Source organism: Streptomyces sp. NPDC085596, assembly GCF_044541565.1.
GTDB lineage: Bacteria > Actinomycetota > Actinomycetes > Streptomycetales > Streptomycetaceae > Streptomyces.
In genome coordinates this window covers 118,811-176,481 of sequence record NZ_JBITTC010000003.1, presented here as the reverse complement: position 1 = coordinate 176,481, position 57,671 = coordinate 118,811, and the positions used below count along the sequence as shown (strand labels likewise).

The window sequence follows — 57,671 nt, the reverse complement described above, 5'->3', positions numbered from 1 at the left end:
GCCCAGCCCTCCCGGCCCAGCTGGTTGAAGAACAGGGCCACGAGCAGCGCCGCGAACGCCACGATCATGACGCCCAGGCTCTGGCCGTTGCCCGAGTTCGCCTGCGTCCACAGCAGGAACGCGAGCAGCAGCAGGAGGGAGGCCAGGCCCAGCACGGGCACCAGCTTCCGGGCGCGCTCGCGGATCTCACCGTCCGTCTTCAGCGCCGCGAAGATCGCGCCGTGGCAGGTGAACAGCACCAGCACCGTGAAGCCGCCGAGGATCGCGTACCCGTTGAACAGATCGCCGGGTGTGCCCACATAGGACTTCTCGCGGTTGATGGCGACGCCCCGGACCATGTTGGCGAAGATCACGCCCCACAGGAACGGGATGATCACCGAGGTCCAGAAGGTGACCTGCTCCCAGCTGCTCTGCCACCGCACGCTGTCGCGTTTGGCGCGGTACTCGAAGGACACCCCACGGCCGATCAGACAGAGCACGATGATCAGCAGCGGGATGTAGAAGCCGCTGAACAGGGTGGCGTACCAGTCCGGGAAGGCGGCGAAGGTCGCGCCCGCGGCCGCGATCACCCAGACCTCGTTGCCGTCCCAGACGGGGGCGATCGTGTTGATGAGGACGCGCCGTTCGGTGCCGTTGCGGGCCATCGTCTGGGTGAGGACACCGACCCCGAAGTCGAACCCCTCGAGGAAGAAGTAGCCGACCCACAGGAGGGCGATCAGGATGAACCAGAGATCGTAGAGATGCATGGCGGTCCGTCCTCAGTAGGCGATGGAGAGCGGCTTGTCCTGGTCGTCCGGGGACATGCGCATGGTGGGGTCCTTGGCGGGGGGTTTCTCGTCGACGTCGGGTCCCGGTTTGGAGTACTTGACCATGAGGCCGCCTTCGACCACCGCGAGGATCGCGTAGACGACGCTGAGCGCGACCAGTGAGCCGACCTGGGTACCCACGCTGACGTTCGGCGAGACGGCGTCCGCGGTCTTCTTCAGGTGGAAGACCACCCACGGCTGACGGCCCATCTCGGTGAAGATCCAGCCGAAGCTGTTGGCGAGCAGCGGGAAGCCCAGGGTCAGCGCGACGATGCGCCAGCTCCACTTGGTGAAGAAGTCGTTCATCTTGATCTTGTCCGTGATCATCAGGTTCGGCGGCTCGTCCTCTCCCGTGCGGAACCTGGGTTTCAGCCAGAACTTCTTCCGGGTGAGCCAGAGGCCGATCACCCCGATGGTGAAGCTGGTCATGCCGAAGAAGATCATGAGACGGAATCCCCAGTACGTCATGAAGATGTTGGGGATGTAGTCCTCACGGGTGCCGCCGAACAGCCGTACCTGTTCGTCGGCCCGGGTGTTGATGCCGGGGACGGGGGAGTGGAAGTTGCTCTTGGCGAGGAAGGACAGCGCGCCGGGGACTTCCAGCGCGACGTCGTTGCGGCCCTCACCGACGTTGCCGATCGAGAAGATCGAGAAGGGGGCCGGCCCTTCCGTCTCCCACAGGGCCTCCGCCGCCGCCATCTTCATCGGCTGCTGTTCGAACATCACCTTGGCCAGACGGTCGCCGCTGAGCGCGGTGAGGATACCGGCGATCGAGCAGACGACCAGGGCCAGCTTGAGCGAGCTGCGCATGGCCGCGATCCGCTTGCGGTTGGTGTCCTTGCCGCGCTTGGCCCGCCACAGGTGGTAGGCGGAGATGCCCATGACGAAGGCGGCGCCCGTGATGAACGCCGCCGTCAGGGTGTGGAAGACCTGCACCAGGGTGGTGTCCTGGAACAGTACCCGCCAGATGTTGGTCAGCCGGGCCTTGCCGTTCGCGGGATCGATCCGGTAGCCGACCGGGTGCTGCATGAAGGAGTTGGCGGCCAGGATGAAGTACGCGGAGAGAAGGCTGCCGATGGTCACGATCCAGATCGTCGCAAGGTGGATCTTCTTTGGGAGCCTGTTCCAGCCGAAGATCCACAGCCCGATGAACACGGACTCGAAGAAGAAGGCGATCAGCGCCTCCATCGCCAGCGGAGCGCCGAAGACGTCACCGACGAAGCGGGAGTAGCTCGACCAGTTCATGCCGAACTGGAACTCCTGGAAGATGCCCGTGACCACACCCAGCGCGAGGTTGATCAGCAGGAGCTTCCCCCAGAACTTGGTGGCGTGGAAGTACTTCTCCTTACCTGTCCGCACCCAGGCCGTCTCCAGACCGGCGACGATGCCTCCCAGGCCGATGCTGAGCGGGACGAAGAGGAAGTGGTAGACGGTCGTGACACCGAACTGCCATCGGGCAATGGTCTCCTGAGCGATTGCTAGTTCCACTACGTCCTTCTCTCGCTCGATCCGGCCGCAATCTGGATAAAAGGTATCTCCAGGGCATAGTCGCGTCGACTCGGGGAAAGGCGTTCGCGCACCTGCCGGACGCCGTTCGGGTGAGTCGCTCACCGCCGCGATCGGCGATACGGGAGCGGAGCTGGCATTTGCGTGCAAAATTGCGCTTCTCGGCTCTTAATTGCGCACCGGCATGTCTATTCCGGGGCCCGTGCCCCTAGAAAACGCGAACGCTAATAGATGCGTATTTCTTTATTGCCTGAGGCTTCGTTCCGGAGCGGATTTGTCGTACGCACCGGTAATCACCTGAGAACGGCGTCCCCGAGCCAATGCGCGGCGAGCAGCGCGGCCCGCACGTTGAAGTCGTCCGACGGGCCGTCGGCGCCCGCCGGCAGCAGCGCGGTGGCCCGGCGCACCCGGTACTGGACCGAGTTGCGGTGCAGGTTCATCGCCTGTGCGGCGGCCGCGTGGCTGCGGCGATGGGCGAGAAACACCCGCAGCGTCTCCCGCAGGATGGCGCCGCGCGCGTCACGCCGGGCCAGCTCCCCGAGCGTGCCCGTCACGAAGTCCCGTACCGCCGGGAGGTCACCGGCCATCAGCGCGACCGGCGCGACCTCCGTGTAGTGCACCCAGTGCGCGGCGCCCGGTGCGCCCGCCCCGGTGAACTTCGTGGCGAGGATCTCCCGGACCTGGGCGGACTGGCGGGCCGAGGTACGGAAGCCGTCCAGGCCGGCGCCCGGCCGCCCCACGGCGGCGTGCAGGACGGTGTCCTCGGGCGCCGCCAGGCCGTCCCGCCACCGCCGCTCGCCCCCGGCGGGCAGCGCCAGCCACAGCCGGGCCTCGCGCTCGTCGGTCGGTACCACCAGCGCGGCACGGGCCCGCAGCACCGCCACCGCGTGCGCGCGCACCTCGTCCACGGCGGTGACCAGGTCGAAGGAGGTCATCGCCGCCACCGGCCACAGTGTGCAGGCGACATGCACCGCGTCCAGCGGATAGCGCAGCGCCCGCTCGGCGGCCGCGCGGTCCACCGGGCCACCGCCGAGCAGCGCGCCCACCCACTGCTGGCGCACCCCGCCCTGGCTCGCCACCCACCGCTCCCGCTCCCGCTCGTAGGCGCGTCCGACCTGCTCGCAGATCTGGTCGATGAACAGCGCCGAGCGGCGCACCACGTCCAGGACGAGCGAGACCCGGTGCTCGGCGGGCAGGTCGTCGAGGTGGGCGAAGGCGTGGTCCAGCACACGGGAGTGGCCTATGCGATAGGCGCGGACCAGCGCGGAGAGCGGCACATCGCGCTGGGCCAGCACCCGCGCGTACGCCACGGCCGCGGACGGGGCCTCCAGCAGCTCCGGGTCGAAGTCCTGCTGGAGGAAGTTGAGCCCGGCCACCACGTTCTCGCTCAGGCTCGCCTCCAGCAGGGAGCGGGTGGCGGCGTCGTGGTCGAGGGCGTCGATCTGCACGAGGGTCAGCCGGACCAGATCGGTGATCATGGCCTCCCTCGTCCTGTGCAGCCGGTCCACCAACTGGCTGACCAGGGCCTGTTCTATCGGCATGACCGCACTGTAGAGGCGCCCGGCGCCCGCGCCGGTGTGCTCGGCGCACAAAGGCGCGCCCCGATGTTGTGACGCGCGGCCGTCGTCGCCGTGCTACGGGCGCCCCTACCTTCGGCTGAATCCGTACGGCCCGCCCCAGCGAAGGCGTGATTCCCATGGGCTTCATGAAACCCCGGCTGCTCCCCGTCGACCCCGGCACCTACCGCACCCTGCCCCGCCGCGACCGCCTGGAGGCCCTGACCCGGCACTGGGTCGGGCACGGCTTCGGCAGCCCCTCGGTGGTGTATCTGTTCTACGTCGTCAAATGCGCGCTCTACGTCGGCGGAGCGGCGCTGGTGATCTGGCTGACGCCGGGCCTCGGACCGGTCACCGAGGTGGCGTCCTGGTGGTCCGAGCCGGTCGTCTACCAGAAGCTGATCGTCTTCACCCTGCTGTGGGAGGTGACCGGGCTCGGCTGCGGCTCCGGCCCGCTGTCCTCCCGCTTCCTCCCGCCGATCGGCTCCGCCCTGTACTGGCTGCGCCCCGGCACCGTCCGGCTGCCGCCGTGGCCCGGCAAGGTGCCGTTCACCCGAGGGGACCGGCGCGGGCTGGTGGACGTGCTGCTCTACGCGGCCGTACTCGCCTCCGGCATCTGGCTGCTCGGCCGGCCCGGTGACGCCGGGGACGCGGGCCTGCTCGACCCGATGGCCGCCCTGCCGCTCATCGTGACCCTGGCGGTGCTGGGGCTGCGCGACAAGACCGTCTTCCTCGCCGCGCGCGGGGAGCAGTACGGGCTTTCGCTGCTGGTGTTCTTCTTCCCTTACGGCGACATGCTCATCGGCTTCGAACTGATCATGCTGGCGATCTGGTGGGGAGCGGCCACCTCCAAGCTCAACCACCACTTCCCGTTCGTGGTCGCCACCATGATGAGCAACGCGCCCCTGGTCCCGAACCGGCTCAAGCCCCTCTTCTACCGCGACCACCCGCGCGACCTGCGCCCCTCCCGCCTGTCGTTCCTGCTCGCGCACGTCGGCACCGCGACCGAGTACCTCGTCCCGCTCTACCTGGTCTTCATCGGCGACGGCGGCCCGTGGACCTGGGCGGCCCTGCTGTACATGGTCGTCTTCCACCTGCACATCCTGTCGACCATCCCCATGGGGGTGCCGCTGGAGTGGAACCTGTTCTTCGTCTTCTCGCTCTTCTATCTCTTCGGCGCCCACGGCGACCTCACGGTGTGGGACCTCCACTCGCCCTGGCTGCTCGCCGTGATCGTGCCGAGCCTGGTCCTGCTCCCGCTCCTCGGCAACCTCCGCCCCGACCTCGTCTCCTTCCTGCCCGCGATGCGCTACTACGCGGGCAACTGGGCCACCAGCGCCTGGCTGTTCACCGGGGACGCGCTCCAGCGGCTGGAGAACGGTGTGACCACCAGCGCCCGGCTCGCCCCGACCCAGATGGTGAGCCTCTACGACGCCGACACCGCCCTGCTCCTCGCGGGCAAGGCGGAGGGCTGGCGGGCCATGCACTCCCACGGGCGCGCGCTGAACGGGCTCACCGAGCGCGTCACCCACGGCCAGGACGGTGTCACCGTGCTGGAGGGCGAGCTGATCGCGGGCTTCGCCATCGGCTGGAACTTCGGCGAGGGCCACCTCCACGACGACCAACTGCTGCGCGCCGTACAGGCCCGCTGCGCCTTCGCGCCCGGCGAGGTCCGGGTGATCTGTTTGGAGGGTCAGCCCCTTCACCGGCAGACTCAGTCCTATGAGATCCACGACGCGGCCCTGGGCCTGCTGGAGAGCGGCCACGTCGCGGTGCGCGACATGCTGACCCGTCAGCCGTGGCCCACCGACGGCCCTGGCTATCCCGTGTACGACGTACGGTCGACGCGCCCGCTGGCCGAGCCGCGCCCCTTGGACACCACCTCATGACCTCGGCCGTAGTGGTCGGCGGCGGGCCCAACGGCCTTGCCGCCGCCGCCCTTCTCGCCAAGGCGGGGCTCGACGTCACCCTCCTGGAGGCCGCCGACGAGGTCGGCGGCGGCACCCGCAGCTACGAGGCGCTGCTCCCCGGTCTGCTGCACGACCACTGCTCCGCCATCCACCCCATGGCCGTCACCTCACCGGCACTGCGCGAACTGGAGCTGGCACGGCACGGCCTGCGCTGGCTCCTGCCCGACATCGACTGCGTCCATCCCCTCGACGACGGCACCGGGGGCGTACTGATGCGCTCCGTCACGGAGACCGCCCGTCTCCTCGGTGTCGACGGTGACCGCTACCGGGCTCTGATCGAACCCTCGGTACGGCACTGGGAGGCGCTCGCCGGGGAGGTCATGGGCCCGCTGCTGCGCGTCCCCTCCCACCCGCTGCTGCTCGCCCGGTTCGGTCTGCCGACCACCCTGCCCGCCACCGCCCTCGCACGGCTCTTCCGCACCCCGCAGACCCGCGCGCTCTGGGCCGGGATCGCCGCCCACGCCTTCCGCCCGCTGGGCCGCCCGCTCACCTCGGCCATCGGCCTCGGCATCCTGGTCGCCGGGCACGCCGCCGGATGGGCCGTGGCCGAAGGCGGCTCGCAGTCCATCGCCCGCGCGATGGAGAAGGCGCTGCTCGAGTACGGCGGCACGGTGGAGACGGGCGTCCGGATCACCGACCACCGCCAGATCCCGGCCGCCGACGTGACCCTGCTCGACCTCGACCCCGGCCAGGCCGCCGCCATCTACGGCGACCGGCTGCCCGCCCGGACCCGGTCCGCCTACCGGCGCTTCCGCCGGGGCCCCGGCGCCTTCAAGATCGACCTGGCGGTCGAGGGCGGCATCCCCTGGACCCACGAGAAGGCCCGGCACGCCGGGACCGTACACCTGGGCGGCACGCTCGACGAGATCGCGCGGGGCGAGCGGGACGTGACGGCCGGACGCATGCCCGAGCGGCCGTTCACGCTGGTCGGCCAGCAGTACCTGGCCGACCCCGGCCGCTCGGTCGGCGACGTGCACCCCGTCTGGGCCTACGCCCACGTCCCGAACGGCTACACCGGGGACGCCACGGAGGCGATCCTGCGGCAGATCGAACGGTTCGCCCCCGGCGCCCGCGACCGGATCGTGGGCCTGCGCGCCACCACCCCCGCCGGCTTCGCCACCGCCAACGCCAACTTCACCGGCGGCGACATCCTCACCGGCGCCAAGACCGTCCCCCAGCTCATCCTGGGCCCCCGCCCCACCCTCGACCCGTACACCACCGGCCTGCCGGGCGTCTTCCTCTGCTCGGCGGCCACCCCACCGGGGCCCGGTGCGCACGGGATGTGCGGGGCGGGGGCGGCGGCCTCCGCCTTGCGGCACCTCGGCGCGACCTGAGACGGGTCGGCCGGGTGCCGTCGCGTCAGGCGGCGAGCAGCTCCAGCGTGTCGATCACCCGGTTCGAGAAGCCCCACTCGTTGTCGTACCAGGCGACCACCTTGACGTGGCGGCCGTCGACGCGGGTGAGGGCGGAGTCGAAGACGGAGGAGGCCGGGTTGCCGACGATGTCGGAGGAGACCAGGGGGTCCTCGGAGTACTCCAGGACTCCGGCGAGGGGGCCCTCGGCGGCCGTGCGGTAGGCGGCGAGCACCTCCTCGCGGGTGACGTCGCGGGCGACGGTGGTGTTCAGCTCGACGATCGAGCCGACCGGCACCGGCACCCGGATCGAGTCGCCCGACAGCTTGCCCTCGAGGTTCGGCAGGACCTGGCCGATCGCCTTGGCCGCGCCCGTGGTGGTCGGCACGATGTTCACGCCGGCCGCGCGGGCCCGGCGGGGATCGCGGTGCGGGCCGTCCTGGAGGTTCTGCTCCTGGGTGTAGGCGTGCACGGTCGTCATGAACCCGTGCTCGATGCCCGCGAGTTCGTCCAGCACGGCCGCCAGCGGGGCCAGCGCGTTGGTCGTGCAGGAGGCGTTCGACACGATGGTGTGCAGGGCCGGGTCGTAGGTGTCGCTGTTCACCCCGTACGCCAGCGTCACATCGGCGCCGTCCGAGGGGGCGCTCACCAGTACCCGCTTCGCGCCCGCGTCGAGATGGGCGCGCGCGGCCTTCGCCGAGGTGAAGCGGCCGGTCGCCTCCAGCACGATGTCGACGCCCAGCTCGGCCCAGGGCAGCTGGGCCGGCTCGCGCTCGGCGAGGACCTTGATGCGGCGGCCGTCGACCACGAGGGTGTCGCCGTCCACCTCCACCGGGCGCCCGAGCCGTCCGGCCGTCGAGTCGAAGGCCAGCAGCCGGGCCAGCCCCGCGGGTTCGGTGAGGTCGTTCACCGCGACGACCTCGAGGTCACTGTCGCGTTCGAGCAGAGCCCGCAGCACGTTGCGTCCGATGCGGCCGAATCCGTTGATGGCGATGCGCGTCATGAATGGTGTCCCTTCCGTTCGCCATCAGGTTCGCGGGCGGGGGCCGTGCGGGGCAGTGGCAGGAGCGCCACGGTTCACAAGGATCGCGCCAGGGCTACTCGCCCCGGGCGAACGTACGCCGGTAGTCGCTCGGTGTCGTGCCCAGGACGCGCTGGAAGTGCAGCCGGAGGTTGGTGCCGGTGCCGAGCCCCACCTCGTCGGCGATTCTCTCCACGCTCCGCTCCGAGCGCTCCAGCAGCTCGCGCGCCAGGTCGAGGCGGGCCCGTGTCACCCACTGCATCGGCGTGTACCCGGTGTCCTCGGCGAAGCGCCGGGAGAACGTACGCGGCGACACCGCCGCGTGCCGGGCCAGCGTCTGGAGGCTCAGCGGCTCACCGAGCCGGTGCAGCGCCCACTCGCGGGTCGCGGCGAACCGCTCGCCCAGCGGCTCGGGCACACTGCGCGGCACGTACTGCGCCTGACCCCCGCTGCGATAGGGCGCCGCGACCAGGCGCCGGGCCGCGTGGTTGGACGCGGCCACCCCCAGCTCGCTCCGCAGCATGTGCAGGCACAGGTCGATACCGGAGGCCGCGCCGGCCGACGTCAGCACGCTGCCCTCGTCCACGAACAGCACGTTCTCGTCCACCCGGATCAGCGGATACCGGGCCGCCAGGGCCCGCGCGTAATGCCAGTGCGTCGTGGCCCGCCGGCCGTCCAGCAGACCGGTGGCCGCCAGCGCGAACGCCCCCGTGGAGATCGCCGCGAGCCGCGCACCCCGCTCGTGCGCGGCGACCAGCGCCGCCACCACCGGCTCCGGCGGGTCCTCGCGGTCCGGGAACCGGTAGCCCGGCACGAACACCACGTCGGCCCACTCCAGCGCCTCCGGACCGTGCGCCACGTGGTACGACAGGCCGTCCCCGCCCGTCACCAGACCCGGCGCGGCCCCGCACACCCGCACCTCGTACGGCATGCTCGCGCGGGTCGTGAACACCTGCGCCGGGATACCCACATCGAGCGGCTTCGCGCCCTCCAGGACGAGAACGGCGACACGGCGACGGCGGGAGGAGGGCACGGTCAGCAGGGTACGCAAGGTGCGGCGCGGCGATGGCGCGAAACCCCCGCCGGGCGGCGGACAACCCCCCGATATGCTGCTGTTTTTCCTGTACCGGCCGCCCGTGGCCGCCCCCGGAAGGACCGCCCCTTGGAGTTCCGGCTGCTCGGCACCGTCTCCGTCGACACACGCCGAGGACCACTGCCGCTCGGCCCCGCCAAGCGCCGCAGCCTGCTCGCGGCGCTGCTGCTGTCGGCCAACAACCCTGTGCCGATGCACCGGTTGACCGCCTGCCTGTGGGACGACGAACCCCCGAGCCAGGCACGCGGCGTCATCCAGGGCCATGTGTCCCGGCTGCGCGCCCTGCTCGCCGAGGGCGACGCGGAGGCGTACGGCGTCGAACTGCTCACCGCCGGGGACGCGTACGCGCTGCGGCTGCCGGAAACCCTGCTCGACGCCCAGCGGTTCGAGGAACTGCTGACCCTCGCCCGCGAACAGCGCGAGCCCGCCGACACGGTACTCATGCTCGGCGACGCCCTCGCGCTGTGGCGCGGTCCCGCGCTCGGCGGCGCCTTCGCCGGACCGCCTCTTCAGGCCGCCGCGCACTCGCTGGAGGAGTCCAGGCTCTCGGCCGTGGAGCAACTGGCTCTCGCCTACGGCCGGTTGGGCGAGCACCACCGGGCCGCCGCCGTACTGCGGACCGAGGCCGTCGCGCATCCGCTGCGCGAGTCGCTGTCCGCCGCGCTGATGACGGCCCTGTACCAGGCGGGCCGGCAGTCGGAGGCGCTGGACTGGTTCCACCGCACCCGCAGACTCCTCGCCGACGAACTCGGCATCGACCCCGGCCGTGAACTCGCCGACGCCTACGGGCTGATCCTGCGCGGGGACCCCGTACCGGAACTGCTGGCCGCGCATCCGAAGCCCGAGGCCGAACCGTCCAGGGCGCCCGTGGCGCCGCGCCCCGCGCTCGTGCCCACCGAGGCGCACCCCGCCGACCTGCTGCCCCGCGCGCCCCGCGGCTTCCACGGGCGTGGCCCGGAACTCGCCGCGCTCGGCCGGGCCGCCGCCGGGGAGGCGCCCGTGTGCCTGGTGACCGGGCCCGCCGGGGTCGGCAAGACCGCCCTCGCGCTGTGGTGGGCGCACCGCAACGCCGACGCCTTCCCCGACGGGCGGCTCTTCGCCGACCTGCACGGCTTCAGCGACACCGGCGAGCCGTCGGTCACCGAGGTACTCCGCGAGTTCCTGCTCGCCCTCGGCGTGCCGCCGCGCCGGATACCGGAGTCGGCCGCGGCCGCCGCCGCGCTGTTCCGCACCCTCACCGACCGGCTGCGGCTGCTGGTCGTGCTCGACAACGCGCGCGACTCCGCCACCGTCCGCGCCCTGCTGCCCGGCGGCGCCGACTGCGTCACCGTCGTCACCAGCCGCCACCGCCTCGAGGGGCTCATCGCCTCCGACGCGGCCCGCCCCGTACCGCTCGGCACGCTCGACGCGCAGGACGGCACGGCACTCCTCGCGGGCGTCCTCGGCGAGGAACGCGTCCTCGGCGAACCGGTGGCCGCCCGCAGGCTCGCCGAACTCTGCGGCAGCCTCCCGCTGGCCCTGCGGGTGACCGCCGCCCGGCTCGCGGGCCGCCCCCAGTGGACCTTGGCCCACCTCGCGGACGAACTCGCGGACGAGCGCGGCCGGTTGGCCCACCTCGCCGTCGACGACACCGGTGTCCCGGCCGCGCTCCGCCTGACCGTGCAGCACCTCCCCGGCGAGGCCGCGCACCACTTCGGCCGGCTCGGCCACCACCCCGGCACCCACTTCGACCCGTACACCGCGGCCGCCCTCTCCGGCACCGACCCGCTGGCCGCCGGACGCGCCCTGGAACGGCTCGGCGCCGCCCACCTCGCCACCGAGACCGCGCCCGGCCGCTGGGAACTGCACGACCTCGTACGCCTGTACGCCCGCGACCTCGATCCGGCGAGCGGCCCCGAGGCGCTCACCGGTGCTCTCGACCACTACATCGCCACCGCCCTCGCCGCCGCCGACACCGCCCAGCCCGGCGGCGAGCCCTGCTTCGCGCTGCCCGCCGACTTCCGACGCCCGGCTGCCGTACGCGACTTCGCGGACCGGGGGGAGGCGATGGGCTGGCTGGCCGCCGAACGCGAGGACCTGGCACGCGCCGTGACCGCCGCGCGCGCCGCCGGTCTGGACGACCGGGCCTGGCGGATCATCCTCCTCCAGTGGCCGCAGGTGGTGTGGCGCTCGCGGGACAACTGGGTGCCGCTGCTGCACACGGCCCTGGAGTGCGCCCAGTCCGTGGCGGACCCCTACGCCGAGTCCCGCGTCCGCACCCTGCTGGGCTGGGTACTGAGCGAGGAGGGCCGGCTCGCGGACGCCCTCACCCTCCTGGAGCCCTCACCCGCCCTGGCCCGCCGCTCCGGCGACCGCCTCGGCGAGGCCACCGCCCTGATCAACCTGGCCGTGGTCCAGTCCGCGCAGGGCGAGCTGGACGCCGCCCTGGCCAACTACGCCCGCGCCGCCACCCTGGCCCGCGCGGAGGGCGGCACCCACACGGAGATGCTCGCGCTGCTGCACCTGTCCCGCGCCCACCTCACCGCCGGCCACCCCGAGCAGGCCCTCCGCGTGGCCCGCACGGCCCTCGACCTGGGCCCCGAACACGAGGAAGCGGCCCGCACATCCCTCCTCCACACCGTCTGCGGCGAGGCCCACCTCGCCCTCGGCGACGAAACCGAAGCCATGCGCCTCCTGGAACGCGCCGCCGACGAGGCGGAATCCGCCGGCTACGACGAGGGCGCCGTCCGGGCCCTGGAGGCGCTGCTGCGGGTGAGCGGCCGGGTCGACCACCGCCTCCGCTACGAGGAGGCGGTACGGCGGCTCGCCGTCGACGACCTGTAGGGCAAAGCCGGGTCAGGCGGCGTCAGGGGAACGTCAGTGGGACATCACCGGAACGTGAGCGGCACGGCCGAGACTTGACATGTCAGCAGGTCAGCGGCTGACCGACGGTCCGACCGGTCGTCGTCACACCTCACCTTCGGGGGAACCACCATGAACGCACCGCGCCGCACGGCACTCTTCACCGTCGCCGCCTCCGCCGCCCTCGCCCTGTCCCTGACCGCGTGCCAGAGCGGGGAGGGCACCAAGGCCGAGGGCACGGCCGGGGGCTCGGACACCGCGGCATCCGCGCAGGCTTCCGGCTCGGGCGGGAGCAAGGGCTCCGCGGTCGGCACCGCGCACAAGTCGGGCTCGACCGGCTCCGACGCGGCCGCCGGCTCCAGCGGCTCCAGCGGCTCCACCGGTTCCTCGGGCACCTCGGGGTCCAAGGGGTCGACCGGCGCGAAGAGCTCGGGCGGCTCCTCCGGCAGCTCCGCCTCCGCGCCCCTGTGCGCGGCCAAGGACGTGAAGGTCACCGCCGCCCGGCAGGACGGCCCGCCCTACACCCACATCGTGCTGACCGCGAAGAACACCTCCGGCCACAGCTGCCGCATGGCGGGCTTCCCGCACATCCAGTTCCTGGAGAGCCACAAGCAGGACGTGCCGTCCGTCGCCAAGAGCAAGCCCGCCGCCCCGATCGTGCTCAACTCCGGTGACCCGGCGTACGCCCTGGTCAAGCTCTCCGACGGCGGCGTCGACGAGGACAACGAGCCGGTGTCCGTGTTCCAGCTGGAGCTGGAGGGCGACTCGACCGTGATCGCGGTCGACGCCTCGGCAGGCGGCGGCCTCGCCATCGACCCCGCCAAGGCCCTCACCGGCTACTGGACGTACGAGCTGCGCAACGGCGCCGACGACTTCTGATCGGCCGCCGGTACCGGGGCCCGTCCGGGCCCCGGTGGACGGGGCTGACCGGTACGTGGGCCGAGGCGAACGATCGTGCCGTCCAAGCGCGTTCGGCGCCTCGGCACGGCGCTGGCCGCTGCCCCGTATCGGCCGCAGGCACACGGCCGGGAGAGGAAGATCACCCGTGGGGGCGCGGTCTTGGCCAGCCAGGGCACACGCGGTACCGTCGGGGCGATATCGACGACGGCGAGACGGAAGCCGGTGGGAAACCGGCACGGTCGCGCCACTGTGTGCGCGGTTCCTCCAAGGGGCCGCGCGAGTCAGACCCGTGGCCGTCGTCCTGTGCACCACCGAGATGGGACGCGAACTCCCAGAGGAGGTCCTGCCATGGCGCAGACCGTCGCCCAGCCGACAGCCGGCAACCCCGCCGTTCCCGCCAAGCTGCCGCTGAAGGAGATAGCGCCCTGGGCGGTCTTCTTCGGCGTCCTCATGCTGGTCCTGCTGTACTTCGTCGGCGCCGAGCAGGGCGCCACCTCCGTGTTCAACGGCACGGACGTCCACGAGTGGGTGCACGACGCCCGCCACCTGCTCGGCTTCCCCTGCCACTGACGCGAGGGACGCCGCACACCATGAACTCCGCAACGGTAAGAAACCTCCTCGTGCGGGGCATGCTCGCCGGCCTCGCCGCCGGAGTGCTCGCCCTGATCGCCGCCTACTTCCTCGGCGAGCCCAGCGTGGACAGCGCCATCAGCTTCGAAGGGCACCACTCCCACGAGCACGAGGTGGAGGTCGTCTCCCGCTCGCTGCAGTCCACCGCCGGACTCGCCACCGGCGTCCTCGTCTACGGGGTCGCCTTCGGCGGCATCGCCGCGCTCGCCTACTGCTTCGCGCTCGGCCGCGTCGGCCGCTTCGGCCCCCGCGCGACCGCGCTGCTGCTGTCCGGCGCCGCGCTGCTCGCCGTGTACGTGGTGCCGTTCCTGAAGTACCCGGCCAACCCGCCCTCGGTCGGCGACCCGGACACCATCGGCAAGCGCACCACGCTGTACTTCCTGATGATGGTGCTCAGCGTGCTCCTGGCGGTCGGCGCCACCCTGCTCGGCAAGCGGCTCGCCCCGCGCCTGGGCACCTGGTACGCGACCCTTGTCGCCGTGGCCGCCTTCGCCGTGGCGACCGGGCTGGCGTACGCCTTCCTGCCGGTCGTCAACGAGGTGCCGGAACACTTCCCGGCCGCCCTGCTGTGGCGGTTCCGTCTGGCCGCGCTGGCCATCCAGACGGTGCTGTGGGCCGGATTCGGGCTGCTCTTCGGCGAGTTGGCCGAACGGCTGCTGAACCCCCGCCCCGCTGCGGCACGCGACACGGGCCAGGCGGTCGCCGCCTCCCACTGAGCCGGTGACGTGACGACGAGAGGGGCCCCGGAGACTTCCGGGGCCCCTCTCACTCGCCCCCGAGCGGGCGCCCCAGCCGCAGGTTCCAGCGTCCGGCACGCCCGGACAGCTCCGTCGCCGTCAGCGGGGCCACGTCCAGCCGCCAGAACGCCCCGGCGGGCAGCCCCAGCGCGTGCACCACGGCCGCCCGGACCACCTCGGGCTCCACGACGGCGACCGTACGTCCCTCGGGAGCGGACGCCAGCCAGCGGCCCACCCGCGCGCACACCTCCCGCACCGACTCCCCGCCCGGCGCCGCGCGGTCCGGGTCGGCCAGCCACCGGGTTACCGCCTCCCCCTCGGCCGCCGCGACCTCCGCCAGCGCGCGCCCACGCCACCGCCCGGCGTCCAGCGGCGCAAGCTCCGCCGCCACCACGCCACGCAGCAGCCCCAGCCCCTCGGCCGTCTCCCGGCACCGCACACCGGGCGACACCACGACCCGCGTCGCCTCCGGCACCGCACCGGCCGCCGCCCGGGCCCGAGCGGCGCCCGCCTCGTCGATGGACCCGGCCCCGTCGTAGAAACGGGCCTCCCGCAGCGCGGCCCCGATCGCGGGCGAGACGAGCACCAGCCGACTGGTCACCCGGGAAACCTCCTGATCACGAGAACGCGGCGAACGTAGCATCCCGTCCGCCCCGGCCCACCCGGAGCCGGGGCGAACGGGCAACGCAGCTAAGGCAGTTCGCGCCGCACCGTACGGGCCGCCGCCACCAGGTTCTCCAGCGACGCCCGCGTCTCCGGCCACGCGCGGGTCTTCAGACCGCAGTCCGGGTTCACCCACAGCCGCTCGGCGGGGATCGCCTTCAGCCCCGCACGCAGCAGCTCGGCCGCCTCCTCGGTGCTCGGCACACGCGGGGAGTGGATGTCGTACACACCCGGACCCGCCTCGCGCGGGTAGCCGTGCGCGGCCAGTTCGCGGGCCACCTGCATGTGCGAGCGGGCCGCCTCCAGGCTGATCACATCGGCGTCCAGGTCGTCGATGGCCCGCACGATGTCACCGAACTCGGCGTAGCACATGTGGGTGTGGACCTGGGTTTCCGGCCGGACCCCGGCGGTGGTCAGCCGGAACGCCTCCGTCGCCCAGGCCAGGTAGGCGGCCCGGTCGGCGGCACGCAGCGGAAGCGTCTCGCGCAGCGCGGGCTCGTCCACCTGGATCACCGAAGTGCCCGCCTGCTCAAGGTCGTTCACCTCGTCGCGCAGGGCGAGCGCCACCTGCCGGGCGGTGTCACCGAGCGGCTGGTCGTCGCGGACGAAGGACCAGGCGAGCATGGTCACCGGTCCGGTCAGCATGCCCTTGACCGGGCGGTCGGACAGGGACTGGGCGTACGTCGTCCAGCGGACCGTCATCGGCTCCGGCCGGGAGATGTCGCCGGCCAGGACCGGCGGGCGGACGTAGCGGGTGCCGTAGGACTGGACCCAGCCGTGCTGGGTGGCGAGGTAGCCGGTGAGCTGCTCGGCGAAGTACTGCACCATGTCGTTGCGTTCGGGCTCGCCGTGCACCAGGACGTCCAGGCCGGTCTTCTCCTGGAAGGAGATCACCTCCTGGATCTCCGCCTTGATGCGCTCCTCGTACCCGGCCGTGTCGATCCGGCCCGCGCGCAGGTCGGCGCGGGCGGTGCGCAGTTCGCCGGTCTGCGGGAACGAGCCGATCGTGGTCGTCGGCAGCAGCGGCAGGCCGAGGTGGGCGCGCTGGGCGGCGGCCCGCTCGGCGTACGGCTGGGCGCGGCGGGCGTCGGCGTCCGTGACGGCTTCCGCCCGAGCCCGGACGGCCGGGTCACGAGTGAGGGGGGAGCCGGTGCGGGAGGCCAGGTCGGCCCGGTTCGCGGCGAGTTCGGCGGCGATCGCGTCCGTGCCGTGTGCCAGCCCCTGGGCCAGGGTGACGATCTCGGCGGTCTTCTGCCGGGCGAAGGCCAGCCAGCGCAGGATCTGCGGTTCGATGTCCCGCTCGGCGCCGGTGTCCAGCGGGACATGCAGCAGGGAGCAGGAGGGGGCGACGTCGACCCGGTCGGCCAGCCCGAGCAGGGTGCCCAGGGTGGCGAGGGACTTCGACAGGTCGTTGACCCAGATGTTGCGGCCGTTGACGACACCGGCGACCAGCCGCTTGCCGGGCAGCCCGCCGACGGCGGCGAGCGCGTCCAGGTTGGCGGCCGCGGCCTCGGTGAAGTCCAGCGCCAGACCCTCGACCGGCGCCTTCGCCAGCACCGGCAGCGCCTCGCCCAGCCGGTCGAAGTACGAGGCGACCAGCAGCTTCGGCCGGTCGGTGAGCGCACCCAGGTCACGGTAGGCGCGCTCGGCGGCGTTCAGCTCGGCCGGAGTACGGTCCTGCACCAGCGCGGGCTCGTCCAGCTGCACCCACCCGGCCCCGGCCGCGCGCAGGTCGGCCAGCACCTCGGCGTACACCGGGAGCAGCCGGTCCAGCAGGGTCAGCGGATCGAAGTCGGCGGCGACACCGGGCGCGGGCTTGGCCAGCAGGAGGTAGGTGACCGGGCCGACCAGCACCGGCCGGGCGGCGAGACCCAGGGCGAGGGCCTCCTTCAGCTCCGCGACCTGCTTGGCGGAGTCGGCGGAGAACACCGTGTCCGGACCCAACTCGGGCACCAGATAGTGGTAGTTGGTGTCGAACCACTTGGTCATCTCCAGCGGCGGCACGTCCTGCGTGCCGCGCGCCATGGCGAAGTAGCCGTCGAGCGGGTCGGCGGCGACGGCCGCCCGGTGCCTGGCCGGGATCGCACCGACCATGACCGTGGTGTCCAGTACGTGGTCGTAGTACGAGAAGTCCCCGGTCGGGACCTCGTCGACACCCGCCTCGGCGAGCGCCTGCCAGTTGGCGCGGCGGATGTCCGCGGCGGTGGCCCTCAGGGCGTCGGCGTCGACGCGGCCCTTCCAGTAGCCCTCGATGGCCTTCTTCAGTTCCCGGTCCGGGCCCTGACGCGGGTAGCCGTACACGGTGGACCGTGCTGCCGCGGCTGCGGACTTCGGTGTCACGGAGATCTCCTTCACGAGATGAATCCCTGAGATCCCGGCGACGGGACGAGCACGTGAAGGGGTGACGACCAGCGGGTACGCGGCCGCGCGGCACGGCGCGGTGGTCCGTCTGGTGTGTACGCCGACCCGCCCTCGAGGTCACCGGAATTCCGCACGCGAGTGGTTCGCGCACGGGCAGATGGCAGGTCTTCGGACTCACGGGCGCGTCGCGTACGGAAAAGCCGTACGAGACACCTAGTGGCCGTCGCTTCCCAGGTCCGTGCGTCGGACCCAGTGCGTATGACGGCGGTCGTTCCCGCTCACCGCTGCGGGGCAGTCCCGGATTCCCACCGGGTTCCCTCTTACGACACCCCGTCTGGCGGACGGGGCGAACCAGCTGCACAGGTCAGCCTACGGGCCGTGGCCTTCCGTCGCCGGTACCGTCCGGCATTCGGATGGTGATCCGGGCCACGCGTGCCGCCGTCCGGCCCGACCAGGCTGTGGGACAACGGGATTACCCCGCCGCCGGTCCCAGCTGGGCGAGTGCCGCCGTCACCAGCGCGGCCGTGCCGGTGTCCAGGGTGAGGCGGACGCTGGGCAGATAGCGGGGGGAGTGGTTGCCGGGGAGGCTCCGGAACTTCTCCGCCGGTCCGGTGCCGGGGGCCGCCGCCCACTGGGTCGGGCCGACCGAGCCGAGCATCCAGTAGGCGCCCCGGATGCCGGGCCGGCCGTGCAGATGGCCGCCCGCGCCGGTGAGCAGCGGGAAGTCCTCGGTCGCCGCGGAGGCCGGCCAGCCCGTGACGCGGGCGGCGCCGAAAGCCGCCTGGTGGGCGGCGCGGACGGCGGCCGTGACGCCCGGGTCGGGCCGGGTGACGCCGGAGCGGGTCAGCTCGCGCACGGTGACCCGGGGCGGCAGCCCGGCCGCGGCGGCCTCTGCGCGCACCACCCGCTCCACCGCCGCCGTGCCCCGTACGAGCGCCGCCTCCGAGAGGGCGCGTACGGTGACCCGCAGCTCGGCGTGGGTGGCTATCACGTTCCCGGAGCGCCCGGTGTCCCCGGCCCGCAGCGAGGACGCGGTGACCACCAGCCGCTCGGCCGGGTCCGTCTCGCGGGCGGCGACGGCCGGGAGCCGGGTCACCGCGCCGGCCGCCGCGAGCAGCGGATCGGCCGTCAGATGAGGGGTGGCCGCGTGTCCGCCGTCCCCCTCGAAGACCACCTCCAGCGTCACGCTGCCCGCCATCAGCGGCCCGTCCGCGTGCGCCACCATCCCGGCCGGGAACGCGGCCGTGTGCTGGGCGAGGACCACGTCCGGCGCGGTGATCCGGTCGTACAGGCCGTCCTCCAGCATCGCGCGGGCACCGCTCAGCGTCTCCTCGGCGGGCTGCCCGACGACCAGCAAAGTGCCGCGCCAGCGGTCCCGGTGCTCGGCGAGCCAGCGGGCGGCGGCGGCCGCGCACGCCAGATGGGCGTCATGGCCGCAGGCGTGCATCACCGGCACCGGCCGCCCGTCCGGGCCCGGCGCGGTCGCGGTGCTCGCGTACGGGACGCCGGTCTCCTCGGCCACCGGCAGCGCGTCCAGCTCGGCGCGCAGCAGCACGGCCGGACCGTCGCCGTTGACGAGTTCGGCGGCGACCCCGTGGCCGCCGACACCGCGCAGCACACGGAAGCCGTCGGCCGTCAGCCGGTCCGCGAACCGGGCGGCGGTGCGCTCCTCGGCGCCGGACAGCTCGGGGTGCCGGTGCAGGTCGAGATAGAGCTCGGCGGTGGACGCCAGCAGGGCGTCCAGACCGGGCGGAACACCACCGCCCACGGTCACGGACGGACGGGACTGGTCGCTGCTCACGGCGGGGACTCCAGGGGGTTGTCGTACGGGGGTGTCAGCGAAGTGACAGCCATCGGTAAGGGAGTTGGTGTCGGACGCGCGTAGAAAGGGAGGTGTCCGGGGGGCTCGCTCCTCCGGCAGGTTCAGCGCACCACCGGACGGGACCCCTCCCGGCCGGCAGCAGGCCACCTGACCCGGAAGGAGCCATCATGGCTGACAACAACCTCGCCTCCCTCGCCCAGGAGATCCTGGACCTGGAGTCGGAGACCTTCGAGATCACCGACTACTCGGACGCCAGCGAGGTCATGCTCGGTTCGTCGACGAGCTGTTCCTCCACCAGCACCTGCTCCAGCACCACCAGCACCACCTCCTGCACCGCCTGACCCAAGGCGTCGCACCCACGGTCCCCGGCCCGCGTCAGCGCGCCGGGGACCGTCGGCGTGCGCGGGCCTCTTCACGGCCCGCGCGCCGACGAGCTGAACGCCTGCCCCGCTCACGGGAACGGATGCGGCACCCGCCGCAACTCCTCCTCCTCGAGCGGCGCCGGGACCAGACCGGCCCGGTACGGCGCGGTACGCAGCCTCGGCATGGTGAGGGCCCGCTGCCGCGGCCAGCCGAAGTCGATCGGCAGCAGCCCCGGAGCCAGCGTTGCCACCGTGCGCAGCCCCATCCGCCGCTGCTCGGGCGTGGTCTGGTCGACGGCGATGACCTCGCAGCCCGCCTCGCCCAGCAGGTCCCGCACCAGCAGCAGATCGTCGCGGAGGTCCCCGGTGCGCGGCCGCCGCTCCTCCCAGCCGGCGAACAGCTCGGCCGGCGATGCCGTGCGGGGCGGCTTCAGATAGCCGGTGGCGTGTACGCGCATCGCGGGCAGCCCGAACAGCGCCGCGTGGTCCGGCAGCCGCTTCACCAGGTCGAAGTCATGGGCCATGGCCGCGAGTTCGGCGGGCCGTTCGGCGACCTGGCCGGGCAGGTGGGGGATGTAGGTGAGGATCTCGGAGACCGCCGACTCCACGGCCGTCTCCGGGTCGAAGGAGGCGCCCGCCGCGAACGCCAGGGAACCCGGCGCGTCGTCGCGGCGCACCGCGAGCCCGGTGACCACGGGCACCGGGAGATCCACCCGGTTGTCGAAGACGTGTACGTCGTAGCCCTGGAGCGCGGCCCGCGCCACCATCGCCCGCACGCTCGGCGAGCGCACCGAGTCCAAATCGATCTCCGGCAGCGGCAGATCGCCGTACCAGCCGAGCAGGAAGGCGTCCCGCTCGATGAGTTCGAGCAGGCCGAAGAAGACCGCCTCCTCCCAACTGCTGCCGGTGGCACAGCCGTTGGAGCACTCGAAGACGAAGTTGTCGGCGGCCGTGCCCGCGCTGTAGTAGACCAGCCGGGCCGGTACCAGCACCGGGCGGCCGTCCCGCAGCGACCAGCCGGTCACCCACGGGATGGGCCGGGCCGGGTCGAAGGGCTCGACCATCGGGTCCTCGGCGTAGGTGCGCGGCCCGTACAGCCCGCACGTACGCGGGTCCAGGGCGCGGTCGCCCAGCTCCTCCAGGGAGGCCGTCACCACCGGCGCGCGGTGCCGGCGGTGGGTGCCCGCGTACCGCTCCAGGCCCTCCAGGAAGGCCAGGTCGCGGCTGTCCGTGAAGGAGTTGGCCTGCCCGCTCCAGGTGACGTCGGTGAGCCCGGCGTACCCCCGCATGAAGACGCTGCCCGCGACCGGCGCGGTGGTGGGGGAGGTGACGTCGATCCAGGTGCCGCCGCCCAGCACCCCGCACACCGGGTTGGCCAGGGCCTTCACCGGCAGCGGATGGTCCGACGCCCGGCGCAGCCGGTAGGAGTCCGGGCGCGGCTTGGGCAGCGGGCCCGGCGAGGGCAGCGCGGCCTCGGCCGCCGCGCGCAGTTCCGCCTCCTCGGTGAACGGACGGCAGTGCGGGCACATCGGCTCCGGCAGCAGCGGGAACGTACGCACTCGCAGCGTCTCCAGGTCGACCTCGGTGACCTGGGGCAGCTCGGCGTCCGGTCCCTCGGCGGAGTGCCGGGCCGCGCCGGAGGCGATCAGCCGGTGCAGCGACCACACCGCGTCCACCGTGTGGTCCGGCAGCACCGGCCAGGCTCCGGCCGCCGTGGTCTCCGTACCGGTCTCCAACGCCTCCCGCTCGGTACGGGTCCGCAGCCGCTGCCGCCGCATCGCCAGACAGGTCCCGCAGGCCGGACCGGTCGCCGGGGTACCGCCCCACGGGCCGAGCAGCACGGCCTGTGCGGTCAGATGCACGGTAGCCGGGCCGACGGGGAGCCCGGCCGCACCGAGCACATTGGTGTCGCCGATCCGGGAAACGTCGGGCGCGGGCAGCCCGGCCGCGGTCGCACGCACCGCCAGCCGGGCCTGGAGGTCCGCCCGCGCGGCCTCCAGGGGGGTGATCGTCGTCGTCATGTCCGGTTGCTCCAGCGGAAGATCCGGGTGGCGATCACCCCGAAGAACAGGGCGAACACGGCGAGGCTCGCGCAGTCCAGCGCGATGTCGCCCAGGTCGCCACGGCCGCCCATGGCGTCGGTCAGGCCGTCGTTGAGGTAGTGCAGCGGCAGCACCTTGGCGGCGGTGCGCAGCCAGCCCGGCATCAGGTCGTCCGGGAAGAACGAGCCGGACAGGAACGCCATCGGCACCATCACCAGGTTGGCGATGGCCGCGACCGCCTCCGGGGTGTCGGCCAGACTGCCGACGACCAGCCCCATGGCGAGGAACGCGGTCACCCCCAGCACCAGCAGCGGCAGCGCCGCCCACCAGGGCCCCATGAGCCGCAGCCCGAAGAACGGCAGCAGCGCGACGGCGGTGAACAGCGCGGCCTGCGCGAGCGCCACCCCCATCGCCACCGTCCACCGCGAGGCGATCAGGGTACGGAGCGGGGTCGGGGTGCGCCAGATCAGCCGGAGCAGATCGTCCCGGCGCCACTGCATCAGGGCGAAGCCCACCGAGAACACGGCCGCGTTGCCCACGCCCCAGGACAGCACGCCCGGCGCGATGTAGTTGATGGAGGCCAGCCCGCCGTTGATCTTGTCGCCCTGGAAGATGAGGCCGAACAGCACGAGGAAGGCGAGCGGGAAGGCGAAGGTGAAGAAGAGGGTCGTCTTGTCGCGCACGCTCGCGACATAGGTGGCCCTGGTCAGTGCGGCGTAGGCGCTCAACGGTGGTGCTCCGATCCGGTGCCGGTCAGCGAGAGGTAGGCGTCTTCGAGGGTGGGGGTGCGCACCGAGACCGAGTCGATGTCCACCAGGTCACCGAGCGCGGGCAGCACCCGGTTGGGCACTGTCGTCTCGATGACCAGGTCACCGCCCTGGACGGTGGCCCGGTCCACGTCCGCCAGTGCGAGCGCGGCCTCGGGGGAGAGCTTGTCGGCGGGCACCAGCAGCCGGGTCGGCGCGGCCAGGGCGCGGATCAGGTTGCGGGGCGAGTCCAGTGCGACGACCCGGCCCCCGGCGATGATCGCCACCCGGTCGCACAGCGCCTCGGCCTCGTCCAGGTAGTGGGTGGTGCAGATGATCGTGCGCCCCTCCGAGCGCAACGACCGCAGCAGCTCCCACAGTTCGCGGCGCGCCTCCGGGTCGAGGGCGGCCGTCGGCTCGTCCAGGAAGATCAGCTCCGGCTCGTTGAGCAGCGCGGTGGCGACGGCGAGCCGCTGCCGCTGGCCGCCGGAGAGATGGTCGACCCGCGCGTTCTCCTTCTCGGTCAGCCCGACCCGCTCCAGCGCGGTCTTCGCGGTCTCGGGTGCCATGCCGTACAGCGCGGCCACGGTGCGCAGATGTTCGCCCGCGGTCAGCCGCGCGAAGAACGCCGACGCCTGCGTCTGTACGCCGATCCGGGCCAGCAGCGCGATGTCGCGCGGCCAGGGGCTCTGCCCGAACACGGCGACGCTGCCGGAGTCGGCCTCGCGCATGCCCTCGACGATCTCCACCAGGGTGGTCTTGCCCGCGCCGTTCGGCCCGAGGATGCCGAAGAACTCACCATGGCGCACTTCCAGGGAGACGCCGTCGAGAGCCGTCACCTCCCCGTAGCGCTTGCTGACGCCGTCCAGGGCGACGACGGTCTCGGTGCGGGTGCCGCTCGGGGCGGGTTCCGTCCTGCTGTCGGGTGCGCTCATCTCGCCTTTCCTCAACTGGTGTACGACGGCCGGGACGTGACCGGCCGTCGCGTCCGCCGGGACGGGACGCCCCGGCTCGGTCGTGGGGGAGGCGGCCGCAGCCGCCCCGGTGGTACGCCGGTCCCGCAGGCGCCGGCCGAGCCCGCCCAGCGCCCACAGCAGCAGGACGGCGGCGAGCAGCGCGGGCGGCAGCGCCCAGGCGAGCACCGCCGGGCCGTCCGGCAGCATCGCCCGCAGCGCGGCCCCGCACAGCACCAGCAGCGCCGCGCTCTGCACCGCCGTGAGCAGCGCGAAACCGCCGTACAGCAGCCGCAGCCGCGCCGGATACGCGGCGATGCCCGGACCCCGCCGGAACACCGCGCGTACGGCGAGGCCGGCGAAGGTGCGGGCGCCCTCGGAGAGCCCGGAGACGCCGAGCGCGTGCCCGAGCGCCTTGTAGCCGTCCAGCGGCGGCAGCGGCAGCAGGTTGGCCACGCCGAGGACGGTGCCGAGCAGCAGCAGCGCCCCCAGCGCGGGCCGGGCCTGGGCGTCGGCCGGGAGCAGCGCCCACACCGGGTAGAACGGCACCAGGAACAGCAGGTTCGCGAAGACGCCGGCGCACGCCGTGGCCACCTTCCGGGCCCGGCTGCCGAGGAACTGGACGTCCTCCACCTCGCAGTACAGATAGGTGGCGAAACAGATCCAGCGCAGCCCGATCTCCGTGACCCGCCCGCCCCAGGCCCGCGCGAACAGCCCGTGCGCCAGCTCGTGCAGGGCCAGCCCGCACCACAGCACACAGCCGATGGCGAACAGCAGCACCGGCTGCTCCGCCGCCTCCTCCGTCTGGTGCCACAGCGTCCCGGCCTGCGCCACGACGGCGACGAACACGCCCACGGCGAGCGCGGTCAGCACCGCCAGCACGGCGGGCCGCCGCGCGGGCGCGGTGAGCCGGTGCAGCCGGTCCATCAGCGCGGGCGCGTCCGACACCATCCGGGTCCGCCCGGCGAGAATCCCGTTCGGCGGCCGCCCGGGCCCGGCCGGTGGTGCCGCGGGCGGCGTGGGGGAGCCCTCCAGCAGACCCCGGCCGTGCAACAGCCGCAGCAACTGCCCCCACTGCGCCTCCCCGAGCCGGGCACCGAACGCGCCTGCGTACTCCCCGCCGATCTCGTCGAGCGTCCGCGTCCCGTCCAGCCGGGTGATCAGGAAGTGCTCCTTGGGCCCCAGCTCCAGCCGCCGCCCGGTACGCGGGTCCTTCAGCAGATGGATACGGGCCGCACCGCGCACCAGCCGGGGCCCGGCCACCAGGTCGGGGCGCACCCGGGGGCGGCTGGCGAGGAACGTGCCGGTGGTCACCCCTCACCCCCGCGGCGCCAGCCCGCCAGCGAGTCGTCCGCGTCGCCTTCGGCGCCCCGCGCTCCGCCGTCGCGCAGGGCGCGGGCGAGCACGTACGACAGGAAAGCCTCGTCGCGCACGGTCGTGCTCAGCCGGTTGTTGGTCATGTGCAGATAGGGCGACAGCAGCATCGGCAGCGCCTGCGCCGGGTCGGTGGGGCGCAGGTCGCGGGTGCCGTCCCAGGAGCGGAAGACCAGCTCGCCGTCGCGGGTCAGCGCCAACGCCCGGTCGCGCAGCTCGGCGCAGTGCTCGGCCCAGCCGCGCAGGAACGCCGGGAGCCGCTCGGTCTCGCCCGCCGCGACCGCGTCCCGGATGTCCCGGAACCGGCCGGGCAGGCTCGCGCCCATCGCGGTGTAGGCGCGGTCGTAGCCCGCGTCGGCGGTGTAGTTGGTGCTGGAGAACGCCCGGTTCCAGAAGGTGTGGTAGCGGTCCAGGAAGGACAGCAGGGCCTCGTCGTCCCGCAGGAAGGTGCCGGACATCACCATCATCAGCTGGGCGGACAGCCCGAGCAGCACGGTGCGCAGATGGAGGTTCATGGAGCGGGCGGCCTCGATGACCAGGTCGCTGGAGTGCTGGAAGTGCCACTCGGCCAGCTCGATCCCGGCCGAACCGCCGTACTTGCCGTACTCGGGCTCGTAGGGGCGGTCCTCGAAGGAGTTGTTGGGGCGCAGCAGCATCCGGCCGTCCGGGCCCAGGTACTCCGAGCGTTCCTCGTCGCCGAACTCCAGGGCGAACAGGGTCTCGTAGAGGTCGGCGAAGAAGCCGTCCTTCACCTCGTACAGTGCGGGCCGCTCGCGCAGGAACGTCTCCAGCGCGGTGTGCGCCCGTTCGCGGACCACGGGGGCGTCGGCGGCGCGGGCCGGCTTCAGGCGCAGCCGCAGATGCGGGCCCTCCAGCCAGTAGTTGATGAAGAAGTACCCGGCGAGCAGGCCCTCCTCGGTGAGGGTGTCGACCAGTGGCCGGACGCAGTTCTGGAGCAGCGGGCGGGGGCTGGCCGCGTAGAAGACGTGTACGGCCAGCCACTCGCCGGGCGCCTCCCCGGCGGCCGGGCCTGGCGCGGTGGAGGCTGCGGTGGGAGCGGTCATGGGGTGGCGTCCTCTTCGGGTCGGGCGGCCGGGAGGGGCAGCAGTTCGACGGCGAGTTCGGCGACGTGCCGCCCGCGCGGTGAGGTGACGTGCAGTTCGTCCTCGGCGGGGAGCATCTCCTCGAAGACGGTCCGGGCCCGTTTCCCGGCGAGGAGTCCTTCGAGGGCGGTGAGCGAGAGCGGGCTCTCGAAGTCCACGTACTGCGGCTTGGACCCGCCGAACCAGGCGGCGCCCTGGCCGTCCTCCGTCTCCTCGTGGACGGTGGCGAACACGCGGGCGGGCAAGCCGTGTTGGATACGCCAGCGGTGCCAGGCGAGATACCAGTCGGCGTCGGCGGTGCCGGGCGCCCGTAGCGGGAGGTGGCCGTCGGCGGCGGTCCAGGAGCGCCGCTGGAGCACCAGCGCGTGGTGGCGGACCCGGGGGCGCCGGGTGACGCCGTCCGTGGCGGGACCGGTGGGCACCCCGCGCCACACGTCCGGCACCGAGCGGGAGGTGGGCGAGAACAGCAGCAGGGTGCGCGGGATCTCGGGCAGCACCATCGGCACCAGATAGCCGAGGTAGACCGGGACGACCTCGCGGTCCAGGCGCCGCGAGCGCAGCAGCAGCCGGTCCCCGGCCTCGTCGTGCACGGCGTACAGATCGTCCAGGTGGAGGCGGGCCTCCTCAGGGGCGGTGCTGTTCTCGCCGGGGCAGACGATCTCGTAGTCGGTCAGCCGGCCGTGCAGATTGAGGTTGGTGGTCGCGGCTCCGGCCGTCACCTCGGCGAGTACCACGCCGGGCGGCAGCACCGAACGCAGCCCGTCCCGCAGCGCGTCGGTGAGCCCCGGCCCGTCCGTGCCGTCGAAGCAGTGCGTGAAGCGGGTGAAGGGGAAGCACAGGCCGCCGTAGGAGTTGTTGAGCACGGCCAGCGGACCGTCCTCGCGGCGGGCGAGCTGGAGGAAGTGGCTCTGCGGACGGAACGCGGGCGCGGCGGTGCCGAGCGCGTCGGCCATCTCGTCCACGGTCGCGTCGTCGAGTACGAACTCCTCGGTGTCCTGCGGGAGTTCGGCCCACCGCTCGCGCATCCGGGCGGTCAGTGTGGCGCGGGCCCGGTCGACGGAGGTGATCTCCGGGACGCCGAGCCAGTTCTCCTCCGGGGCGTGGCTGCCGTCCGGGAGGTAGCCGTCCTTGGCCGCCGTGAACTGGAGGTACTGGCGGAAGATGTCCTCGTGGAAGTCGTGGACCAGCCGCAACAGGTCCTCGCAGCGGCCGCCGCGCCCGTACCGGGCGACGAAGAAGCCCTTGAGGGTGAGCCGTTGGGGCAGCGCCACGTCGAAGGCGGGCAGCACCCGGCCGATCGACCGCAGCGGAGCGGCGACCGGCTCGGCCCACTGGGCGAGCGGCGCGCTGGTGGTGCCGGCCGACACGTCCTCGTAGAGCAGTGTCTGCGGCAGTACGGGGCGCTCGGCGCCCAAGTCGACCTGCAGGGAGGCGAGTTCGGTGCGGAGTCCGGTCAGTAGAGCGCGCCGGGTGGGCACGTCGGCGTCCCCGTACCGCGCGACCGCCTCGGCCGGGCCGTCCAGCCGGGCGGCGATGGTGTCCGCCCAGGCCACCCCCAGGCTGCGCAGCGCCCGCTGGAAGGCGCGCAGCGGGTCGGGGCTGTGCACGCTGGTGTCCAGCAACGGGAGCTGGAGCATGCCCAGTTCGCGCAGCGCCGTCAGATAGTGCCCCGCCTCCTCCTCCCCGGCGCCCGTGGTGGCGGCCAGCCAGCGCGCGAGGTCGCCGTGGGTGAGCGTGCCCTCGGTGTCACGCAGCAGCGCCAGCATCCCGTCCAGGGCGCCCTGCCGGCGCAGGAAGAACAGCCGGTCCTGGGCGGCGTCGAAGCTCACCGGCGCGCTGTCGTCCCCCGCCGTGACCGCCCGCCGGACATAGCGCACCCGGTCGTCGTCCAGCTTCCAGCCCGAGGCCGGTGCCACCGGCAGGTCGGCCCGGCGGGCCGGGTCGGCCACGATCAGCTCGGCGAGCCGGGTGAGGACGACCACGTTCAGCCTGGGGTGGCTCGTCCAGTCGTCGCCCACCTCCGTCAGGTCACCGCCCTCCGCGAAGCCGCCGAGCGCGACCCCGGTCAGCGTGCTGAACGGGCTGGTCTTGCAGGCGGTCCGGTACAGATACGACAGCAGCGAACGCTCCATCTTGCGGGCCCGCTTGCCCGGCGCCTCAGTCCGGTCGGCGGCGAACGCGTCGAGCCGCTCCTCCAGCGTGGGCGAGGCCAGCAGGAGACCCCGGCGGAGCCGGTCGTCCAGCGCCAGTTCGCGCAGCGCGGCACGGGTGCGGGCCAGCGCGCCGCCGAGCACCGCCTCGCCCTCGGCGCGCAGTTCCTCCCAGCGCAGCCGCGCCTCCAGCCAGGCGGTGAGATCCGCGCCGGTGTCCCCGCCAAGGCCCTCGGCGAGTTCGCGGGCGGCCGGGAGGCCGGCGGGCAGGCGGTTGTTGAAGACCTGGCGGCGCAGGGCGAGCAGGCGGCGGCGCAGGGCCGCGTCCTCGGTCGCGCCGACCGCGGCCGAGAGCGGATCGCTCAGCCGGGCGCCCAGCGCGCGCAGCCTGTCCTCCTCGGCCGCCGTGCGCGCGGCCCAGTCGGCGGTCTCCGGGGCGCGCAGCACCTCCACGGTCTCGGCCGGGAGGCCGGCCACGCGCAGCATGAAACGGTCGTGCAGGGTCACAGTGGTCTCGGCGATGGTGGTGGCCGGGCTCATACCGTGCTGCCCCTCTCGTGTCGGGACTCCCGCGGACCGGGCAGGAGGCGGTCGGTCGGGCGGGTCATGGGGCGACGATGTCGTAGCGGTAGTCGGCGGGCCGGGGCCGCTCCTCGCCGATCATCATGATCAGCAGCGGCACCTCGCCCCGGTCGGCCACCCCGAACTCCTCCGCGTACGACACGCAGTCGAAGCCCAGCGCGACCCCGCAGCCGGTCCCGGCGGCGGAGGCGGCCGTGTACACGGCCTGGGCGATGGCGCCCACGGCGGCGTTGACCAGCCGCAGCCCCCGGTCGCCCACGGCGTCCAGCACGGCGTACGTACGCGCCACCGGCACCAGCACGGCGGCCGCCTGCTCCAGGTTGTAGTTGGCGAGGAAGTAGTTCTCCTGGAGGAACGCCCCGAACTCGCCGGGCTTCAGCAGCACCAGATCGCCGGTGTCCCGGTCGTACTCGTACAGGCCCGGCGGGACGTCGCGGACATGGTTGACGAAGACGTGGAACCGGGTCAGCGGTGCCCCGCCGGGCGTCTCCACATCGCTGTCCAGCGTGGCGGCCGTGACGGCGGCCGCGAGCGTCACCGACAGCTTGGCCGGGTCCAGCGGCGCCCCCGCGGTGAACCGGCCGAAGCTGCTGCGCCGTTCACGCAGCGCCCGCCGCACGGTGGTGTCCAGCGGGGCGGGGTCGGGCAGCGGCACCCGCTCGCCGGGCCCCGCCGGAGCCGCGAGCGCCGGGTCCAGCCGGCCGGGGGCGGGCCTCTCGGCGGCGCCCTCCAGCGTGGCGGTGTGCACCCGGCCGAGGGTCGGGAAGGTCAGCGTCCGCCGCGAACGCTCGTCCGGCACCCGCCGCACCGCCGCTCCCGGCGTCTTTGGGGCGGCCGCCTCCGGTGCGGGCGTCGCCCAGCGCAGCGGCACCACGGCGAACACCCCGTCCTCCGCCGGGTCCAGGCCCAGCAGCCGCCCGACGCGCGGCTCGTCGAACCACAGGGCGGTGCCCAGCCGCAGTCCGTGCGCCCGCGCCCACATCCGCCAGGTCTCCAGCAGGGCGCCGATGTCCATCGTCACCGCGTGGTAGGAGAAGCTGTTGTACTTGAAGGCGTTCTGCCAGAAGGTCACGCCCAGCACCAGGAACTGATCGGTGTCCGCCTCCGCCAAGTCCCCGAGAGCGGCGCGCACTTCGCCGGACACGTCGCCCGACAGCAGCCGGTTCAGCCGGTGGTGCGGGGTGTCGTAGTAGTAGACGCCCGGGGTGAGCGGGCCGCTCGCGCCGCTCACCCAGTGGACACCGATCGGGTACAGGCCGCCGCCGGAGGCGGTGCCCCGCGACCAGTTGGCGTGGGTGTGGAACGGCAGCGATCCCAGGTCCGAGTTGGCCTGCACCGCCAGCCGGCGCCCGGTCAGCCCGTAGGAGTCCCGGAGCATCGCGGCCAGCAGGGGCAGCGTGAACGCGCCCGTGCCCGGCTCGCCGAACAGGCCCCGGCCCAGCGTGGCGTCGTCCGCGCAGCCGCCGTCGGGCAGCGGGAAGGAGGGCACGCCGGGGAAGTACTTGCCCTTGCGGGGCCGGTCGGCCCAGTCCGGCACGAAGTCGGCCGGTTCCATGGGGGTCCTGCCCCGCCGCATCACCGCGGTCGCGTACTCATGGGCGTATCCCACGGTCACTCCCTAGTCAGCTCGTCTGTGGCGGGCGCCCGGCAGCTGGGGCCGGGCGCCCAGGGTTCGTTGTGCCGCGTTCAGCCGCGGGGGCGGTCAGGGGAAGGGATGCGGGGCCGGGTTGAGGTCGTCCGGCGTCAGATCGGCCGTACGCAGCCGGGCCTCCCGCAGCGCGGTACGGGTACGGGGCAGCCACGGGCCGCGCTGCCGGCTCCACCCGAAGTCGATCGGGACGAGACCGGGCACCAGCACCTTGACCGTGCTCAGGCCCAACTCCCGCTGCTCGGGCGCCGTCTGGTCGACCACCACCACGTCGAAGCCGCGCGCGGTGACGGCCGCGACGACCGCCTCGACGTCCGCGCGCAGGTCGGCCGGTGCGGGCCGGGGACGGTCCGGGGTGAGCGAGGCGAGCGGGACCCGCTCACCGTCGTCCCGGCCGCGCAGCAGGAAGTCGGTGTACCGGCCCATCTCCGGCAGCCCGTACAGCAGCGGATGGTCGTGCAGCACCCGCACCTCGTCGAAGTCGGCCGCCATCCGGCGCAGCCGCCGCTCCTCGCGGGCGGTACGGCGGCGCAGGTTCACCGAGTCGGTGGCGATCTCGCACAGCCCGCCCGCGAGCGCGTCCTCGGGGTCGAGGGAGGCGCCCGCGCCGAAGCACAGCAGCCCCGGCCCGCCGTCGATCCGTTCGGCGACGGCGGTCACCACCGGCACCGGGAAGCTGATCCGGGTGTCGAAGAACCGCGCCCGGTACCCGTACATCGCCAGCCGGTCCACCATCGCGCGGGTCGCGGGCCGCGCACTGCTCGCCGGGTCGATCTCGGGCAGCCGTGCCCGGCCGAACCAGGCGAGCAGGAACGCGTCGCGCTCGATGGTCTCCATCAGCCCGTGGTGCACGGCCTCGGCCAGACTGCCGCCGGAGGCGCAGCCGTTGGAGCTCTCCTGAACGAACCGGCGCCGGATGCCGCCCGGCGCGTGGTAGTAGGCGACCACCTCGGGGACGAGGACCGGCCGGGCGTCGCGCAGCGACCAGCCCCACACCCACTCGACAGGCCGGTCCGGCGCGAAGCGGGGCGCGCCGACCGCGGCCGCGTCGAAGCTGTCCGGGTACAGCCCGGTGACCCGGGGATCGACCGCCGTGTCACCCAGCTCCTCCAGCGTGGCCGTGACGACCGGGCGCCGGGCCCGCGCCCGCATCCCCGCGTACCGCTCCAGCCCCTCCAGCAGCCCGACCCGCACACTCGTGCCGTACGCCCCGGTGTGCCCGCCCCAGTAGCACTCCCGCAGGTAGGCGCCGGAGCGGGTGGTGAAGGCGCCGACCGCCGACGAGGTGGAGGCGGAGGTCAGATCGGGTGCCACGGACGGGCCGAGCATCCCGGTCACCGGGTTGGCGAACGCCTCCAGCGGCAGGTCGTACGCGGACAGCGGACGGGTACGGAAGCTGCCCGGCGTGTGTTCCGGAGTGGGCTCCAGGGCGATCCGGGCACCCTCGGCCGTGTCGTCCGGGCGGCCCGCGCAGGACGGGCACTCGCTGTCCGGCACCAACGGGAACCGGGCGATCCGCAGCGTCTCCAGATCGAGCAGCCACACCCACGGATGCCGTACGGCACGCGGGTGTCGGTCCGCCGCCGAGACGAGCGCGGCCAGCGCGTCCACCACGAAGCCGGCCGCCCACGGCGGAGTCCCGGTCGCGCGGGTCGGCCCGCCCTGCTCCAGCGCGTCCCGCAGGAACCCGGCGCGCACCGCCTGCCAGCGCCGGGCCAGACAGCGCGGACAGCCACGCCCGTCCACGGGGGCGACCGGACCGACCACGGCGTGATGCCCGTACAGGCCGACCGGGATCGTGCCGGGAGCGAACTCCACGGCCTCGTCGGTGAGTTCGTCGCGGACACCGAGCGCCGTCACCACGGCGGGCCGGCCGGGGACGCGGGAGGCGAGAGCGGCGGTCAGCCGCGTACACACCGCGTCCCAGGGCGTGCCGGAGTCGACGGCGGCCGGCGCCGCCTCGGTCTCAGTGGGCACCGGGCTCGCCACCGGTCAGCAGCACCCGCACCGCGTGCACATCGCCCACCGCCAGGTCCGGCGCGGTCACCGGCACCGCGAACGCGTCCCGCCCGGCCGCCGCCAGCGCGTCCAGCACCGAACCCCAGTCGGTCCCGGCCGCGCCCAACGGCACCGGCTCGCCCTCGGCGACCAGCGCGGCCGCCTCCAGATCGGCCCACAGCGGGTCACCGAGGTCAGGCTCGGCCCCGGCCCGCCGCAGCTGCTCCGCGCCGAGCAGATCGCGCAGCGCCTCCAGCACCGCTTCGCGCGACCGCAGACCGCTGCCCGGAGCCCAGCGCACCGCACCGCTCTCCGGATCGGTGAGGCGGGCCACGGCCACGGGCAGCGCGCCGGTGCCCGCCTCGGTGAGGTCCAGCACCTCCACCGTCACGCCCAGGTTCTCCGCCGAGCGCAGCAGGAAGAGCAACTCGGCGTCATCGGTCAGGGAGTTGAGGTCCACCAGCCTTACGGGGGCTGCCCGGCGGATCGCCCGCCGCAGGGCGTCATGGGCCAGGGCGGAGCGCAGGGCGCGGGCCAGCGCCGCGCGGGGGGTGCCCGCGGCGCCCGTACCCGCCGACGTGCGCTCGAACAGGCCCTGGTCGTTCCAGCCGCCCAGCGTGCGCACCGCACCCGTGGGCACCAGCACGGTCCGCCCGTCCAGCAGCGAGGTCGCCTCCGTCCACGCGGCGACCCCGTCCACGGGCACGTCCAGCCCGCTCGATACCGCGAGTTCGGCCGGCGCGACCCGGCTCCACGTGCCGCCGGCCGCCACCCGAGGCGGCACCACGTGCTCGGCGTACACCTCGGCACCCCGGAACAGCGCGGCGAGCCGGGCCCCGGCCACATGGTGCACGTCGATCGCGGAGACCTCCCGTACCCGGCCGGGGGAGACCCCCAGGCGTACGGTGCTCACCTTCAGCGGGGTCTGCTCCCAGTCGTCGTCGGCGTACCCGCCGAACACCCCGGCCGCCTCGCGGACCAGGACGTCACGCAGCTCCAGCGCGGCCAGCGCCGCCTTGGCGGCCGCCTCGTCCGCCGGGCCGTCGGAGGGCAGCGCCATCGGCTCGTCGTCCGCGTGCGGCACCCGCAGCGCGGCCCCGTCCGGGACCTTGGGCTCACCGGAGGTGCAGATGGTGCAGCGGGGGTGCGGCAGCAGCGGCTCGGCCAGCACGTCCAGGGAGTTGAGATCCTGCACGATGACCTGGTTACGGGTCTCGGCCGGCAGCGCCTCCGTCACCAGCCGGAACACCTCGAACGACAGCAGATTGCCGAGCATCCCCGCGAGCGGCCCGGTGGGCACCCGCGCGGGCGCGCCCAGCGGCGCGGCCGGACCGAGAGCGGCCCACAGGTCGGCACTGTCGGCGGCGTCGGAACCCGCGCCCAGCCGCAGCGCGGCGCAGGACCAGCAGCCCGGCGTCCCGGCTGTCATCACCGGCCCGACCACCGCCCGTTCCCCGAACGTCCACGCCCCGAGCAGCCGCCGCCCGGCCGGCACACCCTCGGTGAGCAGCCGCAGCAGCTGACGCGGTGCGTCGGCCCCGGTCACCAGCACGGTGTCCCAGCCGTCGAGGTCGGCCCAGCCCAGGGCCCCGCCGCCCAGCCGAGTCAGCGTGGGCGCGCAGCCCGCCTCGGCGAGCCCCGTGACCTCCGCGTCGAGGTCGGCCGTGCCCCGGGGCTCACGGTCGAGGGCGCCCTCCGCCGCGTCCTCGACCGTGATGGCCACCGTGGCACAGCCGTTGCGCAGCAGACCCAGCGCGGCCCAGCGCGCCATCTCGTCGTCACCGAGGACCGCGACCCGGGTGTCGCGGAACCGGGCGAACCTGCCGTGGGCGTCGTCCGCGTAATGATCCAGATAGTCGAGCTGATGGGCGAAATGCTCCGCCACCTGCGGCGACAGCGTGCTGCCGGTGGGTCTCGGCCCGGCATCCCGGGCAAAACCACGCGCGTAGAGTGCGCGCACGAGTTGGACCACCATGTCGCGCTGCCTGTCCCCCAGGCCGGCGCAGAGTTCCTCGACCCGCCGCTCCCCGTCGAGATGGGGCACGATCAGCGCGGCGAAGCGGTACGCGGACTGGGTGACGACGTTGAACCCGCCGTGCGCGTTGTGGAACAGCACGCCGTTCGGGGTCTGGGTGAACAGGACGTCCCTGCGGATGCGGGGCCGCGACTGGGCGATCTCCTCGTGGGACGAGGGAGCGTGGGCCATGCTGGCGAAACCTCCGGGAGAGAGGGCGGGGAGAGCGGTCAGCCGACGGGGGGTGGGGACTTCTCCGCCGGGTCGTGCGGTGCGGTGGCCGGGAGGCTGGTACCGGCCGCCTGGACGAAGAGCCGCAGCAGGTCGTGGACCCGGTAGCGGCCCGACGGGTCCTCCTCCAGCAGTCCGGCGTCGACCAGTGCGCGCAGCACCAGCGCGCCCGGCGCCGGGGGAGAGGCCCGCTCCAGAGCGGACGGCGCCCCGGCGGGCGCGGACGGCGGCACACCGGAGGCGGGCAGCGCCGGGCGCCCGCCGTACGGCTCGCCCCGCAGCACGGCGAGCTGGAGACCGCGCAGTCCCGCACCCGGCTCCACCCCCAGCTCGGAGGTGAGGTGGGCGTGGATACGCCGGTACTCCGCGAGCGCCTCGGCCCGGCGGCCCGAGCGGTACAGCGCCTCGATGAGCAGCGCCGACAGCCCCTCGTGACCGGGCTGGACGCGTACCGCCTCACGGGCCTCGGCGATCATCTCCCGGTGCCTGCCCAGGCGGAGTTCGCCGTCGAAGACCCGCTCCACGGCGAGCAGCCGCTCCTCGGCCAGGCGCGGGACGTGGTCGCGGTGCAGCTCGTCGGAGTGGACATTGCCGAGCAGTGGCCCCTTCCACAGCCCCAGCGCGGCCCGCGCCAGCCGCAGCGCGGCCTCCGGGTCGTCGCTGGTTGAGGCCCGGCCGAGCAGGTCACGGAAGTCGAGGAGGTCCAGGGTGTCGGCGTCCGCCTGGAGCCGGTAGCCGCCGGGCACCGCCTCGATGGCGCGGTCGGCGACCCCGTACTTGGCGAACAGGCGGCGCAGTCTGAGGACACAGGTGTGCAGCGCCGATCTGCCGCCGGCCGGCGGCCGGTCGCCCCACACCACGCGCTGGAGCAGCTCGCCCGAGACCACGGCACCGGGGTGCAGCAGCAGGGCGGCCAGCAGAGAGGTCGGTTTGGAGGGCTGGAGGACGACGGTCTCGTGGCCGTCGGTGATGGCCAGCAGGCCGAGGACCTGAAAGCGGGGGCGGTCCGGATGCGCCGCGGCGGCCCGCTGATCGGGAAGGGCGCCGTCGGGCGCGGGAAATCCGGTCTTCACCACAGCCTTTCGCATCGCACGGTGAGTGATGCACCAACGGCCTTGCACGACAGGGCACTTGTGCGAACCAGGGGTGTGGCACGTGAACAAGTGATCTGTTGAGACGGGAACTTAGAAGCGATCGGGCCAGTCCGTCCAGTGGTTGACGCGAAACACCTGGTTACAACCGGGGTACGCGGGGCTTTCGCGGCCGAGCGGTGTTGGCGGGCGCCCCGCCAGGGCATACCCTCCCCGTGAAGTGGCGCGGCGCGCTCCCGCAAGGCCGCACCCAGGGGAGGAACCATGCCGTGGTGGGCGCTGATCCCGGTCGTCTCGATGATCACCGGGCCGGTCGTGCTGTACATCCTGAGCCGTCGCAAGCGCGACTCCGACGACGACGCCGAGGAACGGTACGAGGAGCTGTCCCACAAGTACGACGAGCTGCTGGCGGAGAACCGGGCCACGAAGCCCCCGGCCGCCGGGGACCAGCGCGGCTGACCCCGGTCTGACCCGGTCCGCTCAACTCGGTCGGCTCAGCCCTGCTGCCCCACGTGCTCGGTCGGCTGATGCTCGCTCATGTACCAGCCGTCGACCCGCGGCCCGACCAGATCGGCCGGCCAGCCCGACGTCTGGACGGCCGTGTCGTACACGGCGTCGCCGAACCTGACGATCGCCCCGCGGGGGTCCGGCAGCCGGCGCAGGTTCTGCCACGGCAGCAGCGCCAGACCGAGGTCCGGATGCCAGTCGGCGCCCTCGACACCCCAGGACCGGCCGGTGAGACCGTCCGGCTGCGGCCAGATGTAGGCGTACATGCCGATGTCCAGCGGGCTCTCGCCCTCGCTGCGGGTGTTGTCGAAGGAGAACCCCACCGACACGTACTCGTGCAGCTGGGCGTTGCGCATGAAGGGCGGGCCCTCGGGCGCGGGGGTCGTGTGCTTCGGGCGCCACCGGGTCGCCGACAGGTCGAACCCGCCCCACATCACGCCGACGCGCGGCCGGTGCCCGAGGAACGGGGCCTGCCACGCCTCCAGGCCGTCCGCCGCGAGGTCGAACGCCTCCCACATGAGCCGGGCCGAGTGCGCGTTCCACACCCGCTCGACCCGGTCGTCCTCGAAGTTCGGCGGGGCGGCGGGGATCTCGCAGATCTGCGCGCTGCGCGGATGCGGGATGCCCAGCTTGGACGCGGCCTCGCAGAACGCCGTGTAGAAGTCGGCGACGGACGTCCGCCCCAGCGACAGCGTCCGTGAGGCGCCGTCGGTCTCGATCACCACGTCACCGTCGAGCAGCCGGTAGTGCACCGTGAAGGTCACTCCGTTCCGCCGGAACGTCGGCGTGCGCAGCCCGCGCGGGGACACCTCCAGCACGATGTTGCCCCAGCCGACCTCGAAGGGTTCGTCCAGCGAGTACTTGCCCGCGACCTGAATGACCCGGTTCACATACTCGATCATGGGCGCCAGTTCCGCGTGGTCCAGCACCGGCCACGCCTCGGGACGTTCGCTCACGGGAGCCTCCCGGCGGATCGATCCACGTGTCCTCGACGGCCGTACACCGCCTGTCTCAGATCGCCCGATTTCCGGCATGACAGTCGTACGGCCGCACACCCCCCGATTCTCCCACGCGCCCCGGAGCCTCGCCTCCTTCCCGCCAGTGCCGGATCGCACCCGGCGTGACACGATGACGGGACAGCGGCAACCCCACCTCAGTACGCCAGTTCCGCAGCAGCGTCTGAAGGAGCCCAGCATGGCGTCGTCCGAAACGACCGGCGCGGCCGGGATGCAGTTCGGCATCTTCACCGTCGGGGACGTCACCCCCGACCCCACCACGGGCCGTACCCCCACCGAGGCGGAGCGCATCCAGGCCACCGTCGCCATCGCGCGCAAGGCCGAGGAGGTCGGGCTCGACGTCTTCGCCACCGGCGAGCACCACAACCCGCCCTTCGTGCCGTCCTCGCCGACCACCCTGCTCGCGTACATCGCCGCGCAGACGGAGCGGATCATCCTCTCCACCTCCACCACGCTGATCACCACCAACGACCCGGTGAAGATCGCCGAGGACTTCAGCGTGCTCCAGCACCTGTCCGGCGGCCGCACCGACGTCATGCTGGGCCGGGGCAACACCGGCCCCGTCTATCCGTGGTTCGGCCAGGACATCCGCGAGGCCATCCCGCTCACCGTGGAAAACTACGACCTGCTGCGCCGCCTCTGGCGCGAGGAGACCGTCGACTGGGAGGGCAAGTTCCGCAGCGCGCTCCAGGGCTTCACCCTCGCGCCACGCCCGCTGGACGACATGCCGCCCTTCGTCTGGCACGCCTCCATCCGCACCCCCGAGATCGCCGAACTCGCCGCCTACTTCGGGGACGGCTTCTTCGCCAACCACATCTTCTGGCCCGCCTCCCACACCAAGGAGCTGGTCGGCCTCTACCGGCGCCGGTTCGCCCACTACGGCCACGGCAGCCCCGAGCAGGCCATCGTCGGGCTCGGCGGACAGGTGTTCATGCGGCCCGACAGCCAGGACGCGGTGAACGAGTTCCGGCCCTACTTCGACAACGCCCCGGTGTACGGACACGGGCCCTCGCTGGAGGAGTTCACCCGGCAGACCCCGCTGACCGTGGGCTCACCGGCCGAGGTCGTCGAGAAGACGCTGAGCTTCCGCGAGTATGTCGGGGACTACCAGCGGCAGCTGTTCCTCGTCGACCACGCCGGACTCCCGCTGAAGACCGTCCTCGAACAGCTCGACCTGCTCGGCGAGGAGGTCGTACCCGTACTGCGCCGGGAGTTCGCCAAGGACCGGCCCGAGGGCACCCCGGCGGCCCCCACCCACGCCTCGCTGCTGCGCGCACGCGAGAGCCAAGAGCCGGCCGACGAAGGTGACCCGGAGGCGCGATGAAGATCACGATCATCACGGGCGGGCTGCGCGAGCCCTCCTCCACCCGGCTCCTCGCGGACCGGCTGGCGGCGGCAGTCACCCGCGAACTCGAGGCGCAGGGCGAACCGGTGGAACTGTCCTTCGTCGAACTGCGCCCGCTGGCCCACCCCGTCATGGACGCGATGCTCACCGGGTTCACCGGCGAGGCGCTGGACTCGGCCTTCGAGACGGTCGCCGGGGCGGACGGCGTCATCGCCGTCACCCCCGCCTTCAACGCGTCCTTCAGCGGCCTGTTCAAGTCGTTCTTCGACGTGCTCCCGGAGGAGACCCTCTCCGACATGCCCGTCCTCATCGCCGCCAGCGGCGGCACCGAACGGCACTCCCTCGTCCTCGAACACGCGCTGCGCCCGATGTTCTCCTACCTCCACGCCATCGTCTCCCCACGCCCCGTCTACGCCGCCACCAGCGACTTCGGCACCCAGGACGGCGCGGCCCTCGGCGCCCGCATCAACGCGGCGGCCGCCGACTTCACCCGCCTCCTGCGCGCCTGCGGCCCCCGCACCCACCAGGACCAGGGGGACGCCGACCTGGCGACGATGCGCGGCCTGCTGGGCGGAAGCTAGCCCCCGGCTGAGAGGCCCGCCCGCCCAAAGCAACAAATCACCACACGGGCAAAAGCTTGAACAAGTCTGAAGCAACAAATCTTGACGTGTTCGATCGCGCTTCGTACGTTCCCGAGCGGCCGTGAGGAGTCGTCGACTCCGCCGCCCCACCGCACGGCCGGCCGAAGGAGCAGACGATGCGCGCATTCAGATCCGCCGTGTTACCAGGTCTCCGCGGGCGCCTTTGGGCCGTCCTGTCCGTACTCGCCCTGCTGCTCGGCGCCCTCGCCGGACTGAGCGCGCCCGCCCAGGCCGCCGGGTCGGCGCCCTGCGACATCTACGCCGCCGCCGGCACCCCCTGCGTCGCCGCGCACAGCACCGTCCGGGCGCTGTTCTCCGGCTATGCCGGCCCGCTGTACCGGGTCACCCGCGCCTCCGACGGCGCCGCCACCGACATCGGCCTCCTGGCCACCGGCGGCTACGCGGACGCCGGCCGCCAGGACACCTTCTGCGGCGGCACCACCTGTCGGATGACGAAGATCTACGACCAGACCAGCCGCCACAACGACCTCAACCCCGGTCCGGCAGGCACCGCGGGCATGGGCGCCGACCGCGCCGCCGACGCGAGCGAACTCTCCGTCACCGCGGGCGGCCACAAGGTCTACGGCATCTGGATCTCACCCGGCGTCGGCTACCGCTCCTCCGGCGCCGCCTCCGGCGTCGCGGTGGGCGGACAGCCCGAGGGCGTCTACATGGTGGCCAGCGGCACCCACGTCGGCTCCGCCTGCTGCTTCGACTACGGCAACGCCGAACGCACCCCCGCCGACACCGGCAACGGCCACATGGACGCCGTCAGCATCGCCACCACCTGCTACTTCGCCCCCTGCACCGGCAACGGCCCCTGGGTCGAGGCCGACCTGGAGAACGGCATGTTCCAGGGCGACAACGGCTCCAACCTCGCCAACCGGGGCAACAGCAGCACCTACGTCACCGCCGTGCTGAAGAACGACGGCCAGACCCGGTATGCCCTCAAGGGCGGCAACTCCCAGACCGGCTCCCTGAGCACCTGGTGGGACGGCGCGCTGCCCTCGCGCGGCGGCTACCGGCCCATGCAGCAGGAGGGCGGCATCATCCTCGGCACCGGCGGTGACAACAGCAACTGGAACATGGGCACCTTCTTCGAGGGCGCCATGGTCTCCGGCTATCCGTCCGACGCCGCCGAGAACGCGGTGCAGGCCAACGTCGTCGCGGCCGGCTACTCCGGCCAGACCAACGTCCCCAACGGCCCCCAGGGCACCATCACCGGCCCCGGCGGCAAGTGCGTGGACGTCGCCGCCGACGACACCGGGGTCAACGGCACCGGCGTCCAGCTCTGGGACTGCCAGACCTACGCCGAGGACCAGCACTGGACCCACAACCCCGACACCTCCCTCGGTACGATCTCCCGCTGCCTCGACATCAACGGCAACGGCACCGCCAACGGCACCGAGGTCGAGCTGTGGGACTGCAACGGCGTCGGCGGGCAGAAGTGGGTCCAGCAGGCCGACGGCTCGCTGCGCAACCCCCAGTCCGGCCGCTGCCTCGACGCCCCCAACGGCACCACGGCCAACGGCACCCGGCTGCGGATCTGGGACTGCAACGGCTCAGCCGCCCAGAAGTTCTCCGTCAACGGCGGAGCACCGGTCGCCGCGCCCGGCGGCAAGTGCGTGGACGTCGCCGCCGACGACTCCGGCGTCAACGGCACCGCCGTCCAGCTCTGGGACTGCCAGACCTGGTCCGTCGACCAGCACTGGTTCCACCGCGCCGACACCTCGCTCGGCACCCTCGGCCGCTGCCTGGACATCAACGGCAACGGCACCGCCAACGGCACCCAGGTCGAGCTGTGGGACTGCAACGGGGCCGGAGGCCAGAAGTGGGAGCAGCAGGCCGACGGCTCGCTGCGCAACCCCCAGTCCGGCCGCTGCCTCGACACCCCCAACGGCACCACGGCCAACGGCACCCGGCTCCAGATCTGGGACTGCGACGGCGCGGCCGCCCAGAAGTTCAAGCTGAACTGACGGCCCGGCACCAGGGCATTCCTTCCGGATACGGGGGAGACGCGGGGGAGGGGAGAACACGCGGGCGGACGGCGCCTCTCCGTCCGGCACGCCCCGCCCCCGCACACTGGGCGCAGCCGCCGCACCCGCACCGGAAGGAAACCCCCGCCCCATGCACCTCGACCTGACCGGACGCACCGCCCTGGTCACCGGCTCCACGCAGGGCATCGGCGCGGCCATCGCCGTGGGCCTCGCCCGCGCCGGTGCCCGCGTGGCCGTCAACGGCCGCGACGCCGAGCGTGTCTCCGCGAGCATCGCCGAGTTCGCCGAGCAGGCCCCCGACGCCGAGTTCGTCGCGGCCGCCGCCGACGTGTCCACCGAGGAGGGCGCCCGGCAGTTGCTGCGCGACCTGCCCCAGGTGGACATCCTCGTCAACAACCTCGGCATCTTCGGCACCGCCGACCCGCTGGAGATCACCGACGACGAGTGGCGGCGCTACTTCGAGATCAACGTCCTCGCCGCCGTCCGGCTGACCCGGCTCTACCTGCCCGGCATGACCGACCGCGGCTGGGGCCGCGTCCTGTACATCGCCAGCGACTCGGCCATCGTCATCCCGGCCGAGATGATCCAGTACGGCATGTCCAAGACCGCCCTGCTCGCGGTGAGCCGGGGCTTCGCCAAGAAGGCGGCGGGCACCGGCGTCACCGTCAACTCCGTCATCGCGGGCCCCACCCACACCGCGGGCGTCGAGAACTTCGTCTACGAACTCGTGGACAAGAACCTGCCCTGGGACGAGGCCCAGCGGGTCTTCATGCGCGAGTACCGCCCGCAGTCCCTGATCCAGCGGCTGATCGAGCCGGAGGAGATCGCCAACATGGTCGTCTACCTCAGCTCCGACCAGGCGTCGGCCACCACCGGGGGAGCGCTCCGCGTGGACGGCGGCTACGTCGACGCCATCCTGCCCTGACCGGACCCCGGGGCGCGGCCGGGGAGCGTCACGCGTGCCGCACGTGCAGATGCCCGTCGCGGGGAAACTCGGGCGGCGCGGCGGGCAGCACCCCGGCCGGCTCGTAGCCGCACTTGAGCGCCACCCGGCAGGACGCCGTGTTGTCCATCTGGTGCAGCAGCTCCAGCCGGGTCAGCCCTCGGCCCGCGCCGCCGTCGAACGCCCACTCGGTCAACGCCGTCAGCGCGCGCGGGGCCACGCCCCGGCCCCGCGCCCGCGCGGCCGTCCAGTAGCCGACCTCGGCACGGCCGCCGCCCGAGAGCACCTCCTTGAGTACGACATGGCCCAGCAGCTCCCTCTCCGGGAAAGGGGAGTCGGCCGCCATCACGGCGAACGCCAGCCGGTCGCCCGTCTCCCAGCCCCGCGCCTGCACGGCGATCCATCGCGCGGCAGCCGTCTCGTCGTCCACGGCCGCGCCCGTCCAGCGCCGTAGCGCCGTGTCTCCCCGCTGAACCAGCACCAGCCCGGCCGCGTCCTGAGGCCGCCAGGGCCGCAGCAGCAGGGCCTCGCCGCCCTCGGCGCCGACCCGCAGCACCGTGTCTTCCGTCCTCGTCACGCTTCCCCCTCCGGCCACTCCAGTCACGCCCCAACATGCTTGCACACCAACCCTGTTGGGCAGAGAAACCCGGACGCAGGACCCCCCACCGGAGCAGAGGAGAACGCCCCCGTGCCCGACACCGAACGACAGCCGACGGCCATCGACACCAGCAAGCCCCACCCGGCCCGGATGTACGACTGGTTCCTCGGCGGCAAGGACAACTACCCGGTCGACTGGGCGGCCGGCGAACAGGTGCGATCGCTCTTCCCCCAGGTACCGGAACTCGCCCGCGCCAACCGCCAGTTCATGCATCGAGCCTCCCGCGTCCTGGCCGAGCTGGGCATACGCCAGTTCCTCGACATCGGCACCGGCATACCGACCGAACCCAACCTGCACCAGGTGGTCCAGGCCGTCGCCCCCGAGTGCGGGGTCGTCTACGTCGACAACGACCCGATCGTGCTGCGCCACGCACAGGCCCTGCTCAGCAGCGCCCCCGAGGGCGGCACCGCCTACATCCAGGCCGACGCCCGCGAACCCGGGAAGATCGTCGAGGCCGCCCGCGAGCTGCTGGACTTCGAACAGCCCGTGGCGCTCTCCATGGTCGCCCTGCTCCACTTCGTCCCGGACGAGCAGGGCGCGTACGACGTGGTCCGCGAACTGCTCGACCCGCTCCCGGCGGGCAGCTGTCTCGTCCTCTCCCACGCCACCGCCGACATCGACCCGGACACCTGGCACGCCGTCGTGGACGTCTACCGGCGCGGCGGCACCACCGTCCAGGTCCGCTCCCGCGCCGAGTTCGCCAAGTTCTTCGCCGGACTGGACCTGCTGGAGCCGGGCATCGGGTTCGTGACCGACTGGCGCCCCGACACCGCCGGCCGTCAGCAGGGCGAGCGGCTCCCGCTGTACGCGGCGGTGGGGCGCAAGTAGGCACCGCCCGGTGCGGGTCCATTCGCCCGCACGGCCCGTGACGAGCCAAAATGGCCCCGAGCGTTCGAAAAACACTGATGCGGAGGAGCGGACCCATGGCGCACGAGCGAGCCGGCCGTCCGGCCGGTCCCGAGGACCTTGTCGATGTGGCCCGCCTGGTCACGGCGTACTACGCGCTGCACCCCGACCTGGACGACCCCGCGCAGCGGGTCGCCTTCGGCACCTCGGGACACCGGGGCTCGTCCCTGGCGGCCGCGTTCAACGAGGACCACATCGCCGCCACCAGCCAGGCGATCTGCGAGTACCGCGCCGCCCAGGGCATCGACGGCCCGCTGTTCCTCGGCGCCGACACCCACGCCCTGTCCGAGCCCGCGCGGGTCACCGCCCTGGAGGTGTTCGCGGCCAACGGCGTCACCGTGCTCATCGACAGCGAGGACGGCTACACCCCGACCCCGGCCGTCTCGCACGCCATCCTCGCCCACAACCGGGACCGCACCACCGGCCTCGCGGACGGCGTCGTCGTGACCCCCTCGCACAACCCGCCCGCCGACGGCGGCTTCAAGTACAACCCGCCGAGCGGCGGCCCGGCCCCCTCGGACGCCACCTCCTGGATCCAGGACCGCGCCAACCAGATCATCGCGGGCGGATGCAAGGACGTACGCCGTATCCCCTACGCCCGCGCGCTCGCCGCCGACACCACCGGCCGGTACGACTTCCTCGGCGCCTACGTCCGTGACCTGCCCAGCGTGCTGAACCTGGACGCGATCCGGGACGCCGGGCTGCGCATCGGCGCCGACCCGCTCGGCGGCGCCTCCGTCGGCTACTGGGGCCGGATCGCCGACGAGCACCGCATCGACCTGACCGTCGTCAACCCGCACGCCGACCCCACCTGGCGCTTCATGACGCTGGACTGGGACGGCAAGATCCGCATGGACTGCTCCTCCCCGTACGCGATGGCCTCGCTCATCGAGCAGCGCGACCGGTTCGCCCTCTCCACCGGCAACGACGCCGACGCCGACCGGCACGGCATCGTCACCCCGGACGCCGGGCTGATGAACCCCAACCACTACCTCGCCGTCGCCATCGACTACCTCTACCGCAACCGCGACCAGTGGCCCGACGCCACGGGCATCGGCAAGACCCTGGTCTCCTCCACGATGATCGACCGCGTCGCCGGCGACCTGGGCCGCCGTCTCGTCGAGGTGCCGGTCGGCTTCAAGTGGTTCGTGGACGGCCTGCTCAGCGGGGACCTCGGCTTCGGCGGCGAGGAGTCGGCGGGCGCCTCCTTCCTGCGCCGCGACGGCTCGGTCTGGACCACCGACAAGGACGGCATCCTCCTCGCCCTCCTCGCCTCCGAGATCACCGCCGTCACCGGCCGCACCCCCTCCGAGCACTACGCCGGTCTCACCGCCCGCTTCGGCGAGCCCGCCTACGCCCGCATCGACGCCCCGGCGACCCGCGAGCAGAAGGCACTGCTCGCCAAGCTGTCCCCGGCCCAGGTCACCGCCGACACCCTGGCCGGTGAGGAGGTCACCGCCGTCCTCACCGAGGCGCCCGGCAACGGCGCCCCCATCGGTGGCATCAAGGTCACCACCGCCAACGCCTGGTTCGCGGCCCGCCCCTCGGGCACCGAGGACGTGTACAAGGTGTACGCCGAGTCGTTCCTCGGCCCGGACCACCTCACGCGGGTGCAGGAGGAGGCCCAGGGCGTCGTCCTCGGGGCACTCGGGGACTGAGCCCCGGCCCGGGTGCGCGGCCGGTCAGCGCCGGCCGTGCCCCCGGTCCAGCCGGTCCAGCACCGCCGTCGCCATCGCCGCCTCGCCCCGCTCGTTGGGGTGGGCGGGGGCGGCGGGGGAGGCCGGCTGGAGCGGCTCGATCCAGCGCTCGGCGGGCGCCTTGCACATGTCGTGGCCGACCGTGGGCCCGTAGGTGTCGACGTACTCCACCCGGTTCCAGGCCGCGACCAGCCGCAGCATCAGGTTGACCCGCTTCCCGGTGTCGCGCAGATACGGGAAGTCGCCGCGCGCGAACGGCACCGAGGGGAAGCAGCCGGAGCCGTCGTCGGGCAGCAGGTCCGGGTAGCCGACCAGCAGCACGCGCGCGTGCGGCGCCCGCGCGCGCACGGCCCGCAGCACCCGGTCGACCTTGGGCGCCGTACGGGCCACCGCGACCGCCAACTCGTCGTACCCGGCGGCCCGGTAGGAGCGCTCGCACGGGTTGCCCGTCGGGTCGCCCGTGCCGAGCCGGGCGCAGGTGGCGATGATCGAGCCGAAGCCCACGTCATTGCCGCCGATCTGCACCGTCACCAGGTCGGTGCCCCGGTTCACCGCGTCCAGCTGGGGACCGTTGGTGCCCTGCGCCCGCCACATCTCGGCCGTGGTCGCACCGGAACAGCTGACGTCCTTGAACGTGCCCACCCGGCGCCCGGCGGCCACCAGCGAGGGGTAGTTCCGGTCCGAGCGGGCGCAGTTGGCGTCCACCTGGCGGGGTATCAGCGGGCCCGAGGTGTAGGAGTCGCCGAGCGCCACGTACTCCGTACGGTGCCCGGCGGGATGCGCGGCCGCCGGGACCACGGAACCGGCGACCAGGGCACACCCGCCCAGCACCGTCCCCAGCCCGGCCCGCAGGCGCCGTCTTGCCGTCTTTCCGCCACGCACCATGAGATCGTCCCCCTCGGATTCGGACCGGCGCTTCCCGCGCCATCGACCGGCCTTGTATACCGCCGGGCGGCCCCCAGGGCCAGAAGCCGGACCATCTCAACTGCCGCACCGCAGGTCACAGTTGCCCCACTCCCGGTGTGGAAGACTTCAGAGGTTCCGGCACCGTACGCAGGAGGGGCACCGCTCGATGGCCGTCATCCACCAGACCACCCTCACCCCGACCAAGCTCGAACTCCTCACCCCCTGGCTCCCCACCCGCCCCTGGTACCTCGGCTCCGGCGCGCCCGAGCTGGAGCGGACCGGCGGCTTCCGTCTCGACGACCCCGAGGGCGAGGTCGGCATCGAGTTCATGGTGGTCACCGACAGCTCCACCCCCGAGCCCACCGCGTACCTGGTCCCGCTCACCTACCGCGCCGCGCCCCTAGCCGGAGCCGAGGCCGCCCTGATCGGCACCTCGGAACACGGTGTCCTCGGCAAGCGCTGGGTCTACGACGGCTGCCACGACCCGGTGCTGACCACGGAACTGCTCGCCCTGATCGGCGGCACCGCCCAGGCCATGGCCCAGCGAGTCAGCAACACCCCCGACCACGAGGTCACCCGCTCCTACACCGGCGATCCCCTCCCCACGGCCGCGCACACCCCGGCCCCCGCCGACGACGCGGCCGGCACCGGCCTGCCCGCGCCCCACGGCACCGTGCTGCGGGTCCACCGGGTCCTGCGCCCGGTCCCCGGCGCCGAGCCGCCCGCCTGTCCCGAGGGCGCGGCCGGCCATGTGGCGACCGGCTGGCCCGGCCCGGACGGCACCCGGCTGCGCGCGGTCTTCATGGAGCTGCGCACCGCCTGACCCGGCCCCGGTACCGTGCCCCGCACCCGGCGGCACCGGCGCCCCGACCGACCGTCTGGCATGCCCTGGTCAAATCTGTCACTCTTTCGGCAACCACGCCCGCAGGGGCGCGGCCGCACCTCCGCACAGCGATCGCGCAACCCCGCCCCTCGGCCGCCCCGGCGCACTCCCCGTCCGGCACGCGGCCACCGAGCAGGCCGAACCCCGGCCGCCGCCAAAGGAGTAGCGTGTGAGACCCACCCCCCACCGGGCGCTCGCCACCGGCGTGCTCACCGCAGCCGCCCTGATCGCCCTCTCCCTCCCCGCCACCGCCCGGCCCGACACCACAGCCCCGGCGGCCGCCGCGTGCACCCCGACGCAGTCGGTCGTCAACGGCGGCTTCGAAAGCGGCACTTCACCCTGGACCGAAGCCCCGTCCGGCCTGATCACCAGCCGCACCGGCCAGAGCGCCCACGGCGGCACCTCGTTCGCCTGGCTCGACGGCACCGGACGCACCCGCACCGACACCCTCACCCAGAGCGTCACCGTCCCGAGCGACTGCGCGACCGCCACCCTGAGCTTCTACCTTCATGTCGACACCGCCGAGACCACGTCGTCCACGGCCTACGACAAACTCACGGTGAAGGCCGGCTCCACCACGCTCGCCACCTGGTCCAACCTCGACCGTGCCGCCGGCTACGTCCGCAAGACGATCGACGTCTCCTCGTACGCGGGCCAGACCGTGAACCTCGCCTTCACCGGCACCGAGGACTCCAGCCTCCAGACCAGCTTCGTCCTGGACGACATCGCCCTCGACACCTCCGGCACCACCACCCCGCCCCCGGCCGACTCCGTGCGCACCCCGGCCGCGCCCGCCTACACCGTCAGCCTCAGCAGCGACAGCACGGGCACCGTCTGGAACGGGCACCAGAGCGCGACCTTCACCAACGCCTCCGCCACCGCGCTCGGCGAGGTCTACCTCAGGCTGTGGGACAACTACCACGGCACGTGCTCGGCGCCGCCCATCAAGGTCAGCAACGTCACCGGCGGCACGGCGGGCGACCTCTCCGTGGCCTGCACCGCCCTGAAGATCACGCTTCCGGCCCCGCTTGCCCAGGGACAGAGCGCCACCATCGGCTTCGACCTCGGCATCACCGTGCCCGACGGCGCCGACCGGTTCGGCCACGACGGCGCCTTCAGCTTCATCGGCAACGCCCTGCCCGTCCTCGCGGTCCGTGACGGCGCCGGCTGGCACCTGGACCCGTACACCAACAACGGCGAGTCCTTCTACTCGCTCGCCGCCGACTTCAAGGTCACCCTCGACCACCCCAGCACCCTGCTGGTCCCCGCCACCGGCACCTCCACCGACACCCCCGGCACCAGCGGCCGTACGGTCACCACCGCCACCGCGTCCAAGGTGCGCGACTTCGCCTGGGCCGCCGGACCCTTCAGCAAGATCTCCGGCACCTCGCCCGGCGGCGTCCCGGTCAACGTCTACTCCGTCTCCGGGATCAGCTCCGCCAACGCCCAGTCGATGCTGAGCACCGCCAGGAGCGCCGTCGACGCCCACGCCGGCCGCTTCGGGGCCTACCCCTACGGGGAGCTGGACGCGGTCATCGACAACAACTTCTGGTTCGGCGGCATGGAGTACCCCGGCTTCGTCCTCGACCTGGTCAGCACCACCGCCCTCACCCACGAGATCGCCCACCAGTGGTGGTACGGCATCGTCGGCGACGACGAGTACAACACCCCCTGGCTGGACGAGTCCTTCACCGACTACGCCACCGACCTCGCCCAGGGCAAGACCGGCTCCGGCTGCTGGAGCAGCGTCTCCTGGGCCTCCAGCGCCGAGAAGATCACCAACTCGATGGCCTACTGGGACGCCCACTCCTCCCGCTACTCCACCGTCGTCTACGGCTACGGCAAGTGCGCCCTGCACGACCTGCGCCGCGTCCTCGGCGACACCGCGATGGCCAAGCTGCTGAAGGACTACGCCACCGCCCACTGGTACGGCGTCTCCACCACCGCCGAGTTCAAGGCCGCCGCCCAGGCCGCGACCGGCACCGACCTGACCTCCTTCTGGACCCAGCACCGCATCGACGGCTGACCCGCTTCCTCCGTCGCCCGGCCGGGGGCACCCTCCCGGCCGGGCACCTACCCGAGGGCACCCACATGGCCCAAGGGCCGGCCGCACATGGCTTCGCCCGGCGGTATCCGGCGTGCGGGACGGCCCGATGCCGGGTCAGATGGATGTCGTGCGAAGCGACATACTCCTCCCCAGCGGCCGCAGCTCACGCCTGTGTCTCACCGGCGTCCTGACCGGCCTCCTCCTCTTCCTGTCGCCCCCCGCCGCCGTGCCCGACTCCGGCGGGCCGACCGCCCCGCGCGGCAGCGCCTACATGGGCGTGGGCGTACGCGCCCACGACGGGGGCGCGCCCCTGGCCGACGACCGGTCCGCCGCCTACCGGGTGACCCAGACCGAGGGCGTGGACGTCTCCAGCCACCAGGGCAACGTCGCCTGGTCCACCCTGTGGGGTGCGGGCACCAAGTGGGCCTACACCAAGGCGACCGAGGGGACGTACTACAAGAACCCCTACTTCACCCAGCAGTACAACGGCCCCTACAGCGCGGGCATGATCCGGGGCTCGTACCATTTCGCCACCCCCGACACCACCAGCGGCAAGACCCAGGCCGACTACTTCGTCGACCACGGCGGCGGCTGGTCCAAGGACGGCAAGACCCTGCCCGGTGTCCTCGACATCGAGTGGAACCCCTACGGGGCGTCCTGCTACGGCAAGTCCAAGAGCGGCATGGTCAGCTGGATCAAGGACTTCCTGAACCGCTACAAGGCCCGCACCGGCCGCTCCGCCGTCATCTACACGGCCACCAACTGGTGGAAGGACTGCACCGGCAACTACTCCGGCTTCGGCTCCCACCCCCTGTGGATCGCCCGTTACGCCTCCACCGCCGGGACCCTGCCGGCCGGCTGGTCCACGTACACCATGTGGCAGTACACCTCCTCCGGCAAGACGGTCGGAGACCACGACAAGTTCAACGGCTCCCTCACCAGGCTGCGCAGCCTCGCCAACGGCTGACGCACCGGCAGCCCACCCGTGCGCGGGACCCGGCCTTCCCCCGGCCGGCCCGCGCACCGTCATGCGACGACCACCTGCCAGGCCGGCACCAGCCCGGCGGCGTACACCAGCGCCTGGTTCCCGCCGCTCCGGCACCCCCGACGCTACGGCCCTCCCGGCGGCGGACACCTGAGCGCGCGTACTCAGCCCGGACGCGGCCGCTACTCAGGACGACGGCACTTGAGTACCCGCACTCAGGCGTACTCGCGCCCTGTCGGGCAGGCTGAGGGCATGACGACGCCATCACCGAACACCCCGGCACCACGGCGCGGCCACGGGCACGGGCGGCTGTGGGCGGGGCTCGCCGCGCTCGGCGTGACTGTCGCGTGCGGAGGTGCCGCGCTCTCCTGGTCGGGCAAGGAGGGCGACCGACCCCGGGTGAACGACACCCGCGCGGGCGTCTCCTACGCCGTGCCCGAGGGCTGGCGGCACGACCCGGCGGCGGACCGGAAGTTGATCGGCGCCTTCTCCTCCCGGATCAGCCGCGCCTCCGAGGCCACCCCGGCCGAGGACGCCACCGTGCTGACCGGCGCCGCCGGACGGCCGGTGCCGAGCACGGAACTGCGCCGGACGGCCGAGGGCGCCGCCCGCTCCAACGCCGAGTTCTTCTTCCCCGACGCGGCGCCCACCCTCACCGAGTCCTGCCGCACCGAACTCGGCGGCCGCCCCGCGCACACCGTCGCCCTGGACGTCCCGCACGACGGCGGCACCGCGCGCCTGGAACTGACCGTGGTCGCCGGTGACCACGCCGCCTTCCTGCTCGCGCTCGCCTCGGACGCCGACGACACAGGCGTCCTCGCCGACGTCCACGCCGTCGAGGCCAGCGTCGCGCTCGGCGGGGCCGCGAGCTAGGTCGGGGGAGGCGCCCGTAGCGCGCCCAGCACCGCCCACACCACCGACACGAACGGCACCGCCACCACGGCACCGATCACCCCGGCCACGATGCTCCCCGCGATCACGGACACCGCGACGACCAGCGGATGCAGCCGCACCGCCCAGCTCATCACCAGCGGATGCAGCACATGCCCCTCCAACTGGCCGATCACCACGATGAGCACCAGCACCGCGGCGGCCGTCAGCGGACCGCGCCCCGCCAGCGCCACGACCGTCGCCACCCCGAGCGCCACCGGCGAACCCACCAGCGGCACGAACGCGGCGAAGAACTCCAGCAGGGTCAGCGGCAGCGCCAGCGGCACCCGCAGGATGAACAGCACGATGCCGACCAGGATCGCGTTGGTCGCGGCGATGATGATGATGCCCCGCGTGTACCCGGCGAAGGTCCGCCAGGCCGCGCGCCCGGCGCGGTCCCACCTCGGTCGGGCGCCACGCGGCAGCAGCCGGTGGCTCACCCAGCTCCACAGCTTCTCGCCGGAGTGGATGAAGAAGACCGAGGCGAACAGCGCCAGCGCCCCGCCCGTGATCACCTCCACCACCCGGCCGAGCCCGGACACCGCACTGCTGAACAGGCTGGCCCGGTGCCGGGAGAGATAGTCCGTCACCTCCTGCTGGAGCGCGGCCAGCCGGCCCGCGCTCAGCCGGAACGGCGGCTGCCGCAGCCACTCCTCGATCCGGTGCACCCCGCCCCGGAACTCCCCGCTCAGCCGCGCCGATTCGCCCGCCACGGCGTTGCCCACCAGCGCGAGCAGTCCCAGGACCAGCAGGATGCTGCCGATGAGGGCGACGGCCACGCTCAGCGGGCGGGGCATGAACCGGTCCAGCACATCGGCGAGCGGCCGCAGCACCGAGGTGACGACCAGCGCCAGGAACAGCGAGACGGCGATGAGCTGGAAGCGGCCCAGCACACTGAAGATGCCCCAGACGACGATCCCGACCAGGATGAGCCGCCACGCGTAGGCCGCGGCGACCCGCAGCCAGCCCACGGTCCGCTCGGCCACCGAGGTACGCGGGATGGACCGGGTCACCGAGGGCAGCCGCACGGAGTACGCCGGACGGCTGCCCGGCACCGCGCCCCGCGCGGCCGGACCGGAACGCTCGCGCCCCGTCCGCCGCCCGTCACCAGCCACCACGCGCCCGCCTCGCCTCCGCACCCGCCGAGCTGACCGGCGATCACCTCTGACGAACGCTACGGGCAAACCGGACACCGGGGGACGCCCACTGGGCCGCGTGGGCTACTCCTCGGCTGCTCCCCGGCTACTCCTCGGTCGGCAGCCAGTTCCCGTGCAGACCGAGCGGGACGCGCACCGGGATGCGCACCCGGGCCACGGGTCCGCTCTCCGGCTCCCCGGCGGGGAACACCAGGAGGCGGGCACCGCCGTCCGTGCGGTCGGTGGCGAAGGCCAGCCAGTACCCCCGGTCCTCGTCGGTGTGCCCCGGCGAAGGCGCGAACGCGGGCTCGCCCACCGACAGATCACCGCCGTACCAGCTACGGGACGGGGCACCGGGCGCGCCGGTGTCGTACCAGCGCAGCGCGTCGAACTCGCCCGGCAGCAGGCCGGGGGAGCGCTCGCTGTCCCAGGCCACCGCGACCCGGCCGTGCCGGCCGCCGATCCGGCGGTCGTCGACGCGCGGGAACTCCACGCGGGCGTCGTCCAGCGTCGTACGCCGCATCCGGCCGGTCGCCGGGTCCAGCACGGCCCGGACCAGCGTGCTCCGGTTCGGCTCGCCGTCCGCCTCGCCGAGGGACAGCCGCGACCACTGCACGTACTCCAGCACCACGGTGCCGTCGGCCTCGTCGTGGGCGTTGACGGTGTGCCAGAGCCAGAAGGCGTCGTCCGACACCTCGCGGACCGGCGAGCCGTCGCGCGGGATCAGCAGGACGCGGGTGCCCGCCTCGGGGCGCCAGTCGATCAGCGAGCCGCCGCTCATCGCCGCGGACAGGTCGAAGAAGACGGGGGCGAGGACCAGCACCAGGAAGCGGCCGGTGAGCGCCATGTCGTGGATCATCATCGGTTCGTCGACGCCGTCGACGGGCACCGGACCCCGCGTCACCGTCCCGTCCGGGGCGATCAGCGACCACGTCAGGTACGGCGGCTCCAGCGCGTAGCAGAACACCGCCATCTCGCCGGTGACCGGATCGGTCTTCGGGTGCGCGGTGATCCCGGCGGGCAGGGCGCCGCCGAAGGTCTCCCGGCCCGCCGTCTCCAGCTCCGGGGTCATCCGGAACGGGCAGCCCGCCTCGGCCAGCGCCAGCAGCCGGCCCGCGTGCCGGACCACGTTGATGTCGGGCAGGTCCCGGAAGGTGTGGGCCAGCTCCGGCCCGACCTCCCGCTCGTCCGGGGTGATCATCGACTCGATGCCGCCCCAGAGCGCCCGGCCCGCCCGCTCCTCGGCGACCACGGCGGGGGTGCGCACGAAGCGGTTGCGGTAGCGGGCCCGGCCGCCCTCGATCCACACGCCGTGCAGCATGCCGTCGCCGTCGATCGGATACAGGAACGAGCCGATCGGGGTGAAGCGCGGATTGGGGCCGTTGCGCAGATAGACGCCGTCCAGGTCCTCGGGCAGCTCTCCCTCCACGACGAGGGAGACCTCGTCCACCTCCTCGGTGACGGGCGCGAACCGCCCGGACAGCTGGGCCACACGCGCCGGGTCGAAACGCCCGGTGGCGGAAGCGGTCATGGGTCCTCCCCGGCGGAGGGAAACGGGCCGACGTACCCCCATCGTCACCCGGTCGGACGACCCTCGCATCCGAACCCCAGAACGGTGACCGAACGTGCGCTCGGCTCGAACGGCCCGGAATGCCCAGGTACGAGCGGAAGCGGCCGAGTAGGGGTGAGGAAACGTTCCGATGGTCCTACATCACGCCTGGAACATGGACGAATATACGGTCTCATGGACATTTTGCTGGTCGCCAGCGCGTTCAACAGCCTCTCCCAACGCGCCTACGCCGAACTCTCGGACGCCGGCCACCGGGTGGACGTCGTACTCGCCACGCACGGTCCCGGCCCCGTCCGCACCGCCGTAAGCGAACTGTGCCCCGAACTGATCGTCGCGCCCATGCTGAAGACGGCGCTCCCCGAGGACGTGTGGCGGGAGCACACCTGCCTGATCGTGCACCCCGGCCCGCCGGGCGACCGGGGCCCCTCCTCGCTGGACTGGGCCGTCGCCGGGGACGTCACCCAGTGGGGCGTCACCGTCCTCCAGGCCGAGGCGGGCATGGACGCGGGCGCGATCTGGGCCGACGAGCCCTTCCCCGTACCGGCCGCCGGCAAGAGCGACCTGTACCGCAACGAGGCCGCCGACGCCGCCATGACCGCCCTGCACCGGGCGGTGCGCCGGTACGCCGACGGCGACCACAAACCACGCCCGCAGACCGGCGACTGGCCCTCCGTCACCTGGCGCGACTACTTCCGCCAGGACCGGCGCCGCATCGACTGGGAACACGACGACACCGAGGCCGTGCTGCGCAAGCTGCGCGGCGCCGACTCCCAGCCCGGCGTCCTCGACGAACTCCACGGCCGCGAGGTCTTCCTGCACGGCGGCCACCTGGAGGACCAGCTGCGCGGCCGCCCCGGCGACCTCCTCGCCACCCGCGCCGGAGCCGTCTGCCGCGCCACCCGCGACGGCGCCGTATGGATTCCCGAGCTGCGCCCCCGCAAGAACTCCGGCGACCCGGCGCCCTTCCGCCGCCCCGCCGCCACCGTCCTCGCCTCCTGGAGCGCCCCGCACGCCCCCGCGCTGCCCGAGATCCCGGCCCCGCTCGACCTCCCCGCGGGCCGCCGCACCTACGCCGACATCCGCTACCGCGAGCACGGCACCACCGGCTTCGTGAGCTTCTCCTTCCCCGGCGGCGCGATGAGCACCGACCAGTGCCGCAGACTCCTCGCCGCCTACGAGTACGCCCTTGCCCGCCCCACCTCCGTCCTCGTCCTCGGCGGCGCCCGCGACTTCTTCTCCAACGGCATCCACCTCAACGTCATCGAGGGCGCCCCCGACCCCGGCGAGGAGTCCTGGCGCAACCTCGACGCCATGGACGACGTGGTCGAGGCCGTACTGCGCACCACCGACCGGCTGGTGATCGCGGCGCTCGCGGGCAACGCCGCCGCCGGAGGCGCCATGCTCGCCCTCGCCGCCGACGAGGTCTGGTGCCGCACCGGCGCCGTCCTCAACCCGCACTACCGGCGCATGGGCCTGTACGGCTCCGAGTTCTGGACGTACACCCTGCCCCGCCGCACCGGCCCCGAGACCGCGCGCCGCCTCACCGCCGAGGCGCTGCCGGTCAGCGCCGCCCGAGGGGTCCGGCTCGGTCTGGTGGACCGTCTCGTCCCCGCCGCACCGGGGGACTTCGCGGGCACCGTCGAGGCCATGGCCGCCGAACTCGCCACCGCCCCCGGCCTCGCCGACCGGATCGCCGCCAAGGCCGCCGCCCGCCAGGCCGACGAAGCCGTACGGCCCCTCGCCGACCACCGGCGCGACGAACTCGCCCGTATGCACGCCATCTTCTCCGACCCCACCGCGCCCTACCACGCCCTGCGCTCGGCCTTCGTCCGCAAGGTCCCCGCCGGCGCCACGCGCCCCCTGCACCTCGGAGACGGCCGATGACCGCCCCCGAACCCCTGCTGGTGGCAGGCGTCGGCAACATCTTCCTCGGCGACGACGCCTTCGGCCCCGAGGTGATCCGCGCCCTCGACCGGCGCCCCCTCCCGCCCGGCGCACACGTGCGGGACTTCGGCATCCGGGGCATGGACCTCGCCTACGCCCTGCTCGGCGGCTGCGCCACCGCCGTCCTCGTCGACGCCGCCCCGCGCGGGCAGCGCCCCGGCACCCTCTCCCTGGTCGAGGCCGAACCACCGGACGGTACCGTCGTGCCCGAGGCCCACGGCATGGACCCGCAGAAGGTGCTCGCCCTCGCCACCCACCTCGGCGACGAACCCCTGCCCCGCGTCCTCGTCCTGGCCTGCGAGCCCGCCGTGCTGCCGAACCCGGACGAGGACATCGCCCCCGGCCTCAGCGAAGCCGTGCGCGCGGCCGTCGAACGGGCGGTCGACGCGCTGCACACCCTGATCCCCGTACTGCTGGCCGACCCGGCCGCACCCCCGCCCCCGTTGGGCCGCCCGATGGAATCCGGGCCCCCGCACGCGGCTGCGCTGCCCGGGCCCGGGGCCGGCGGAGCCGAAGATCGGTGAGACCCCTGGGCCGTGCCCGGCACGGCCCAGGGTCTAGGCGCCCGATCTTCCCGAGGAGCTGTGCCCATGTGCCGGTCCGACGTCAAGCAGGCCGTCCTGGCCAAGAACGACGATCTCGCCGCCCGCCTCCGTGAGGACCTCACCGAACGGGGCGTCACGGTCGTCAACCTGCTGTCCAGCCCCGGCAGCGGCAAGACCGAACTCCTCGGCCGCGTCCTCGCCCGCGCCGTCCAGCGCGGCGTCCCCGTGGCCGCGCTCACCGCCGACCTGGCCACCGAGAACGACGCCCAGCGCCTCGCCCGCTCCGGCGCCCCCGTCCAGCAGCTCCTCACCGACGGCCTGTGCCACCTGGAGGCCGGCCAGGTCCGCGACCGCCTGGACGGCTGGCTCCCCGCCGACACCGAGGTGCTGTTCGTGGAGAACGTCGGCAACCTCGTCTGCCCCGCCTCCTACGACCTCGGCGAGACCCTGCGGATCTCCCTGATGGCCGTCACCGAGGGCGAGGACAAGCCGCTGAAGTACCCCACCGCGTTCGGCTCCGCCCACCTGGTCGCCATCACCAAGACCGACCTCGCCGAGGCCGCCCGCTTCGACGAGGCCGCCTTCCGGGCCAACGTCCAGCGGGTCAACCCCGGCGTCGAGACCGTACGGACCTGCGCCCGCAGCGGCGACGGCGTCGACGCCCTGCTGGAGCGCGCCCTCGCCGTCCGCCACGCACCCCCGGCCCACCGCCCGCCGCTGGCCCCCGGCCCGCACAGCCACGACCACGGCGGGCACTCCCACGGCTCCGAAGGCCACCACTCGCACCAGCCGGCCGCCGCTCCCCGCGCATGACCGCCCCCGCGACGGGCCGGGTGCGCCGCCGCCTCACCGTGCGGGGCACGGTGCAGGGGGTCGGCTTCCGGCCCCATGTGCACCGGCTCGCCGCCGACCACGCCCTCACCGGCTTCGTCGGCAACACCGCCGACGGCGTTCTCGTCGAGGTCGAAGGCCCCCTCGCGGAAGTGGAGCTCTTCTGCGCGGAGTTGGCCGAACGCCCGCCCCCGCTCGCCTCGGTCACCGGCATCGGCCACGAGGACCTGCCCGCCACCGGCACCGACGACGCGTTCACCATCCGGGCCACCGAACACACCACCGGCCGCACCCAGTTGCCGCCCGACACCGCCACCTGCGCCGACTGCCTGCGCGAACTCGCCACCCCGGCCGACCGCCGCCACCGGCACCCCTTCGTCACCTGCACCCACTGCGGCCCCCGCTTCACCATCGCCACCGCGATGCCCTACGACCGCGCGGCCACCACCATGGCCCGCTTCCCGATGTGCCCCGCCTGCGCCCGCGAGTACGGCGACCCGCTCGACCGGCGCTTCCACGCCCAGCCCGTCGCCTGCCCCGACTGCGGCCCCGGTCTCAGCCTCGTCCCCGCCGAGGGCACCGGAGTCCGCCCGGCCCGCGACGCCGAAGCCCTCACCGCCGCGCGGGCCCTG

The 57,671-nt window shown here is 73.3% G+C and carries 44 protein-coding genes and 2 riboswitches (2 of these 46 running past the window's edge); of the genes, 22 read left to right on the top strand and 22 right to left on the bottom strand.

Annotation, left to right across the window (positions count from 1 at the left end):
• From cydB to ACIGA3_RS10790, 3 genes are all read right to left on the bottom strand, one after another.
• Nucleotides 1–746 carry the 5' portion of a cytochrome d ubiquinol oxidase subunit II gene (cydB, locus tag ACIGA3_RS10800; RefSeq protein WP_399712929.1) on the bottom strand. It extends 256 nt beyond the left edge of the window, so the window shows 746 of its 1,002 coding nt (coding positions 1–746); the start codon lies at nucleotides 744–746; its stop codon lies off the left edge, out of view.
• A 12-nt stretch (nucleotides 747–758) separates the two neighbouring features.
• Entirely contained in the window at nucleotides 759–2,294 is a 1,536-nt protein-coding gene (locus ACIGA3_RS10795; protein WP_399712926.1) for a cytochrome ubiquinol oxidase subunit I, read from the bottom strand.
• Nucleotides 2,295–2,605: 311 nt separating this feature from the next.
• Nucleotides 2,606–3,853 carry a helix-turn-helix domain-containing protein gene (locus ACIGA3_RS10790; RefSeq protein ID WP_399712924.1) on the bottom strand — a complete coding sequence of 416 codons (1,248 nt, stop codon included), beginning with the start codon at nucleotides 3,851–3,853 and terminating at the stop codon, nucleotides 2,606–2,608.
• 155 nt (nucleotides 3,854–4,008) lie between these two features.
• On the opposite strand from ACIGA3_RS10790, the gene ACIGA3_RS10785 reads away from it, so the two are divergent.
• A complete protein-coding gene (locus tag ACIGA3_RS10785; protein WP_399712922.1) occupies nucleotides 4,009–5,757 on the top strand; it encodes a DUF3556 domain-containing protein in 1,749 nt (582 codons plus the stop codon).
• Nucleotides 5,754–7,172: a phytoene desaturase family protein gene (locus ACIGA3_RS10780; RefSeq protein ID WP_399712919.1), complete on the top strand. Its 1,419-nt coding sequence runs from the start codon at nucleotides 5,754–5,756 to the stop codon at nucleotides 7,170–7,172. The genes ACIGA3_RS10785 and ACIGA3_RS10780 overlap by 4 nt, the downstream gene beginning before the upstream one ends.
• A gap of 25 nt (nucleotides 7,173–7,197) precedes the next feature.
• On the opposite strand, the gene gap is transcribed toward ACIGA3_RS10780, so the two are convergent.
• Together gap and ACIGA3_RS10770 are read right to left on the bottom strand one after the other, a co-directional pair.
• The gene (gap, locus tag ACIGA3_RS10775; protein WP_399712917.1) at nucleotides 7,198–8,193 is read right to left on the bottom strand and encodes a type I glyceraldehyde-3-phosphate dehydrogenase; all 996 of its coding nucleotides are present in this window, start codon (nucleotides 8,191–8,193) and stop codon (nucleotides 7,198–7,200) included.
• Nucleotides 8,194–8,287: 94 nt separating this feature from the next.
• Nucleotides 8,288–9,244: a GlxA family transcriptional regulator gene (locus tag ACIGA3_RS10770; protein ID WP_399712914.1), complete on the bottom strand. Its 957-nt coding sequence runs from the start codon at nucleotides 9,242–9,244 to the stop codon at nucleotides 8,288–8,290.
• A gap of 129 nt (nucleotides 9,245–9,373) precedes the next feature.
• On the opposite strand from ACIGA3_RS10770, the gene ACIGA3_RS10765 reads away from it, so the two are divergent.
• The 4 genes from ACIGA3_RS10765 to ACIGA3_RS10750 all read left to right on the top strand — a co-directional run bounded on the left by ACIGA3_RS10765 (nucleotide 9,374) and on the right by ACIGA3_RS10750 (nucleotide 14,391).
• The gene (locus tag ACIGA3_RS10765) at nucleotides 9,374–12,127 is read left to right on the top strand and encodes a BTAD domain-containing putative transcriptional regulator (protein ID WP_399712911.1); all 2,754 of its coding nucleotides are present in this window, start codon (nucleotides 9,374–9,376) and stop codon (nucleotides 12,125–12,127) included.
• Nucleotides 12,128–12,277: 150 nt separating this feature from the next.
• Nucleotides 12,278–13,024 (top strand): DUF4232 domain-containing protein, encoded by a 747-nt coding sequence (locus ACIGA3_RS10760; RefSeq protein ID WP_399712908.1) that lies wholly within the window; start codon nucleotides 12,278–12,280, stop codon nucleotides 13,022–13,024.
• 235 nt (nucleotides 13,025–13,259) lie between these two features.
• Nucleotides 13,260–13,332: riboswitch (cobalamin riboswitch) on the top strand.
• A 61-nt stretch (nucleotides 13,333–13,393) separates the two neighbouring features.
• The gene (locus tag ACIGA3_RS10755; protein ID WP_135784528.1) at nucleotides 13,394–13,615 is read left to right on the top strand and encodes a CbtB-domain containing protein; all 222 of its coding nucleotides are present in this window, start codon (nucleotides 13,394–13,396) and stop codon (nucleotides 13,613–13,615) included.
• A 20-nt stretch (nucleotides 13,616–13,635) separates the two neighbouring features.
• Nucleotides 13,636–14,391, top strand: coding sequence for a CbtA family protein (locus ACIGA3_RS10750; protein ID WP_399712904.1), 756 nt, complete (start codon nucleotides 13,636–13,638; stop codon nucleotides 14,389–14,391).
• A 49-nt stretch (nucleotides 14,392–14,440) separates the two neighbouring features.
• Here ACIGA3_RS10750 and ACIGA3_RS10745 read toward each other — a convergent pair whose 3' ends face one another.
• From ACIGA3_RS10745 to ACIGA3_RS10735, 3 genes are all read right to left on the bottom strand, one after another.
• On the bottom strand, nucleotides 14,441–15,013 hold the full coding sequence (locus ACIGA3_RS10745; RefSeq protein ID WP_399712902.1) for a histidine phosphatase family protein: 573 nt from the start codon (nucleotides 15,011–15,013) through the stop codon (nucleotides 14,441–14,443).
• 89 nt (nucleotides 15,014–15,102) lie between these two features.
• Complete coding sequence (gene metE / locus ACIGA3_RS10740; RefSeq protein ID WP_399712900.1) at nucleotides 15,103–17,415, bottom strand: 5-methyltetrahydropteroyltriglutamate--homocysteine S-methyltransferase; 2,313 nt, start codon at nucleotides 17,413–17,415, stop codon at nucleotides 15,103–15,105.
• 162 nt (nucleotides 17,416–17,577) lie between these two features.
• Nucleotides 17,578–17,807: riboswitch (cobalamin riboswitch) on the bottom strand.
• 101 nt (nucleotides 17,808–17,908) lie between these two features.
• Complete coding sequence (locus tag ACIGA3_RS10735; protein ID WP_399712897.1) at nucleotides 17,909–19,237, bottom strand: amidohydrolase; 1,329 nt, start codon at nucleotides 19,235–19,237, stop codon at nucleotides 17,909–17,911.
• A 188-nt stretch (nucleotides 19,238–19,425) separates the two neighbouring features.
• On the opposite strand from ACIGA3_RS10735, the gene ACIGA3_RS10730 reads away from it, so the two are divergent.
• On the top strand, nucleotides 19,426–19,599 hold the full coding sequence (locus ACIGA3_RS10730) for a thiazolylpeptide-type bacteriocin (protein ID WP_018548797.1): 174 nt from the start codon (nucleotides 19,426–19,428) through the stop codon (nucleotides 19,597–19,599).
• A 110-nt stretch (nucleotides 19,600–19,709) separates the two neighbouring features.
• Here the strand turns inward: ACIGA3_RS10730 and ACIGA3_RS10725 are convergent, their stop codons facing one another.
• The 9 genes from ACIGA3_RS10725 to ACIGA3_RS10685 all read right to left on the bottom strand — a co-directional run bounded on the left by ACIGA3_RS10725 (nucleotide 19,710) and on the right by ACIGA3_RS10685 (nucleotide 35,549).
• On the bottom strand, nucleotides 19,710–21,641 hold the full coding sequence (locus tag ACIGA3_RS10725; RefSeq protein ID WP_399712894.1) for a TOMM precursor leader peptide-binding protein: 1,932 nt from the start codon (nucleotides 21,639–21,641) through the stop codon (nucleotides 19,710–19,712).
• Nucleotides 21,638–22,390 carry an ABC transporter permease gene (locus ACIGA3_RS10720; RefSeq protein WP_399712891.1) on the bottom strand — a complete coding sequence of 251 codons (753 nt, stop codon included), beginning with the start codon at nucleotides 22,388–22,390 and terminating at the stop codon, nucleotides 21,638–21,640. Before ACIGA3_RS10720 ends, ACIGA3_RS10725 begins: the two co-directional genes overlap by 4 nt.
• Nucleotides 22,387–24,675, bottom strand: a complete 2,289-nt coding sequence (locus ACIGA3_RS10715) for an ATP-binding cassette domain-containing protein (RefSeq protein ID WP_399712889.1) — start codon at nucleotides 24,673–24,675, stop codon at nucleotides 22,387–22,389. Before ACIGA3_RS10715 ends, ACIGA3_RS10720 begins: the two co-directional genes overlap by 4 nt.
• Nucleotides 24,672–25,799, bottom strand: a complete 1,128-nt coding sequence (locus ACIGA3_RS10710) for a lantibiotic dehydratase C-terminal domain-containing protein (RefSeq protein WP_399712887.1) — start codon at nucleotides 25,797–25,799, stop codon at nucleotides 24,672–24,674. The genes ACIGA3_RS10715 and ACIGA3_RS10710 overlap by 4 nt, the downstream gene beginning before the upstream one ends.
• Nucleotides 25,796–28,528, bottom strand: a complete 2,733-nt coding sequence (locus ACIGA3_RS10705; RefSeq protein WP_399712884.1) for a lantibiotic dehydratase — start codon at nucleotides 28,526–28,528, stop codon at nucleotides 25,796–25,798. The genes ACIGA3_RS10710 and ACIGA3_RS10705 overlap by 4 nt, the downstream gene beginning before the upstream one ends.
• A gap of 64 nt (nucleotides 28,529–28,592) precedes the next feature.
• Nucleotides 28,593–30,179, bottom strand: a complete 1,587-nt coding sequence (locus ACIGA3_RS10700; RefSeq protein WP_399712881.1) for a nitroreductase family protein — start codon at nucleotides 30,177–30,179, stop codon at nucleotides 28,593–28,595.
• A 93-nt stretch (nucleotides 30,180–30,272) separates the two neighbouring features.
• Nucleotides 30,273–32,195 (bottom strand): TOMM precursor leader peptide-binding protein, encoded by a 1,923-nt coding sequence (locus ACIGA3_RS10695; protein ID WP_399712878.1) that lies wholly within the window; start codon nucleotides 32,193–32,195, stop codon nucleotides 30,273–30,275.
• Nucleotides 32,185–34,422, bottom strand: a complete 2,238-nt coding sequence (locus tag ACIGA3_RS10690; RefSeq protein ID WP_399712876.1) for a TOMM precursor leader peptide-binding protein — start codon at nucleotides 34,420–34,422, stop codon at nucleotides 32,185–32,187. Before ACIGA3_RS10690 ends, ACIGA3_RS10695 begins: the two co-directional genes overlap by 11 nt.
• 38 nt (nucleotides 34,423–34,460) lie before the next feature.
• On the bottom strand, nucleotides 34,461–35,549 hold the full coding sequence (locus ACIGA3_RS10685) for a BTAD domain-containing putative transcriptional regulator (protein ID WP_399712874.1): 1,089 nt from the start codon (nucleotides 35,547–35,549) through the stop codon (nucleotides 34,461–34,463).
• A gap of 267 nt (nucleotides 35,550–35,816) precedes the next feature.
• Between ACIGA3_RS10685 and ACIGA3_RS10680 the strand changes: the two genes are divergently transcribed.
• The gene (locus ACIGA3_RS10680) at nucleotides 35,817–36,011 is read left to right on the top strand and encodes a hypothetical protein (protein ID WP_399712871.1); all 195 of its coding nucleotides are present in this window, start codon (nucleotides 35,817–35,819) and stop codon (nucleotides 36,009–36,011) included.
• A gap of 35 nt (nucleotides 36,012–36,046) precedes the next feature.
• Here ACIGA3_RS10680 and ACIGA3_RS10675 read toward each other — a convergent pair whose 3' ends face one another.
• A complete protein-coding gene (locus tag ACIGA3_RS10675) occupies nucleotides 36,047–37,015 on the bottom strand; it encodes a DUF5996 family protein (protein WP_399712869.1) in 969 nt (322 codons plus the stop codon).
• A 271-nt stretch (nucleotides 37,016–37,286) separates the two neighbouring features.
• Between ACIGA3_RS10675 and ACIGA3_RS10670 the strand changes: the two genes are divergently transcribed.
• The 4 genes from ACIGA3_RS10670 (at nucleotide 37,287) to ACIGA3_RS10655 (ending at nucleotide 41,983) form a co-directional block, all read left to right on the top strand.
• A complete protein-coding gene (locus tag ACIGA3_RS10670) occupies nucleotides 37,287–38,399 on the top strand; it encodes an LLM class flavin-dependent oxidoreductase (RefSeq protein ID WP_399713976.1) in 1,113 nt (370 codons plus the stop codon).
• The gene (locus ACIGA3_RS10665) at nucleotides 38,396–39,001 is read left to right on the top strand and encodes a CE1759 family FMN reductase (protein ID WP_399712867.1); all 606 of its coding nucleotides are present in this window, start codon (nucleotides 38,396–38,398) and stop codon (nucleotides 38,999–39,001) included. The genes ACIGA3_RS10670 and ACIGA3_RS10665 overlap by 4 nt, the downstream gene beginning before the upstream one ends.
• 176 nt (nucleotides 39,002–39,177) lie before the next feature.
• Nucleotides 39,178–41,037: an arabinofuranosidase catalytic domain-containing protein gene (locus ACIGA3_RS10660; RefSeq protein WP_399712864.1), complete on the top strand. Its 1,860-nt coding sequence runs from the start codon at nucleotides 39,178–39,180 to the stop codon at nucleotides 41,035–41,037.
• 151 nt (nucleotides 41,038–41,188) lie between these two features.
• Nucleotides 41,189–41,983 (top strand): SDR family NAD(P)-dependent oxidoreductase, encoded by a 795-nt coding sequence (locus tag ACIGA3_RS10655; protein ID WP_399712861.1) that lies wholly within the window; start codon nucleotides 41,189–41,191, stop codon nucleotides 41,981–41,983.
• Nucleotides 41,984–42,011: 28 nt separating this feature from the next.
• Here the strand turns inward: ACIGA3_RS10655 and ACIGA3_RS10650 are convergent, their stop codons facing one another.
• The gene (locus ACIGA3_RS10650) at nucleotides 42,012–42,578 is read right to left on the bottom strand and encodes a GNAT family N-acetyltransferase (RefSeq protein WP_399712858.1); all 567 of its coding nucleotides are present in this window, start codon (nucleotides 42,576–42,578) and stop codon (nucleotides 42,012–42,014) included.
• A 111-nt stretch (nucleotides 42,579–42,689) separates the two neighbouring features.
• On the opposite strand from ACIGA3_RS10650, the gene ACIGA3_RS10645 reads away from it, so the two are divergent.
• Together ACIGA3_RS10645 and pgm are read left to right on the top strand one after the other, a co-directional pair.
• Nucleotides 42,690–43,487, top strand: a complete 798-nt coding sequence (locus ACIGA3_RS10645; RefSeq protein WP_399712855.1) for an SAM-dependent methyltransferase — start codon at nucleotides 42,690–42,692, stop codon at nucleotides 43,485–43,487.
• Between the two features lie 95 nt (nucleotides 43,488–43,582).
• Entirely contained in the window at nucleotides 43,583–45,223 is a 1,641-nt protein-coding gene (pgm, locus tag ACIGA3_RS10640; protein WP_399712853.1) for a phosphoglucomutase (alpha-D-glucose-1,6-bisphosphate-dependent), read from the top strand.
• Nucleotides 45,224–45,247: 24 nt separating this feature from the next.
• Here the strand turns inward: pgm and ACIGA3_RS10635 are convergent, their stop codons facing one another.
• Nucleotides 45,248–46,147 carry an SGNH/GDSL hydrolase family protein gene (locus tag ACIGA3_RS10635; protein WP_399712851.1) on the bottom strand — a complete coding sequence of 300 codons (900 nt, stop codon included), beginning with the start codon at nucleotides 46,145–46,147 and terminating at the stop codon, nucleotides 45,248–45,250.
• A 187-nt stretch (nucleotides 46,148–46,334) separates the two neighbouring features.
• On the opposite strand from ACIGA3_RS10635, the gene ACIGA3_RS10630 reads away from it, so the two are divergent.
• The 4 genes from ACIGA3_RS10630 (at nucleotide 46,335) to ACIGA3_RS10615 (ending at nucleotide 50,956) form a co-directional block, all read left to right on the top strand.
• Complete coding sequence (locus ACIGA3_RS10630) at nucleotides 46,335–46,991, top strand: 1,4-alpha-glucan branching protein (RefSeq protein ID WP_399712848.1); 657 nt, start codon at nucleotides 46,335–46,337, stop codon at nucleotides 46,989–46,991.
• Between the two features lie 229 nt (nucleotides 46,992–47,220).
• Nucleotides 47,221–49,077, top strand: coding sequence for a M1 family aminopeptidase (locus ACIGA3_RS10625; protein ID WP_399712846.1), 1,857 nt, complete (start codon nucleotides 47,221–47,223; stop codon nucleotides 49,075–49,077).
• A gap of 139 nt (nucleotides 49,078–49,216) precedes the next feature.
• Entirely contained in the window at nucleotides 49,217–50,065 is an 849-nt protein-coding gene (locus ACIGA3_RS10620; protein ID WP_399712843.1) for a lysozyme, read from the top strand.
• 270 nt (nucleotides 50,066–50,335) lie between these two features.
• On the top strand, nucleotides 50,336–50,956 hold the full coding sequence (locus ACIGA3_RS10615) for a hypothetical protein (RefSeq protein WP_399712840.1): 621 nt from the start codon (nucleotides 50,336–50,338) through the stop codon (nucleotides 50,954–50,956).
• On the opposite strand, the gene ACIGA3_RS10610 is transcribed toward ACIGA3_RS10615, so the two are convergent.
• Entirely contained in the window at nucleotides 50,953–52,131 is a 1,179-nt protein-coding gene (locus ACIGA3_RS10610; protein ID WP_399712838.1) for an AI-2E family transporter, read from the bottom strand. The genes ACIGA3_RS10615 and ACIGA3_RS10610 overlap by 4 nt on opposite strands.
• A gap of 124 nt (nucleotides 52,132–52,255) precedes the next feature.
• Nucleotides 52,256–53,680 carry a carotenoid oxygenase family protein gene (locus ACIGA3_RS10605; RefSeq protein ID WP_399712836.1) on the bottom strand — a complete coding sequence of 475 codons (1,425 nt, stop codon included), beginning with the start codon at nucleotides 53,678–53,680 and terminating at the stop codon, nucleotides 52,256–52,258.
• 213 nt (nucleotides 53,681–53,893) lie between these two features.
• Here ACIGA3_RS10605 and ACIGA3_RS10600 point away from each other — a divergent pair, with 213 nt between their 5' ends.
• The 4 genes from ACIGA3_RS10600 to hypF all read left to right on the top strand — a co-directional run.
• Nucleotides 53,894–55,603, top strand: coding sequence for a hydrogenase maturation protein (locus ACIGA3_RS10600; protein WP_399712834.1), 1,710 nt, complete (start codon nucleotides 53,894–53,896; stop codon nucleotides 55,601–55,603).
• Entirely contained in the window at nucleotides 55,600–56,187 is a 588-nt protein-coding gene (locus ACIGA3_RS10595; RefSeq protein WP_399712831.1) for a hydrogenase maturation protease, read from the top strand. The genes ACIGA3_RS10600 and ACIGA3_RS10595 overlap by 4 nt, the downstream gene beginning before the upstream one ends.
• Before the next feature lie 66 nt (nucleotides 56,188–56,253).
• Complete coding sequence (gene hypB / locus ACIGA3_RS10590; protein WP_399712828.1) at nucleotides 56,254–57,021, top strand: hydrogenase nickel incorporation protein HypB; 768 nt, start codon at nucleotides 56,254–56,256, stop codon at nucleotides 57,019–57,021.
• On the top strand, nucleotides 57,018–57,671 hold the 5' portion of the coding sequence (hypF, locus tag ACIGA3_RS10585; RefSeq protein WP_399712826.1) for a carbamoyltransferase HypF. It continues 1,698 nt past the right edge of the window; only the first 654 of its 2,352 coding nucleotides appear in the window; the start codon lies at nucleotides 57,018–57,020; the stop codon falls past the right edge of the window. The genes hypB and hypF overlap by 4 nt, the downstream gene beginning before the upstream one ends.

Excerpts from the sequence above, each read along its gene's own strand:
- ACIGA3_RS10790 (WP_399712924.1), bottom strand. The coding sequence starts at position 3,853 with ATGCCGATAGAACAGGCCCTGGTCAGCCAGTTGGTGGACCGGCTGCAC.
- ACIGA3_RS10785 (WP_399712922.1), top strand. The coding sequence starts at position 4,009 with ATGGGCTTCATGAAACCCCGGCTGCTCCCCGTCGACCCCGGCACCTAC.
- ACIGA3_RS10780 (WP_399712919.1), top strand. The coding sequence starts at position 5,754 with ATGACCTCGGCCGTAGTGGTCGGCGGCGGGCCCAACGGCCTTGCCGCC.
- gap (WP_399712917.1), bottom strand. The coding sequence starts at position 8,193 with ATGACGCGCATCGCCATCAACGGATTCGGCCGCATCGGACGCAACGTG.
- ACIGA3_RS10760 (WP_399712908.1), top strand. The coding sequence starts at position 12,278 with ATGAACGCACCGCGCCGCACGGCACTCTTCACCGTCGCCGCCTCCGCC.
- ACIGA3_RS10755 (WP_135784528.1), top strand. The coding sequence starts at position 13,394 with ATGGCGCAGACCGTCGCCCAGCCGACAGCCGGCAACCCCGCCGTTCCC.
- ACIGA3_RS10750 (WP_399712904.1), top strand. The coding sequence starts at position 13,636 with ATGAACTCCGCAACGGTAAGAAACCTCCTCGTGCGGGGCATGCTCGCC.
- ACIGA3_RS10730 (WP_018548797.1), top strand. The coding sequence starts at position 19,426 with ATGGCTGACAACAACCTCGCCTCCCTCGCCCAGGAGATCCTGGACCTG.
- ACIGA3_RS10725 (WP_399712894.1), bottom strand. The coding sequence starts at position 21,641 with ATGACGACGACGATCACCCCCCTGGAGGCCGCGCGGGCGGACCTCCAG.
- ACIGA3_RS10710 (WP_399712887.1), bottom strand. The coding sequence starts at position 25,799 with ATGACCGCTCCCACCGCAGCCTCCACCGCGCCAGGCCCGGCCGCCGGG.
- ACIGA3_RS10705 (WP_399712884.1), bottom strand. The coding sequence starts at position 28,528 with ATGAGCCCGGCCACCACCATCGCCGAGACCACTGTGACCCTGCACGAC.
- ACIGA3_RS10690 (WP_399712876.1), bottom strand. The coding sequence starts at position 34,422 with ATGGCCCACGCTCCCTCGTCCCACGAGGAGATCGCCCAGTCGCGGCCC.
- ACIGA3_RS10685 (WP_399712874.1), bottom strand. The coding sequence starts at position 35,549 with ATGCGAAAGGCTGTGGTGAAGACCGGATTTCCCGCGCCCGACGGCGCC.
- ACIGA3_RS10680 (WP_399712871.1), top strand. The coding sequence starts at position 35,817 with ATGCCGTGGTGGGCGCTGATCCCGGTCGTCTCGATGATCACCGGGCCG.
- ACIGA3_RS10670 (WP_399713976.1), top strand. The coding sequence starts at position 37,287 with ATGCAGTTCGGCATCTTCACCGTCGGGGACGTCACCCCCGACCCCACC.
- ACIGA3_RS10665 (WP_399712867.1), top strand. The coding sequence starts at position 38,396 with ATGAAGATCACGATCATCACGGGCGGGCTGCGCGAGCCCTCCTCCACC.
- ACIGA3_RS10660 (WP_399712864.1), top strand. The coding sequence starts at position 39,178 with ATGCGCGCATTCAGATCCGCCGTGTTACCAGGTCTCCGCGGGCGCCTT.
- ACIGA3_RS10655 (WP_399712861.1), top strand. The coding sequence starts at position 41,189 with ATGCACCTCGACCTGACCGGACGCACCGCCCTGGTCACCGGCTCCACG.
- pgm (WP_399712853.1), top strand. The coding sequence starts at position 43,583 with ATGGCGCACGAGCGAGCCGGCCGTCCGGCCGGTCCCGAGGACCTTGTC.
- ACIGA3_RS10635 (WP_399712851.1), bottom strand. The coding sequence starts at position 46,147 with ATGGTGCGTGGCGGAAAGACGGCAAGACGGCGCCTGCGGGCCGGGCTG.
- ACIGA3_RS10630 (WP_399712848.1), top strand. The coding sequence starts at position 46,335 with ATGGCCGTCATCCACCAGACCACCCTCACCCCGACCAAGCTCGAACTC.
- ACIGA3_RS10620 (WP_399712843.1), top strand. The coding sequence starts at position 49,217 with ATGGATGTCGTGCGAAGCGACATACTCCTCCCCAGCGGCCGCAGCTCA.
- ACIGA3_RS10615 (WP_399712840.1), top strand. The coding sequence starts at position 50,336 with ATGACGACGCCATCACCGAACACCCCGGCACCACGGCGCGGCCACGGG.
- ACIGA3_RS10605 (WP_399712836.1), bottom strand. The coding sequence starts at position 53,680 with ATGACCGCTTCCGCCACCGGGCGTTTCGACCCGGCGCGTGTGGCCCAG.
- ACIGA3_RS10600 (WP_399712834.1), top strand. The coding sequence starts at position 53,894 with ATGGACATTTTGCTGGTCGCCAGCGCGTTCAACAGCCTCTCCCAACGC.
- ACIGA3_RS10595 (WP_399712831.1), top strand. The coding sequence starts at position 55,600 with ATGACCGCCCCCGAACCCCTGCTGGTGGCAGGCGTCGGCAACATCTTC.
- hypB (WP_399712828.1), top strand. The coding sequence starts at position 56,254 with ATGTGCCGGTCCGACGTCAAGCAGGCCGTCCTGGCCAAGAACGACGAT.